We start from the raw sequence: 54,846 nt of genomic DNA on the forward strand, positions 1-54,846 counted from the left end.
GCGCGACGACTTCGCCGTCGACCGCCATCGGGCGTTCCTCGATAGCGCCGAGTCCGAGGATGGCGGTCTCGGGGTAGTTGATGATCGGTGTGGCGTACTCGCCGCCGATGGCGCCGAAGTTGGTGATCGTGAACGTCCCCCCCTGCATCTCCTCGCGGCTGATCGACCGCTCGCGGCACTTCGCGACGAGTTCGTTCGTCTCCGAGGCGAGTTGCAGCAGGCCCTTCCCGTCGACGTCCTCGACGACCGGGACCATCAGCCCCGCGTCGGTGGCGGCCGCGACGCCGATATTCCGGTCGCCCCTGAAGACGATCTCCTCGTTGTCCTCGTCGAGTTGGGTGTTGAGCACCGGGTGCTCGTCCAGCGCGGCGCTGACGGCCTTCATGACGAACGGGACGTAGGTGAGCTTCACGCCCCGCTCGTCGGCGCGCTCCTTGAGTTTCTCCCGCGTCTCTACGAGCGCGGTGGCGTCGACCTTGTCGTGGTGGGTGACGTGTGGCGCGGTGAACTTCGCGCGCTCCATCGCCTGTCCGATGGTCTTGCGGACGCCCTTGTAGGGCTCGCGGCGGTCGCCCTCCGCCGCTTCGATCGCCCCGGTGGTGTCGCTCTCGGCCGCTCCGCTCGGTTCGGCGCCCGCCGCGGGCTCGGTCTCGCCGGCGTTCTCGGCGCTCGCGAGCGCTTCGGCGTCGGCCTCCTGGGCCTCCCGCTGGGCTTCGGCGTACTCGCGGACGGCGGCCTCGTCGACGAACGGCTGCCCGTCGCGTACCTCGTCGGTCGGCACGTCGTCGATGTCGACGCCCAGCTCGTCGGCGACCTTCCGGGTGGCCGGCGCGGCCAGCGTCCGCTCGCGCCCCGCGGCCTCGACGGAAGTCGCCCCGGTTGCACCCGAGGCGGCCGCGCCCCCCTCGTCGCTCCCGGTTCCGTCACCGCTCTCGCCGTCGTCGACGCGGGAGACCGCCGACTTCAGCCCGTCGCCGACGCTCGACTTGCCGTCGCCGGACTCGCCGTCGTCGATCCGCGAGACGGCGGACTTGAGCTGTTTGCCGTCGTCGCTCTCGCTCCCTGCGGAGTCGCTCCCCCCGGTGCTGCCCGCGTCACCCTCGGCCGCGGTGCGCACGTCCGCCTCGGTGACCCGGCCGCCGGGGCCGGAGCCGTCGACGGCGGCGATGTCCACGCCGAGTTCGCGGGCGAGCCGGCGGGCGCTCGGCGCGGCGAAGACGCGGCCGCCCTTGCCGTTGACCGACGACTCCGCGGTCTCGGCGGCTGCGCCCCCGGTCTCATCCGACGGCTCCGGGGCGGTCGCCCCCGCGTCAGTCGCCTCGCCGGCCGATTCGCTGTCGTCCGCTTCGGCCGCTGTCTCCGCCGGTTCCTCCCCCTCCACGTCGAAGGTGATGATGACCTCGCCGACGGGAACCACGTCGCCGGGTTCGGCGAGCAACTCGCGGACGGTGCCGTTGACGGGCGCAGGCACGTCGACGACGGCCTTGTCGGTCTCGACCTCGGCGACGACCTGGTCCTCCGTGACCGTGTCACCGACTTCGACGTGCCACTCCAGCAGTTCGCCCTCGGCGACGCCCTCTCCCACGTCGGGGAGCTTGAACTCGCGGACCATGGCTCAGAAGTCGACTGCATCCCGTATGCCGTCTTCGATGCGCTCGGGCTCGGGCAGGTAGTAGTCCTCCAGGGCGTACAGCGGGTACGGCACGTCGAAGCCCGTGATCCGCTCGATCGGCGCCTCCTGATAGAGCAGGGCCTCCTCCTGGATGGTCGCGGTGATCTCCCCGGCCAGCCCGCCCGTCTTGGGCGCCTCGTGGACCACCGCGGCGCGGCCGGTCTTCTTGAACGACTCGACGATGGTCTCCTCGTCCATCGGCGAGAGCGTCCGCAGGTCCACCACTTCGACGTCGACCTCGCCGGCCAGGTTCTCCGCGGCCTCCATCGTCGGGCGAGTCATCGCGCCCCAGGTGTAGACGGAGATGTCCGACCCCTCCCGGCGGACCGCAGCCTCGCCCAGCGGGACGGTGTAGTCGCCCGCGGGCACGTCCTCGCGGAACGCCCGGTAGATCAGCTTGGGTTCGAGGAAGATCACCGGGTCGGGGTCCCGGATGGCCGAGGCGAGCAGTCCCTTCGTGTCGTAGGGCGTGCTCGGAATGACGACTTTCAGCCCGGGTTCGTGGACGAAGAAGGCCTCCTTCGACTCGGAGTGGTGCTCGGGCGCGCGGATGCCGCCGCCGTAGGGCGCCCGGATCACGAGCGGGCAGGTGAACTCCCCCCGCGAGCGGGTCCGCAGGCGCGCCGCGTGGGAGACGATCTGGTCGAACGCGGGGTAGATGAACCCCATGAACTGGATCTCGGGCACCGGGCGCAGGCCGTAGGCGGCCATGCCGATGGCAGTGCCGACGATGCCCGACTCCGCGAGGGGCGTGTCGATCACGCGGTCCTCGCCGAACTCGTCGAGCAGGCCCTCGGTGGCGCGGAAGACGCCGCCGTTCTCGGCCACGTCCTCGCCCATCACGAGCACGCGGTCGTCGCGGGCCATCTCCGTCGCCAGCCCGTCCCGGACCGCCTGGACCAGCGTCAGGCTCTCCGTCTCGCCGCTCGATGCGTCGCCGTCGGTCTCGGTCTCACTCTGGGTGTCGGTGGTCTCGCTCATGGGTCACTCCAGTAGCGCTTCGTCGCCGTGTCGTTCGCGCAGCCGCCGCAGGTACGCGAGCTGTTCGTCCAGCCGGTCGGGCATCCCCTCGTAGACGTGCGCGAACAGCTCCTCGGGGTCGGGCCGCTTGACCGACTCCGCCGCCGAGATGGCGTCGGCCACCTCCTCCTCGATCTCTCCCTGGATGGCCTCGACGCGCTCGTCGTCGAGGATCCCCCGCTCGCGGAGAAACGTCTCCATCCGCGGGATGGGGTCTTTCGCCCGCCACTGCTCGACCTCCTCGTCGTCGCGGTAGACCGAGGGGTCATCGGCGGTGGTGTGAGCGCCGAAGCGGTACTGCACCGCCTCGATGAGCGTGGGGCGCAACTCGTCTGGGTTAGGGTGCCTGGCCTTCTCGACGGCGGCCTTCGTCACCTGGTACACGGCGAGGGGGTCCATCCCGTCGACCTGCACGCCCTCGAACCCGTAGGCGTCGGCCTTCTGCGCCAGTGTCTCGCTGGCGGTCTGGCGCTCCCGCGGGACGGAGATGGCCCACTGGTTGTTGTTGCAGAAGAAGACCGCGGGCACGTCGAACACGCCGGCGAAGTTGAGCCCCTCGTGGAAGTCGCCCTCCGAGGTGGCACCGTCGCCGAAGTAACAGAGGAAGGCCGTGTCCTCGTCCTGCAGTTTCGCGGCCCACGCCGCGCCCGTCGCGTGGGGGATCTGCGTGGCGATGGGCACCGCCACCGAGAAGATGTGCTCCTCGTCGCGGACGTTGCCCTCCTCGTGGCCCATCCAGTACAGCAGGGTCTGCTTCAGCGACAGCCCCCTGTGGACCATCGCGGCGTGCTCGCGGTAGCTCGGGAACAGCCAGTCGCCCTCGGCCAGCGCGTGGGCGCTCCCGATCTGGGCCCCCTCCTGGCCCGACATCGGCGGGTAGGTCCCCATCCGCCCCTGACGCTGGAGGCTCACCGCCCGCTCGTCGAAGTGCCTGGCGAGTTTCATTTCCCGGTACATCTCGACGAGCCGCTCCTCCGACAGGTCCGGGACGGTCGCTCCCTCCCGTACCTGCCCGTCCTCGTCGAGGACCTGCACCCGGTCCTCCGGGTCGCGCTGTAGAGTACTCACGAGAACTCCCTCCTCGGGAACATATCCGAGTCAACGGGGGCTGTCGGCTTAAGGATTTTCGTAAATAGCTTTCGCTGTGGTCCATTCTTGCCGGTCACGGTGGGCGAAACGGCTCGATCGGGCCCGAGATACCGATTATTTCAGCGTCCAAGACGGGACGAAACTGGTCATTCGTCCAGTCGGATGGATCCTGCCTTCGTGGGCACGCCGATCCTCTCGGGGAGTGGTTCCGCGCCGCCTGTCCGACTGTCGATGACGTTGCGGGTCCCGTTGCGCTATGACTGCTCAATAGGTGTGGGATCGTCTAACGGGGAGACGTTCCGGTATTGAACCCTCTGTCCGGGGATAGAGGACTCATACCAGCGGTTAAGGGACGAGTCAGTGGATCACCGCCCGTATGGCAACGACCGCATCGACGGAGTCCGGTGGGGTGTTCAGTTTCGACCACAGGGACATGATGGTGTTCATCCTCGTCATGTCGCTGCACGGTCTGCAGAGCATGATCACGGAGCTGTTGCCGGAGTTCTCGGTGGGCGGCCTCGGCGTCTCGATCGGACCGTTCTGGTTCGTCGCGATGTCGGTCGTCCTCCTGTTCCGGTCGTTCTGGGCCTGCCTGGCCATCCCGGTCGGCGGGATCGTCTTCGGTGAGATCCTCATCGGCGACTTCAGCGCGCTGGGCGCCGTCGAGGGCCTCGTCGTCATCACAACGTCCTGGTTCTTCGCGATGTCGCTGATCACCGACCCGTCGGACGTGAAGCAGATCGCGGCGGTCGGCTTCCTCGCGAAAGCGATGGAGGAGACCGCCGCGTGGTTCATCGACGTGGGGAAGTTCTACGTCGGCGTCGAGGAGCTCGAGGCGATCTCCTGGCTGCCCGAGACCGTGTGGGCGACCGAGGGGATGGGCGCGCTCGTCCAGATCATCGTCGCCGGTATCGTCTTTGGTGCGGTCCCGACGCTGTTCCTCTACCCGCGCCTGCGCGGGAAGATCGAGCCGCTGCTGGGGATGAGCTCCGTCGAGGGCCGCGACGGGCCGATGTTCACGCGCTCGTCGCTGAAGCGGCTCGTCGCGTGGGTGGGGCTCCTGCCGGTGGCGTTCGCCGTCGAGACGCTCAGCGAGACCAGCGGCGGGCTGATCACGTTCACGCCGCAGTTCGTCGAGACCTACGGCCAGACGTTCCTGTTCGTGCCGATCGCCGCCGCGGCCCTGATCGCGTTCGGCCTCGTCGCCTACCGCCAGCGCAAGGTCGAGGGCGGAGTGTAACCCGGGCGATCCCTCTTTTATGAGTTCATCAGACATCGTCGTCGAGGACCTGACGTTCCAGTATCCCGGGGGCGACGAGCCGGTGTTGCGGGACGCGAACCTGCGGATCGAACCGGGCGAGTTCACCGCCGTCGTCGGCGGCAACGGCAGCGGCAAGACCACGCTGTGCAAGACGTTCAACGGGCTCATCCCCCACTTCTTCGAAGGCCGGTTCGACGGGCGGGTGTCCGTCGCGGGCACGGACACCCGCGAGTCGGACGTGGCGGACCTCTCCCGGACGGTGGGGTACGTCTTCCAGGACTTCGAGAACCAGCTCGTCCAGGAGACGGTGCGCGACGACGTGGAGTTCGCCCCCCTCAACTACGGCCTCGAGGACTACGCCGAGCGGGCGACTCGCGCGCTCGAACTGGTGGGGCTCGACCACCTGGACGATCGGTTCGTCTGGGAACTGTCCGGGGGACAGCAACACCTCGTCGCGCTCGCGGGCGTGCTCGCGATGGACCCCGAGTTCGTCTTCGTCGACGAGCCCGCCGCACAGCTGGACCCCCAGAACGCCCGCGAGACCTACGACCAGCTCCGGCGGCTCCACGAGGACCACGACAAGACGGTGATCGTCATCGAGCACCACTCGGAGTTCATCGCCGACTACTGCGAGGAGATGGTGCTGGTCTCCGACGGCGGTGTCGCCTGGAAGGAGCCGGTCGAGGTCGGCCTCACCAGGCTCGACGACCTGGCGGCCCACGACATCCACCCGCCGCAGGTCACGGGGATCGCCGCCGACCTGCCTGGTGACGCCGGCCGGCTGTCCGGCGGGCGCTACCCCGTCACCGTCGGCGAGGCCGCCGACGCGTTCCCGTCGGTCGGCCGCGGCGAGCGACCGCCGGCGGCGGACGGCGGCGGGCGGGCCGAGCGACGGGCGTCGGCCACCGAGGGGACCGGGGCCGGCCGCGACGGCACCGGCGCCCCGCTCGTCACGCTCGACGGCGTCGGCCACGGCTACCCGACGCTCCGCGAGGGGTACAACCGCGTGCTCGACGGCGTCGACCTCGACCTCTACGCGGGCGACCGGGTGGCGCTGGTCGGCGCCAACGGCGCCGGCAAGTCGACGCTGCTGCGGCTGATCACCGGCCTCGAATCCCCCGACGAGGGCACGGTGACCGTACTCGGGAAGGACACCAGCGAGACCCTCCCGGAGACGCTGGCCGACGACACCGTCTACATCCACCAGAACCCCGAGGAGATGTTCGTCGAGGACACCGTCCGGAAGGACATCGGCTACTACCTGAAGAACCGCGGCGACCCGGACGTCGACGAGCGCGTCGCGGAGATCGTCGACTACCTCGACCTCGAGGCGTTCGCGGACCGCGACGGCCGCCTGTTGAGCCTCGGCCAGCAGCGGCGCGCCTCGCTGGGGATCGGCCTCGCGACCGACCCGACGGTCGTCCTGCTGGACGAGCCGACCGGGAGTCTCGACCTGCAGAGCCGCCGGGAGGTGACCGGGATGCTCCGGAAGGCCGAGAGCCGCGTCGAGACGGTCGTCATCGCCTCCCACGACCTGCAACTGGTCGCCGGCTGGGCCGACCGGGTCGTCGTCATGGGCGACGGCGAGGTGCTCGCCGACGCCCCGCCGGGCGTCGTCTTCGACGACCCCGACCTGCTGGCGCGGACCGGCCTCCGCCGCCCGCAGGTCGTCGAACTGAGCGACCGGCTCGGCGTCGACCCGCCCGCGCTGACCGCCGAGGAACTGGTCGGCCGCCTCTCCGGTGACGAGCCGACCGAAGCCCGCGCCGACGGCGGGACGCGTCGGGGAGGCGAGCGGCGATGAAATACGTCGACGCGGTCACCGACATCTCGATCGCGGACATCAAGGTCGACCTGATGCGGACGGCCTACGACAACGACCGCGCGCTGTTGAACACGTTCGACCCGCGGGTGGTGCTGCTGTGGAGCGTCCTGTTCATGGTCGTGCCGTGGCTGTTCTACGACCCGCTCCCGCTCGCGGTCCTGCTCGCGGCGGCGTTCGTCCTCGCGGCGCTCTCGCAGGTCAGCAAGTACCTGCTCGCCCTGTTGCTGTTCGGTCAGATCACGAACATCGGCTTCTTCGTCGTGATGGTCCCGGCGATGGGCGGAGCGATTCAGGCCTTTGGCTACCTCGGGGACAACACCGGCCGCGTCACCGAGGCGCTCGCGACGCTCGACCCCGCCGTCTTCGGCGAGGTCTGGGCCATCGCCGCCGGGGCGACCGCCCGCGGCGTCGACACCGCGCTCACCAGCCAGGAGGTCGGGATCGACGCCGTCGGCGCCGTCGTTCCCTTCTTCCTGAAGCTCACCATCATCTCGGTGGTTAGCCTCGCCGTCTTCTCCGCCATGAGCCCGCAGAAGCTCTCCAAAGGGATGCTCCGGCTCGGCGTCCCCCGACAGCTCACCTTCGCCATCGCCTACGGCTATCGGATGATGCCGCTGCTCGTCGAGGAGTACCACGCGCTGGTCAACTCCTTCCGCCTGCGGAGCCAGGTGCCCGAGAACACCGGCTTCCTCAAGTGGCGCTACTACGCCTATCTGCTGAAGCTGTCGGTGAAGGCGTTCTACCCGCTGATATTCAACGTCGCCAAGCGCGCCCGGGTCACCGTCGAGGCGATGGAGACCAAGGGCTTCTCCCGCTCGCTCGGCGACGAGCGGAGCCGCGCGCTCCGGACTGAAGGGATGATGATCCGCACGCGGGACGTGTCGTTCGTCTTCGGCTCGCTGCTGTTCGTCGCGGCCGTCTGGGCGTTCACCTGACGGCCGCCGCCAGTTCGTTCTCCGGTCTGTCGCCGCCGGTTCGTTCACCTGACGGTCGCCGATTTTCCGCTCTCCGAAAAGTTCCGAGCGAGGCTACTGGACGACCGCTGCCGGTTCGAACTCGGCCATCGGGATCCCGTACTCGTCGACGACCTCGCGGAGCGCGGGGACCCGGCGCTCGATCTCCGCGGGCGAGTGGCTGTCGGTGCCGAGCACGAACCGCACGCCCCGGTCGAGGAAGCAGTCGAGCAGTTCGGGGTCCGGATGCACGCGCCCCAGCGAGTCGTGGACGCGGCCGGCGTTGATCTCCGGGACGGTCGCCGAGTCGGAAAGCGCCGCGGCGACCCGCTCGTAGTCGCTCCGGCGGGCGTGGCCGCGGAGGGCGCCCATCCGCTCGGGCAGGTCGAGGTGGCCGAGCACGTCGAAGAGTCCGGACTCGACGGCCGCGACCACGGCGTCGTAGTAGCGCTCGACGGCGGTCCGCCGTTCCGCCTCGCTCGCGTCGGCGTACCCCGCGGGGGTCGTGTAATCGTACTCGCCGGCGAAGTGAACGCTCCCGATGGTGTAGTCGAAGCCGGCGGCGGCGAGGAAGTCGGCCGTCTCGGCCTCCGCGTCGGCGACGTAGCTCACCTCGGCGGCGTCCCACACCGTGAGATCGGTCCGCGGGCGGAACCGCTCGACGGCCTCGCGGCGGCGCTCGTAGGTCTCGACGAGGGGGTAGCGCTCCCGGCGGCCGAAGTCGTCGTCGACGACGATGCAGTGGTCGGTGAACCCCACGGCGTCCAGGCCCGCCGCCTCGGCGGCGCGGCACATCGCCGGGAGCGGCGACCCGTCGGAGTAGGTGGTGTGGGCGTGCAGGTCGGCGCGCATTACTCCTCGCCTACGTCGTGGAGCCGCTGGCCCTTGAGTTCCGGGACGACCGGGCTCTCGCTGAACCGCAGGTCGTACTCGACCAGGTCGTTCAGCCGGATGTCGGCCTTCTGTTCGTACTTGGGCGCCTTGCCGAGCTTGGCGACCTGCCTGTAGAGGTCCCGGTCGGCGTCGGTCGGCGAGTCGCCGTAGACGTGGCGGCCGACGACGACGGCGCCGACGGTGTCCTCCGGCGAGGGCTTGCCCTTCGAGCCCGCGGCGACCATGTAGGTCGGCTTCTCCGCCCCGTCGAGGTGGTCGGCCACCGCGCGGGCGTTCGCGAGCGTGCCGACGTACACGTCCACGTCGTCGCCGCCGGCGAGCCGGAGGTCCGTCACCGCAGCGCCGCCGTTAGTCGACGTGAGCGCGGTCGGGCGCCCGGCCACGTCGGTGTCGTTCACCCACGTCGGCGAGTTGAAGAAGTCGTACCCCTCGGTGGGGGTGTAGTCGTCGCTCGAACCGCCGCCGATCCGCGCCTCGGGGTGGTCCGCTTTGAACGCGTGCTCGTCGCCGCGCTCCTCGGTGACGTGGACGTACTCGGCGCCGTTCTCGAACAGCTCGACGACGGTCGTCGAGAAGTGGGTCACGTCGATGACGACGTAGTTGCCCGCGGGCGGGTCCGCGGGGATCCGGGCGCGCGAGGGCAGGATGCGGTCGGTGAGTCGGTCCTCGATGTCGGTGTCGGCGAGCGACGCCATACCCGTTGGGGCGCGGACCGGACGGAAGCCCCTTGCTAAGAGCCCTATTGTCGGCAGGTTTCGGGTCCAGAACGGTATTGAGTGGTCTGTATCGGTCCCGCCCCGCCGGCTGTCAGTCGCTGGCCCGCGCCTCGGCGCGCGCCCGCTCGACGCTCTCGCCGTCCCGGACGAGGGCGTCGACGAACAGCTCCCCCGCCCGGTAGGACGAGCGGACCATCGGCCCCGAGGCACAGTACAGGAAGCCCAGTTTCTCCTCGGCGACCCGCCGCCAGGTGTCGAAGGCGTCGGGGTGGACGTACTCCGAGACTTCGAGGTGCGACCGGGAGGGCTGGAGGTACTGGCCGAGCGTCACCACGTCGACGCCGACGCTCCGCAGGTCCGAGAGCGTCTGGTAGACCTCGTGGTCGTACTCGCCGACGCCGAGCATCAGGCTGGTCTTGACGTACGACTCGGACTCGCGGGCGGCCTGGCGCAACACCGACAGCGACTGCTCGTAGCCCGCGCGGCGGTCCCGCACCGGCCACTGCAGGCGGTCGACCGTCTCGACGTTGTGTGCGAACACGTCCGGTTCGGCGTCGAGGACCTTCCGCACGAGGCGCTCCTCGCCCTGGAAATCGGGGACGAGCGCCTCGACGAGGACGCCGGGGTGTCGCTCCTTGATCGCCTCGATGGTCCGGGCGAAGTGGCCGGCGCCCTGGTCGGGCAGGTCGTCGCGGTCGACGGAGGTGAGGACGACGTAGTCGAGGCCGATCTCGGCGACGGCGTCGGCCACCTGCTCGGGCTCCTCGTCGTCAAGCGGGTCCATCCCGCCGGTCTCCACGTCGCAGAAGTTACAGCCCCGCGAGCAGCGGTCGCCCATCAGCATGAACGTGGCCGTCCCGGGCCCGTCCCGGCCCGACCAGCACTCCCCGAGGTTCGGACAGTTGGCCTCCTCGCAGACCGTGTTGAGGTCGTGGTCGCGGAGCGTCTCCTTGATGTCCGTGAAGCGCTCGCCCGAGGGCGGTCGCATTTTCAGCCACTCGGGCTTGCGAGCGCGACTCATTGGCGAACCTTGGGTTCGGTCGGGCAAAAGGATGCGGGAGTCGGACGAGTCGCGGCGTCGCCCCCGGTCCACGTACCGCCACCGGACGGATCTCCTGACAGTTCGACCTCTAAATACAAATATTTAACATGTGTTGCGACGGGACAGTACGGTATGTTCGACGTGACGCGCGACGACATCGTCGGGGGATCGCTGTCGCGCGCGCTCGTGGCCCTGGCGGCGCCGCTGGTCGTCCAGAACTTCGCGCTGGTCGCCCAGTCGGTCGTCGACCTGTTCTGGGTCGGTCGGCTCGGCGGGACGGCCGTGGCGGCGGTCGGGCTCGCGACGGTCGTCGTCGGCCTGCTGGTCGTGCCGCTCCAGGCGTTTTTCACCGGGAGCCAGGTCGTCACCTCCCAGCGCGTGGGGGCCGACGAGACGGTCGCCGCCCGGCGGGTCCCGTTCACCGCGGCCGCGGCGGCGGTCGCCGTCGCCGCCGTACTGGGGGGCGGCCTCGTCGTCGGCGCCGACGCGGTCGCCGGCCTGCTCACCGGCGACGCGGCCGTCCGGCGGCTGGCCGCGGAGTACCTCACCGCCTACGCGCTCGCGCTGGTCGCGATCGCCGCCAGCGACACGCTGGAGAGCGGCTTCACCGGCTGGGGCGACACGCGGGCGGCGCTGTACGTCAACCTCACGGCTATCCTTGTCAACGTCGTCTTCGACCCGCTGTTGATCCTCGGGTGGGGACCGTTCCCGCGGCTGGAGCTGTTCGGCGCGGCGCTGGCGACGGCGATCGGCTACTTCGCCGGCGCGGTGTTCGCGCTGGCGCTGGCCGCGCGCGGCCGCGAGGGGTTCCGGCTCACGCGGCGGGCGCTCCGCCCGCACCTCGACACCGCCCGCGACGTGGCCGAGGTGGGGCTGCCGGTCGCCGGCCAGGGGGGCGGCCGGCAGGTCGCCCGACTCGGCGTGATCTGGATCACCTCGGCGGTCGGCGGTCCGGCTGCCCTCGCTGCCTACCACATCGGGTCGCAGGTCGCGACGGTCGCGTTCGTCCCCGCCCAGGGGGTCGCACAGGCGGCCACCAGCGTCGTCGGGCAGAACCTCGGTGCCGACCAGCCCGCCCGCGCCCGCCGCGCGACCTGGGTCGGCGCCGCAATCGCCGCCGTCGGCCTCTCCGTGTTCGGCGCCGTTCAGTGGCTCGTTCCCGCGCCCATCGCGCACGTGTTCGTCCCCGACCTGACGGGGCAGGCCCTGCAATACACCGTCCTGTACCTCCAAGTCCTCGCCTACGGCTACTGGGCGCTCGGCGTCGTCTACACGGTCGAGGCCGGCTTCAACGGCGCCGGCAACACCGACGTGAGCATGTACTCGACGCTCGCGCAGTACTGGGCGGTCCGCCTGCCGGTCGCCGTCGTCGGCGCCTACGTCCTCGATATCGGTGTCGCGGCCGTCTTCTGGGGCGTCACGCTGTCGAACGTCGCCGCCGCCCTGTGGCTGGCCGCGTACTTCTACCGGTCGGCCGACCGCGGGATGCTCGACCGGGCGGCCGACGACGCCGCCGCGTCCGACTGAACGGCGAGAGTACTGCCGGGCCGCGCCGGCCGCAGGACCGACCGGGACCGCCCGACCACTTCCGCTCCGCCATAGAAACGCATATGCCGACGGGGCCCCCGGGTTCGTCCGTGTCACGGCACGCCGACGGCGAGACGGAGCTGGCGGTCTCGGAGGTGCTGCCCGACTACGCCGACGCCTTCCCCTTCGAGCGGTTCAACCGGATGCAGTGCGAGGTGTTGCCCGCGCTGCTCGACTCGACGGACAACGTCGTCGTCAGCGCGCCGACCGCCAGCGGCAAGACCGCCCTCGCCGAGGTAGCCATCTGCGAGGCCCTCGAGGCCGACGGGACCGCCCTCTTTCTCGCTCCCCTGCGCGCGCTCACCAACGAGAAGGAGAGCGAGTGGGAGCGCTTCGAGGACCTGGGCTACTCCGTGTACGTCGTCACCGGCGAGCGCGACCTGAACCCGCGCCGCGCCGAGCGGGCGGACATCCTCGTGATGACCCCCGAGAAGGCCGACTCCGCGACGCGAAAGCACGACTCGCCCCGCTATTCGTTCATCACGGACGTGGACTGTTGCGTTATCGACGAGGTCCACCTGCTCGACTCCGAGAAGCGGGGGTCGGTGCTGGAGGTCACCGTATCGAGACTGCGCCGGCTCTGCGACCCGCGCGTGGTCGCGCTGTCGGCGACGATGCCGAACGTCGACGACGTGGCCGGGTGGCTGGACGCACCCGCCGACAACACCTTCGAGTTCGGCGACGACTACCGGCCCGTCCCGCTGCACGCCGACGTGCGGACCTACGCCCACGGCGACAACGCCTTCGCCGACAAGTACCGCCGGCTCTACCGCGCCCTGGACATCGCCGAACCGCACATCCGCGACGAGGGCCAGGCCCTCGTCTTCGTCTCCTCCCGGCAGGACACCGTCCAGGCTGCCAAGAAGGCCCGCGACGAGATCGTCGAGCGCGACATCCCGATGGGCGCCCGCGGCGACTACGACTTCCACAACGACGCCGCCGATCTGTCCAACGAGACGCTCCGGCAGTCGGTGCTCGACGGCGTCGGCTTCCACCACGCCGGCCTCTCGAAGGCGGACAAGGACCTCGTCGAGCAGTGGTTCAAAGAGGGGAAACTGCAACTGCTCTTCTCCACCTCGACGCTCGCGTGGGGCGTGAACCTCCCCGCCCGCTGCGTCGTCATCCGGGACACCAAGCTCCACGACCCGCTGGAGGGCGAGGTGGACATGAGCCCGCTGGACGTGCTCCAGATGCTCGGCCGCGCCGGCCGACCGGGCTACGACGACAAGGGCTACGCCTGGGTGGTCTGCGACTCCTCGGACGCCGACAAGTACCGCAAACTCCTGCGGGACGGCAAGGAGATCGAGTCGCGACTCGCGGAGGACCTGGACGCCCACCTCAACGCCGAGATAGCGCTCGGAACGATCGGCGACATCGAGGACGTGATGGACTGGCTGGAGACGACGTTCTACTACGTCCGCGCGGCGAGCGCCCCCGACGAGTACGCCTCCGAGAGCGCGCTACGCGAGCGGGTCAGCGACACGCTGCGCTCGCTCGTCGACCGCGGGTTCGTCGAACGGGAGGACATGCGCCTCGAACCCACCCCGCTCGGACGGCTGGCCTCGAAGTTCTACCTGCGGCTCGACACCGCCCGCGAGTTCGCCGATCTAGCGGAGCGGGCGGAGGAAGACGACGCTCGGCTCGACCAGGACGGGATCCTCCGGGCGGTCGCCACCGCGGCGGAGTTCGACAGCGTCAGCGCCCGCTCGGACGAGCGCGACGCCGTCGCGGCCGTCCTCGGCGAGACCGACGACCTGGACCCGGGCGGCCGGAAGGTGCTGGCCATCCTCGAATCGCGGATGCGCGGGACGACGCCCGGCGAACTCCAGAGCGACGCCTGGGTGATCACCCAGAACGCGCTACGCCTGCTCGCTGCCCTCCGGGCGTTCCTCGACCGCCTCGCGGGGGCCGGTGCCGCGAACCTCGCCTGTCGCATCGAGGCGCGCATCGAGAACGGCATCAGTGACGACGCGGTCGGGCTCACCGCCGTCGACGGCGTCGGCTCCGGCCGCGCGAGCAAGCTCGCCGCCGAGGGGATCACCACGCCCGCCGAGGTCCGCGAGGCCGGCGTCTCCGGCCTCGTCTCCGCGGGCCTCTCCGAGGGCGTCGCCGAGCGCGTCGTCGAGAGCGCCGGCGAGTTGCCCAACGTCGTGGTCGAGTGGGGCGACTTCCCCGAGGGTGTCGCCGCCGGCGAGAACGATATGCGGGAGGTCACCGTCCGAAACGTCGGCGGCAACGCTCGCGCGGGCCTGCGCGTCACGGTCAACGGCGTGGAGATGACGACCAGGAACCGCTATCTCGGCGAGGCGGACCTGCCCGTCGGGGTCTTCGGCGGGAACGCCGACGAGATGGAGTACGCGGTCGAGGTCGCCTTCCCGGAACTCCCGCTCCATCCGGTCGTCGAGACTCGTACCGTCCGCGTCGAGTGACCGTTCGGCGCTCCCGCCGAGTGACCGTCCGGCGCCCCCGCCCCGGGGGCCGCGCGCTCGACCCGTCGGACTGCGCGGGCCACCCACCCGACTCCGCGGGCCGACCGCGCCGGCCGCCCGACCGCCCCCCGAATTCGACCCGAGACGTGGTGTGAGTCGGCGCCTGTCGAAAATATATTGGAACTGACCTTTAGATGATTAGATTCGGTTTTAAATCTTCTAGAGGGTTCTGAGCGGGTTGTAAAACGTTAGGCGGCCAACTGAAAGGTCGGTCCGGGGGCGGCTAAAACGGGGCGGTCGGGAGAAACGACGCGAAATCACCCTAGCGGTCGTCCCTTTATATGGGGTAGTCGACGCAAGTGGGAGGTAGGTGACGAACGATGTCAAGCGCCTCCCCCTTCCGTCGGTCCGCCCCCGAGTTCCCGTCGACCAGCGGCGTACAGCGTCTCCAGTCGCTCGCGGTCGGTTCGGCCCGGTTCGCCGGCTTCTGGTCGGCGGTCGTCCTCCCGTTCGCGATGCTCGCGCTCGTCGTGTCGGGGTCCGTCGCCGAGCAGGCCCCGCTGTTCGTCGGGCTTCTCCTCGCGAACGTCGTCGCGCTCCGGCTCGGCCACGGCCACAGACAGGAGTAAGCGAGCCCACGGTTCCCTCCCGACACCGAATCGCTCCCTCCGCCCCGGACGACGCCGACGGTCCGGCCCCCGCGGTCACCTGCCGCCCCTCCGCCGGCCGAACCCCCTGCCACCCGCGTCCGCCTTCCGCTCCTGAACTTTAAGTCCGAAAGCCCGGCCACGCCGACCCATGCACGACGAGGTGCGCGTCGTCGCGGGCGACTGCACGGCGACGTTCGACGGTCGGAGCGAGCGCGAACACCGCGGCGACGTGGTCACGGTGGTCAAGCCGGACAACACGGTGCTGGTCCACGACGCCGACGGCTACCAGCCGGTCGCCTGGCTCACCCGGGCCGACAGCGTCCAGTTCGTCGACGGCGTCCTCGACGCCCGCGAGGGCGACCAGCGCCTCCGCGTCGAGGTCCACGACGAACACGGCGCGGCCCGCCACCCCGTCTCGCGGGCGGGCGTCCCCGTCGGCGACTGCCCGACCTGCGAGGGGCGGCTCGTGCTCGCGGGCGGCTCGGTGCTCTGTCGCGACTGCGGCGACGAGTACTCGGTCCCGCGGGACGGCGCGGTGCTGGAGGAGACCTGCCCGGTCTGCGGGCTCCCCCTGCTTCGGGTCGAGCGCGGCGACACGTTCGAGGTGTGTATCGACCGCGACTGTCAGCCGATCGACGACCGGGTGGCCGACCGGTTCGACCGCGAGTGGGACTGTCCGAACTGCGAGGGCGACCTGCGGATCCTCCGCCGCGGCGGCCTCATCGCCGGTTGCGAGCGCTACCCGGAGTGTGACACCGGCTTCGGGATCCCGACCGGCGTCGTCGACGGGTCCTGCGACTGCGGGCTCCCCGTCTTCGAGACCCCGTCGGGGCGGCGCTGTCTGGACACCGACTGCGAACGGACGTGACCGGCGGTCCGCGCGGGCGAACGCACGACGGACGGCCGGACGCTACTCGCCGTCCGCGCGGGCGAGCAAGTGCTCGCGGAGGTCGGCCGGCGAGTCGGCGACGTAGTCGGCGCCGCCCCGGTCGGTCTCGTCGGCGGCGCCGTGGCGGAAGCCGACGACGTGCATGCCCGCGCGGCTCGCCGACTCGATCCCGTGGACGGAGTCCTCGACGGCGACCGCGTCGGCGGGGTCGACGCCGATCCGGTCGGCGGCGTGTTCGTAGACGGCGGGCTCGGGCTTGCCGGGGCCGTCCAGCGCGTCGGCGCTGACGACCGCGTCGAACGCCAGGTCGAAGCGGTCGAGCACCACGTCGATCCAGTCGCGGGGCGACGAGGAGACCAGCGCCAGGGCGACGCCGCGGTCGCGCAGCTCGGCGAGCAGGTCGTCGGCGCCGTCCAGCAGGCGCACGTCCTCGCCGTAGACGGTCGTCGCGGTCTCCTCGTACCAGCCGAGGAACTCCGCGCGGTCGGTCTCGATCCCGTAGGTCTCGATCAGGTAGTCGTAGATCTCCCGGTAGTTCATGCCCGTGATCTCGTCGAGATCGAGGTCTTCGAGGCCGACCAGCGGCAGCAGTTCCTCGCGCTCGTAGGGGTGCCAGTAGTCCTCCGAGTCGACCACCACGCCGTCCATGTCGAAACACACTGCGTCCATGCCCCGTGGTCGCCCGGTGGTGTGGAGTGTCTTTTGGATACCCCTCCCGACCCGTGATCGCAGGTGCTTTCCGCGGCGACAGGTTGCTCTCAGGTATGCACGCGACGCTCTCGGGGGACGTTGTGCGGGCGGGCGAGCGGGCCCGCGAGCGGTTCTACGACTCCAGCGGCTACGGCCACCCGGTCGACGGCGGCGCGCTCGAACTCGCGCCCGTCGAGGCGGCCCACCTGCTCTACCGCGGCGACCTGTCGGCCGTCGAGGGACCGGACGGCGCCGCGATGGACTTCCGCGCCTTCCTCGCCTCCGCCGCGGTCTCGGAGATCGCCTTCCTCGTCTACAAGGACCTGCGCGACCGCGGGTTCTACCTCTCGCCGGCGCGCGAGGGGTGGAGCGACGCGCCGGCTGCGCGGGACGCGGTCGACGACCCGGCGGTCGACTTCGTGGTCTATCCCCGCGGCTCGGGCCCGTGGGACGACGAGGTGGCCTACCGGGTCGGCGTCGTCAGCGAGCGCGAGGCGGTTCCGGCGACCGACCTCGGGGACCTGGTGCTCGCGGTCGTCGACGAGGAGAGCGCGCTCACCTACCTGGCGACCGAGCGCCGCGACGTGTCGGGGACCAGCGAGGCGGACCTGCCGGCGGGCGTCGAGGGGGACCTCCTCTCGGACCGGCTCCTCCTCTGGGACCCGCCGGCCGCGCTCTACGACGAGGGGTTCTACGGCCAGCCGCTCGACGAGCAGGCGGGCGACGTGATCCAGCTCTCCCTGCTCGAAGCCGCCTATCTCGCCGGTAAGGGGGTGCTCGACGTGGAGGGCGGCGCCGACGCGGTGGTCGAGCGGGGCCGGGAGGTCGAGGGCGAGCGCTTCGACCGCCGCCTGCGGGTCTACGAGTCGCTGCGCGAGCGCGGGCTCGTGCCCAAGACCGGCTACAAGTTCGGCGCCGACTTCCGGACCTACGCCGACGTGGCGTCCGTCGACGACCTGGGCCACTCGGAGCTGCTGGTCCGCGTGCTGGAGCGCGACCACACGTTCTCCCCGCGGGACCTCGCGCTGGACGTGCGCCTGGCCCACGGGGTTCGCAAGGAGATGGTGTTCGCGCTGGCGAGCGACGGAGGCCTCGGCGACGGCGCGCCCGGGATCGAGTGGCTCTCCGTGACGCGGCTGACGCCGTAGTTCGGTAGCCGGGTCAACACACCGGCTTCGGGTCGACGCCCATGGCTTCGAGCGTGGCCGCGTACTCCTCGTAGGCCGCGTCGACGACGGCTTCGGCGCCCCGCCGGGCGCGCTCCCAGTCGGCGTCCGTCTCGCAGACGGCGTCGAGCAGGTCGACGCCCTCGTCCAGCCGGTCCCCAGCCTCGCCGCGGAGGTCCCGCGCCAGGTCCGCCCGCGCCTCGTCGGCCTCGTTGACGAAGAAGCTGACCACCTGCAGGAGCGTCCGGTCGGCGACCAGCGGGCGGCCGACGAACGCGGCCGCCAGCCGCTCGACTTCCCCGTCGACCTCGGCCAGGGCGTCGTCCAGCGGCGCGTCGCTCCCGTCGATGGTCGCCGCGGCGTCGGCGTCGTCGTCCGGCAGGGCCGCCAGCGAGTCGACGACGCGGTCGAACCGGTCGCGCTCGGCCTCGGCGGCCGTCTCGAAGGCCGAGGCCGCGTCGCCGGTCGCCTCGTCGGCCCACCGGGCGAAGGCGTCCCGGCCGTTGGCGGCCGACTCGGCCACCGACCGCAGGACCGGCGCCCGCTCCAGGTCGGCGCCGGTCGCGGCGATCAGGTACTTGTCCGACCCCAGCCGGTCGAGTTCCGTCGCCTTCGCCTCGCGGACCGCGTCGACGAGTGCCTGACCGTTCATATCCCGTCCGTTGGGGCGGGGGACGGGTATATCTACGGCCGTCGCTCCGTCGGCCGTCCGTCCGAGCCGCCGCCGAAGTTTAAGTCTCCTCCGCGTGTCTCGACGACAAGCGATGCCCGGCCCGGTCGAGACGCTGGTCGAGGCGCTGGCGGCTCAGCGGCTGGTGGTCCAGGCGCTCGTCGGCGGGCTCGTCATCGCGGGGCTCAACCTCCTGGGCGCGTCGCTCGTCTTCGTCTGGCGCGACCCGTCCGAGCGGGCGCTGGACGGCGCGCTGGGGTTCGCCGCCGGCGTCATGCTCGCGGCGAGTTTCACGAGCCTGATCCTCCCGGGGATCGAGGCGACGCCCGGCGGCAACCCCCTGCCGGTGCTGGGTGGCGTCCTCCTGGGCGCGCTCGCGCTCGACCGGGCCGACGTGCTCGTCCCCCACGCCCACTACCTGCTGACGGGGAACCGGCGCGACGACGCGGCCGACCAGAGCGAGAGCGTGCCTGTCGACGAGGACCGCTTCGCTCCGGTCGTCCTGTTCATCCTCGCGATCACCCTGCACAATATGCCCGAGGGCCTCGCCGTCGGGGTCGGGTTCGGCTCGGCGGCGGCGGGTGACGCCTCGGTCGGCAGCGCAGTCGCGCTCATGCTCGCCATCGGGATCCAGAACGTCCCGGAGGGGCTGGCGGTGTCGGTCGCCGCCGTCAACGCCGGCCTCGACCGCCGCTTCTACGCGGTGCTCACCGGGATCCGGTCGGGGCTCGTCGAGATCCCGCTCGTGCTGTTCGGGGCCCTGGCGGTCACGCTGGCCGCGCCGATCCTGCCCTACGCCATGGGCTTCGCCGCGGGCGCGATGCTGTTCGTCATCAGCGACGAGATCGTCCCCGAGACGCACCTGCGGGGCAACGAGCGGGTCGCGACGCTCGGGACGATGGTCGGCGTCGTCGTCATGCTGTATCTCGACGTGTCGCTCGGGTAGCCGGAGCCGCCGGCCACGACCCCCTGTCAGCTCCCGTATTCGAGCGCGACGACGCGACCGTCGCCGTAGCGGACCAGTAGCTCGTCGCCGGGGGCGGCGGTGAGATTCGCGGGCGTCACGCCGGTCCAGACCGCCACGTCGCGCTCGTAGGCGGCCCGTTCGGCGCCCGTCGCCGGGTCGAGAACGGCCACGGTCCCGCCGTTGGTCACCGCGACGAGTTCCCGCGAGCGGTCGCCGTCCGGGTCCGCCAGCACCGCCGGCGGGGTGACCGCCCCCTCGCTCGTCGCGAGGCGGGTCCGCCACTCCTCGTCTCCGTCGGCGGCGTCGAGCGCTCGCAGGACGTTCCCCGCCTCGCTCACGTAGGCCTCCGGCGTCCCGTCGCCGTCGGCGTCCGCGAGCGCGCCCATCGCGGGCGACCCCTCGGCCGAGCGGTTCCAGCGGCGGTCGCCGGTCGCGCCGTCGAGCGCGACGACGCCGTCGTTGCCGGCGACGACCACGACCGACTCCCCGCCGACGGTCGCCGTCGCGGCGTCGTTGGCGCCCACGCCCCGGCGCCACCGGACCGTCCCGTCGGGCTCGAAGGCCACCGTCTCCTCCCGGCCCGCGACGACCACCTCTCGTTCCCCGTCGCCGTCGATGTCGCTGACGACCGGCGGGGCGTAGACGAGCGTGGAGAGGTTGCCGCGCCAGCGGACCGCCCCGTCGGCGGTCGCGACGAACACGTCGCCCGAGATGTCGCTGGCGACGATCTCGGGGTCTGAGTCGCCGGTCACGTCCGCGACGGTCGGTTGCGCGTAGCCGTAGGCCCGCGTCGGGACCCGGAACAGCTCGCGGCCGTCGCTCGCGGCGACGGCGACGGTGGCGTTCTGGGTCGTCCCGGCGACGACTTCGAGGGCGCCGTCCCCGTTCAGGTCGGCGACCGCGGGCCTGGTCAGGGCGTGGCTGAAACACCGATCCGGGGGGACGCCGGCCCACCAGCGGACGCTCCCGTCCGCGGCGGCGAGGCGTTCGAGCGAACACGAGCGGCGCGTGAGGCCGTCCTGCCCCTGGAGGGCGGTGACCGGCGCGACGACGACGCCGTCGGCGGCGCCGACCCCGTGGTGGTTGAACTCGTTGTCCCGCGCGGTGTCGCTGACCCACACCTCCGACAGCGAACCGCCGTCGCCGGCGGGGAGCGCCCAGAGCGCGACGGCGCCGGCGCCCGCGAACGCGAGAACCAGGAGCGCCAGCGCGGCGGCCGTGCGAGTCCGCATCGTCCCCCTCTCGGGATCGGGCGGGCAAAGCCCTTCCGACGCGGTCCCGGGTTTCGAGCGACGTACCACAGGCCATTTGCCCGCCGTCGGCCGAGTCCCGTGTATGCCACCCCGCGGCGACGGCCGGACGAGGCGGTCCCGAGCGACCCGGCCGGCGCTCGCCGCGGCCCTCGCGACGGTCGCGCTCGCGGCCGCCGCGGGCGTCGCGAGCGCCCACGAGGTCGTCGAGCGGGAGTTCACCGCGCCCGTCCCCCTGCCCCTGCTGTTCGCCGGCGCCGGCGCGACGGTCGGCCTGACGGCGCTGTGGCTCGGCGTCGCCGACCGCGCGGCCGTCGGTACCGGGGCGTCAGACCGCTCGCTCGCCCCCGAGGAGCAGGCTCGGCCGCTCGCTCGCGTCCCGGCGGCGGTCGCCCGACCGCTCGCGGCGGCGGCCCGCGTCGGCTTCCTCGCGCTGTTCGCCGGGGCGCTCGCCCACGGCATCCTCGGCCGGCAGGTCGCCGCGGAGAACCTCGCGACGCTGGTCGTCTGGCCGCTCGTACTGAAGGGCGTCGGCCTCGTCTCGGTCGCGGTCGGGTCGCCCTGGCGGGTCCTCTCGCCGTGGGAGACGCTGTACGACGGGCTCGTCGCCCTCGAAGGCCGCGAACTCGCCGCCCTGGGCGAGTACCCCGAGCGGCTGGCCGCCTGGCCGGCGGTCGCGGGGTTCGTGCTCGGCGTCGGCGTCCTGGAGAACCTGACCGTCGCGACCCGGTCGCCGGGGACGACCGTCGTCGTCGCGGCGGGGTACGCGGTCGTCATGCTCCTCGGCGCGACGGCGTTCGGTCGCGAGTGGTTCGCCCGCGCCGACGCCCTGACGGTCCTGTTCGACCTGCTGGGCCGCGTCGCGCCGCTCGCGACCCGGCGGACGGCCGGCGGGGCGGTCGCCGTCGCCGTCCGGCCGCCGTGGCGCGGCGTGACCCGGGCGCTCGCCGACGCCTCGCTGGTCGCGTTCGTCGTCGCCGCGGTCTACACCGTCAGCTTCGACGGGTTCACCGCCACCGAGACCTACCGCTCGCTGCTCGACCCCGCCCGCGAGGCGCTCGGCCTCGGCGTCGCGAGCGTCACGATCTACGCGACGGGGCTGGTCGGCTTCCTGGCGTCGTTCGCGCTCGCGGCCGCCGTCGCCGACCGCCTCGGCGGCGGCGAGTCCTCCGGTCGCGAGGAGCGAGCGGCCGCGACCGCCTTCGGCGCGACGGTAATCCCCATCGCGGCCGCCTACGAGGTGGCGCACAACTACCCGTACGTGGCGGCGAACCTCGGCGCGGCGGTCGGCGTCGTCCGCGACCTGGCGCTCGGGGTCACGGGCGACCCGATCAGACCGCTCGCCGGCCTCTCGGTCGAGCTGTTCTGGGTGTCGCAGGTCGTTCTGGTCGTCGCCGGCCACCTCGTCGCCGTCGTCGCCGCACACCGGGTCGCGGCCCGCCGGTACGGCGACGCCCGGGCGGCCCGCCGCGGTCACGCCCCGTTCGTCCTCGTCATGATCGGGTACACGGTGCTGTCGCTGTGGATCGTCTCCCGGCCGCTGGCGGGATAGCCGTCCGGAAGCGACCGACTTAGGTGCGCGCGGCGACTACTGGGGGTGTGACACCGCTGCGCCCGGTCGCCCACGCCGCGCCCTCGGCGGACCCCCTCGTGCTCGGGGTCCACCTGCTCGCCGGCGTCGGCTCCGGGCTCCTGCTCGCGCTGGCGGTCGCCGCGCTCGGCCAGCGGGGGTCGCGGTCGTACCTGCTGGTCGTGCTCGCGCTGGCCGCCCTGCTCGCCCGCACGCTCGTCTCCGCGCTCGCGATGTTCGGCCCGCTCGACGCCGGACTGCACCACTTCGCCGAGCACGCCCTCGACGCGACGGTCGCCACGTTCCTGCTCGGCGCCATCTACTACGCGCGCTCGGCCGCCCCTGACGCGCCGGAGGACCCCTCGTGACCGACACCGACACCCGCGCACGCGTGGCCGCCCACGTCGCCGACAACCCCGGCGTGTACTTCAGCGAACTCGTCCGCCAGCTCGACCTCGCCCCCGGTCAGGTCCAGTACCACCTGCGGAAGCTCGACGACCGCGTCGTCGCCGCGGACCTGTACGGGCGCACCCACTACTACCCGCCCGACTGCGACGCCTTCGAGCGGCGCGCGCTCGCGGTCCTCCGCCGCGAGACCGCCGCCGACATCGTGGTCTTCCTCCTCCGGAACGGCCCGACCCCCGCCGCCGAGGCGGCCGAGGGCGTCGGCGTCGCCCGGAGCACGCTGGAGTGGCACCTGGACCGACTGACCGACCTCGAACTCGTCGCCAAGCGCCGCGACGAGCGCGGCCGCGTGACGCTCGTGCTCGAAGCGCCCGAGGAGACCGCCGAACTGCTCCGGACCGTCGAGCCGTCGCTGCCCGAGCGGCTCGTCGACCGGTTCACCCGCCTGGTCGACCGACTGCTCGCCGAGTAGGCCGGAGCGGGCCGCCGAGTAGGCCGGAGGGCGGCCGGCAGTCGCGAACGGCGCGGGCGCGCCCGGCGGCCGCTTTCGACTGGCCGACCAGAACCCCCTTGTCGGACCAGCCGCTAGACCCGCCGATGCCACCGAGTCGCCAGCGCGGGGTCTCGCGCCGGGAGTTCGTCAAGGCCGCCGTCGCCATCGGCGGGGCCGCGGCGCTGTCGACCTGCCTGGGCCGGGAGAACCCCGACCTCCCGCAGGGGCCCGACGACCTCTCCGGACTGTCCCGCCGCCAGCACGCCTGGAACGCCGCCCTCCGCACCGACGACCACGGCAACCACGTCCCGCCGAAACACCACCTCCTGCTCTACCTTGACTACGCCGGCGACGGGACGCCCACCGACGCCGACCGCGGGAGCGTCCAGACTGCCCTCCGGTCGCTCGAACGCGCCTACCCCCGCAGCACCGAGGACGGCGAGGTCGGTCTCCTCTTCACGATCGGGTACGCCCCCGCCTACTTCGACCGCTTCGAGGGGAGCCTCCCGGAGAGCGTCGACCTGCCCGCGCCCGAACCGCTCGCGCCGTTCGAGAACCCCGTCCCGGACGAGCCCGACGCCGTGGTCCACCTCGCCAGCGACTACGGCTCGGTCCTGCTGGCTGGCGAAGAGGGGCTGCTAGGCGAGCGCGACGAGGTGAACGGCTACGGGATGGAGGCCACCTTCGATGGGGTCTTCGAGCGCGCCAGCCTCGCCGAGGGCGGCCGCCCCCGCCGGACGGGGTTCATCGGCGACGGGCTCCCCGCCGAGAACCAGGACGTGGCGGGGATCCCCGACTCCGAGCCGGTCCCCGACGACGCCCCGCTGTACATGGGGTTCGAATCCGGCTTCGAGAAGACCCAGGCGACCGAGGACCGGGTGACCATCGGCGAGGGGCCGTTCGCCGGCGGGACCACCCAGCACGTCTCCTCGATGGATCTCAACCTCACACAGTGGTACGAGCAGGACAGCCGCGAGCACCGCGAGGCGTCGATGTTCTGCCCGGCCCACGCCGACAACAACGTGATCGAGGGCACCGGCGAGAACCTGGGGAACTCCAGCGGCGTCGGCGGCTGCGCCGAGACCGTCGAAGCGGACGCCCGCGACGGCGTCGTCGGCCACGCACAGAAGAACGCCCGCGCCCGCGAGGACGGCCGGCCGGTGATGCTCCGGCGGGACTTCGACTCGACGGACGGCGACCGCGCCGGCCTGCACTTCCTCGCCCTGCAGGAGTCGATATCGGACTTCGTGGAGACGCGCGAGGCGATGAACGGCACCGACGCCGCTGCGGAGGGCGCCGTCGGCCAGCGCGCCAACAACGGCATCCTCCAGTACATCAACGTCCGCCGGCGGGGCAACTACCTCCTCCCGCCCCGCGAGTCGCGGGCGCTCCCGGCGCCGAACCCCGGGGAGTGACGGATCGCGCCGGCCGTGCGGTCGGCCCGGTCGCCGGAAGCCATCGGCGGCCTCCGAGGCGTAACTGCCGGCTTTCGAGAACCCAACCAGAAGCCGCTTTTGGGTACGGCGATTAGGGCCGGGTATGCACAGACGACGCTTTCTCGCTGCGGGCGCCGCCGCGGCGGCGGTCGGGCTGGCCGGGTGTCGGTCGCTCTTCCAGACGCGCTCGGCGCGCTCGCCGCCGCTCGTCGAGGACCGCCCGGACGCCGTCTACGTCCCCAGCCACGCCGAGGGGATGGAGATGGCAGGCATGGGATCCGCCGGCGACTTCCAGGTCGCGCTGACCTACAGCTACCCCCACCGCTTCTGGCTCGTCAGCGGGGACAGCACCGAGAAAGTCGAGATCGAGGGGTCGGACTCGCTGCACCTCATGACGACCGTCTGGGACCCCGAGACGATGACCGTCCTCCCGCACGGGTCGGTCACGGCGACGATCACCCGCGACGGCGAGCGGCTCACCAGCGGGAAGTCGCTGTGGCCGATGCTCTCCCAGAACATGGGCGTCCACGCCGGCGACAACCTCGAACTCGACGGCGACGGCACCTACGAGGTCGAGGTGACGGTCCCGCCGCTGCCGACGCGCCGGGCCGGTGCCCTCAGTGATCGTTTCGGCGAGCTGGGCACCGCCTCGTTCACGCTGGAGTTCTCGCAGTCCGCGCTGGAGGAAATCTCCTACGAGCGACTCCCCGACCGGCAGGGTGAACGCGACGCCCTCGACCCCATGTCGATGGACACGATGCCCGTCTCGTCGACGCCCGAGCCCGGTGACCTCCCGGGGACCGTCGTCGGCGAGGGCTCCAGCGGCGACGCCCGGTTCGTCGTCTCGCGGCTGGCGTCGCCGCCCGAGGGGGTCTCCACGGAGGAGGACACGACGGAGACGGCCGGCGGCGACGAGAGCGGCGACGGCTCGTATCTCGCCGTCTCGATGCGGACGCCGTACAACGGCTACCCGATCCCGCAGGCGTCGCTGTCGGCGACGGTCGAGGGCGACGGGACGACCCGATACGACGGCTCGCTCACCCCGACCGTCCACCCCGACCTGGGGTACCACTACGGTGCCGTCGCCGCCGTCGAGTCCGGCGACGACCTGACGATCACGGTCGACGGGGTCCCGCAGATCGCTCGCCACGAGGGCTACGAGACGGCGTTCATGTCGTTCGACGAACTGTCGATGACCGTGGAAGAATAGGTCCAGGGGGTTGACGGCGGGCAGGTCGGTGGCGGCTGCGACTCGCTCTCGCTACTCCCGGCCGGGGAGGGAGACGCCGCGCGCCGCGAGCAAGTAGTCGACGCCGCCGACGAGGACGAACAGGAGTCCGAGGGCCGTCGCGGCGAGGTGGAGTTCGCCGAACCAGATGGGGACCCAGGCGAAGGTGCCCTGCAGGCCCGCGACCGCCTCGGAGAGCAGGGGGATGTCGTCGTCGGGTGCGGTCAGCGCGCCGGAGCCGTTGGCGGCCGTCATCCGCGGCAGGGGCGTCTTCGTCGGGGTCGCGGTGCCGCCGTCGGTGGCGGTGCCGGTCCCGTCGGTCGGGGTCGCCGTCGCGCCGCCGTCGTAGCTGCCCGCGTACTCGCCGTAGGGCAGGCGGTCGGCCTCGTAGACGATACCGGGGCCCGTCCGGGCGACGGCGCCGACGGAGACGTTCCAGACCGCCTCGCCCTGCGGGTTGACCTCGACCACGCGCCGGTTGCGCGAGTCGGCGATCAGGGTGTTGCCGTTGGGCAGGCGGTCGGCGTCGCGGGGCCACGTGAGGTCGATGCCGCCGGCCCGGTCGACCGCCCAGACGGGCTCCCAGTCGCCGTCGTCGGTCCGGTGGAGCTCGACCACGCGGTCGTTCTCGCTGTCGGCCACCAGCACCGCGCCGTCGCCCAGCCACTGCGGGTTGTGCTGTTCCTTGATCACGGCGGGGTCGCCACAGCGCACGTCCCCGTCGCCGTCGGCGTCGTAGAGCCGCCCGTCCTTGAGGCAGTTAGCGTCGCTCGACCCGTCGTCCTCGTTGATGACCTCGACGACGCCCTCGCCGCGCTCGAGGATGAGGATCTGGTTGGCGTTGCGCACGGAGACGATGAACCGCCCGTCGCCGATGGCGTCCACGTCGTTGATGTGCAGCCAGTCGCGGCTCGTCGGGTCCGCGGGCGCCTCGTAGAGTTCGCTGGCCGACCACTCCCAGACCTCGGTGCCGTTCTCGACCACGACGACCCGTTCGGCGTCCATGTCGGTGTAGACGATCCCGCCGTCGCCGGTCGCGTCGGCGGCGTGGACCTCGCTGTTGGTGATCGAGCCGACGGGGAAGCTGTACTCCGAGAGGATCTCGCCGCTGCCGGCTTCGAGGATCCGGTAGCCCGTGCGGGCGCAGGGCGCGGAGAGGTCGCCGCAGTCGTCGGAGCTCTCGTTAGCGAAGGCGGCGAGGACGCTCCCGTTGTCCAGCCGACTCACCTCGAAGTAGCCGTCGGCCTGCGTGTTGCGCCAGGCCACCTCCCGCCCCTCGAATGCGATGACGCTGCCGTGAGTCACCCAGCCGCCCTGGTTGCCGACGAGCGTCCGCGGCTCGTCGGACCCGGGCGTCCCCGAGGGGGCGGCCGTCCCGCCGGGGTCGGACGGCGCGTCGGTGCCGTTCGGGAAGGCCGTCGGCGTCGTCGACTCGTCGACGCCGCCGGTCGACCCGGAGGGGGCGGTCGCGGCGCCGACGACCATCGTCGCGAGGAAGAGGCCGACGCCGAGCAGGGCCAGGGCGCTGCCGCGCGATACGTCCATCGTGGCACGTCTCTCCGCCGCGTTCGCGAATAAGCCTTCGGGTACGTGACGGGAATCCGTGGCGGGATTCCACCCCCCTCTCGTCCTGACCACGCTTCGCGCCCGCCTCACTCCTTGCGGTCGTACGGCCAGTTCGGGTCGCGCGGTTCGTCCGGTTCGGGCTCGCGGGTGTCGTGCGCGGCGCCCTCGACGCAGGCGCCGAACGCCCGGACGTTCTCGCGGGCCTCCGCGAGCGTGACGTGGTCGGTGTCGCTGACGAACTCGGGGTCGGCGAACTGGAGGGGGTCGTCCAGCCAGTCGCAGACCGGGCAACGTTCGTAGGAGCCGGGTCGCCCCGGCGGGAGCGTCCGGTAGCCACAGCAGGGGCAGTACCCCTTCTCCCGCGCCGCCGGGTTGCCGGGCGGGTCGGCCGTGACCGCCCTTGGGACCGTCCGGAGAAATGCGTGGCGACGGGCCAGTCCCCTCACCGGGACGCGCGCTCCGGCGGGACACCCCGCCTCACCGAGTCCGGGCGGACCCCTTCAGCAGGCCGTCGCGTTCGAGTTCGGCGGCCACCGATTCGGGGAGGAACTGCGCCGCCCCGGGGTCGTCGTAACTGAGATACCCGTCGCAGGTGTGGTAGGCGCCGCCCCGGCCGTCGTGCTCGCCGGGACAGCGGTTCTCCTCGTCGAGGCGGCCGACGACGTTGTGCAGCAGTTCGTGGACGGCGATGAACGTCCGGTAGCTGGTCCCGTCGAACTCCGTGTGGTACCGCGTGGCGACGGCGGCGAACGTGCCCGGCGCGGGCGCGCGGCCGGCCCACTCGGCGTCGACCTCGACGACGGTGACGAGGTGGTAGACGCCGCTGCGGTTGCCCATGAACGACTCGCTGTCGTACTCGCCTTTGAGCGCCGCGTAGTCGCGGTCGCTGTCGAGCGTGACCGAGCGGTTGAGCGACCCCTGGTCGACGTGGACGGCGATCCCCGACTCGCCGTCGGGGTTCGAGACGGGCATCTCGGCCCACGCCTCGCGGAGGTCGGCGAGCTCGCCCGCGTCGAACGCCTCGGCGTTCTCGCTGACGTTGATCTGGACGTACAGGTCCTTGTGCAGCGGGTCGGCACCGGGCAGGGAGGCGCCGCCGTCGGTGACGCCCGCGACCTCTGCCCCGTCCGCGAGGCCGTCCCCGTCTGTATCGGCGAGCGTGAGGTTCGTGCCGACCGCGACCTCCCGCCCGTCGACCAGGCCGTCGCCGTCCGTGTCGGCGACCAGCGGGTCGCCGCCGAGTTCGACCTCCCGGCCGTCCGCCAGGCCGTCGCCGTCCGTGTCGGGGTCCGTGGCGTTCGTACCCCGCTCCAGTTCCTCGTCGTCCGCCAGGCCGTCGCCGTCCGTGTCCGCACGGGTCGCGTTCGTTCCGAGGTCGACCTCCCGGCCGTCCGCGAGTCCGTCCCCGTCCGTGTCCGCCAGCGTCGCGTTCGTGCCGAGTTCGATTTCTCGGCCGTCCGCGAGTCCGTCCCCGTCCGTGTCGGAATTCGTGGCGTTCGTCCCGAGGTCGACTTCCCGTCCGTCCGCGAGCCCGTCGTCGTCGGTGTCTGCGACCAGCGGGTCGGTCGGACCTCCGACCTCGGTCGCGTCGGCCAATCCGTCGCCGTCGGAGTCTACGGCGGTCGCGTTCGTACCGAGTTCCCGCTCCCGCCCGTCCGCGAGACCGTCGCCGTCGGTGTCCGCCGCGAGCGGGTCGGTCCCGAGTTCGACCTCCCGTCCGTCTCCGAGGCCGTCGCCGTCCGAATCCGCGACCGTGGGGTCCGTCCCGAGGTCGACCTCTCGACCGTCCGCGAGGCCGTCGCCGTCCGTGTCGGGATTCGTGGCGTTCGTCCCCAGTTCGAGTTCGGTCCCGTCCGCCAGGCCGTCGCCGTCGGTGTCGGCGGCGGTCGGGTCCAGTCCGCGGTCGAGTTCAGTCTCGTCTTCGAGGCCGTCGCCGTCGGTGTCCGCGAGGGTGGCGTTCGTGCCGAGTTCGCGCTCGCGGCGGTCGGGGAGGCCGTCGCCGTCCGCGTCGCTGACCGGCGCCGGCGTGGCTGAGCCGCCGGCGGGGCCGCTGTCCGGGGGGCCGCCGTCCGCGGGGCCGATGCCCGCTTGGTCGTTCGTCGCGCTGTCGCCGACCGGGAGGGAGCCGGTGAGTGCCAGTGTCGCCGCCGCGCCGACGAGGAGGAGGGTCGCGAGGGCGACCGGGGACCGACGCATCGTCGTCACATTCGAGGTGCCGACCAAATACCTGTCGGCGCCCGGCCGGCGGCGGTCCCCGCTCGCCCCGGACTCCCCGCCGGCACACGCCACACTAACACTTACGACGCCGGCGGCCGCCCGTGGGGTATGCCCGGGGCCGGCCGGCCGAACGTCCTCTGGATCGCGATGGAAGACACGACGCCCCGCCTGGGGTGTTACGGCGACGACCTGGCCCGGACCCCCGAGATCGACGGGCTCGCGGCCGAGGGGCGGCGCTACCCGAACGCCTTCTCGACCGCGCCGGTCTGTGCCCCCAGCCGCTCGGCGGTGATGACCGGGTGCCACCAGAACGCCGTCGGCACCCACCAGATGCGGACGACCCACACGAACGACGACGCCCCCGAACTCCCGACACCGTACGAGGCCGTCCCGCCCCACTACGTGACGGCGGTGCCCGAGCTGTTCCGGCGGGCGGGCTACTACTGCACGCTCGACTCGAAGGCCGACTACCAGTTCGGGACGCCCTTCTCGATGTGGGACCACCACGGCGACGGTGCGGACTGGCGCGACGACGCCCGCGAGTCCGACCAGCCCTTCTTCGCGATGGTCACCAACGGGGTCACCCACGAGAGCGGCCAGTGGGACCCCACGGAGCCCGGCACCGACGACCAGTTCGGCGGCGCGGTCGCCGACCCGGACACCGACCCGTCGGCCGTCGAGGTGCCCCCGTACCTCCCCGACACCGAGACGACCCGGCTGGCCATCGCCCGCCAGTACGACAACGTCGCCCGCTCGGACGACTGGGTGGGCGACGTGCTCGACCGCCTGGAAGCGGACGGGCTGGCGGAGGACACCATCGTCGTCCTCTGGAGCGACCACGGCGAGGGCCTGCCCCGCAGCAAGCGCTGGCCCTACGACGGGGGGATCCACGTCCCCCTGGTCGTCCGCTGGCCCGGGCAACTGGAGGCGGGGAGCGTCGACGACCGCCTCGTCAGCATGATGGACCTCGGGCCGACGATGCTCGACGCGTGCGGGCTCGACGTGCCCCAATATATGGCCGGCCGACGGTTCTTCGGGCCGGACGCCGACGACCGCGAGTACGTCTTCGCCACGCGCGACCGCTACGACGAATCGTACGACATGGTGCGGGCCGTCCGCGACCACCGGTTCAAGTACATCAGACACTACCGGCCGGGGACGCCGTACCGCCAGTGGATCCCCTTCCGGAACCGCCACCCCGTGATGCGCGAACTTCTGGAGCGCGCCCGCGAGGGCGAGCTGGCGGGCGCCCAGCGGTGGTTCGATGCGAACCGGCCCGCCGAGGAGCTGTACGACCTGCACGCCGACCCCTACGAGATCGACAACCTCGCCGAGGACCCCGAGTACGCCGACACGCTGGCGCGGATGCGGACCGCGCTCGACGACTGGCGCGACCGGGTGGACGACGCCGGCGACACCGCCGAGGCCGAGACGGTCCGCGACCGCTACGGCGGGGAGAGCCAGCCCGAGACCGCCGCCCCGCGGTTCGTCGTCAACAGCCCGAACCACGACGAGCGGACGGCCAGGACCGCCGGGCTGGAGCTGGAGGGACCGGCGACGCTCTCGCTGTACTGCGCGACCCAGGGCGCGTCGATGGCCTACGCGTTCGCCGACGAGCCGGTGAAAAACGATGGGTCCGACCCCCAGTGGGAGCTCTACACCGGGCCGATCGAGTTGCCCGAGGGCGAGACGGCGGTGCGCGCGAAGGCGGTCCGGTACGGCTTCGCGGAGAGCGACGAGCAGGTGGGCATCTTCACCGTCTCGGGGTGGGATTCGGGCCGCAACTAATCCGACAGTGCCCTCGGGACTACATCGTAGAACGCCGCGAAAGTGGCTGAAAAGCCGACGAACCTGCCGCGGAGAGGAGTAGTCACTCGGAAACGGTTTCCGCCTCTTCCGGCGAACCGATATCGAACTCTTCGGCCTGCCGCGCGAACTCGTCAGGGTCCGTAGCCGTCTCTTCGGCGAGCAGGTCAGCGAGTTCCTCCATAGAGAGGGGCTCGCCGGTCTCGGCTTCCTGGCTCATACGAACGGATAGTACGCATTTACGTATAAGACTTGGTGCTCAGTCGTCACCGTCGGGCCACGGTGGTGGCCCTCCCGGAGCAATGTCACCCTCAAAGACATCGATGAAGTACGCGGCTTCTCTGTTCAGGTACTCGGCGCAGTTCCGGACGACTACCCCGCGATTTTCCGGAAGTGGTCCGTGTCTCGGGCGAATCGTTACAGAACCGCCGGAGCGTTCGTAGACATCGATGTGAAGTCCTTCGGTGTAGACATCGTGCCCGAGCTGTGCTGTTTCGTTGTGATCGAACCTGGCGATCTCTTGCCACGAAAGCGGTGAACGGGAGGTAAGATAGTGGAGCCGAACGAGGAACCGAGGGATGTGGTAGTGGTCCTTGTCGAATCCAACGGTGATCCGACAGTCGTCTCGCCCGGCAGCAACGGACTTTGAAACGTCGTATCCGTCCGGGACCAACGGACCACTCATTGTGCAGGCGGTCTCCGCGTGTCGGTTAAAACATCACGATTGTCTGCGGTTGCACCGGCGGTCACGCTTTTCACGGTCACTGCTCGTGCGCCCGCCTCGGAGGCCCCATGACTCCGTGGGTCGTCAGAAGAGCTATCCGGCTGGACGCGAAACCAAACGGTGATCGACCGCACAGCATGACAGACGACACGGACCGGCCGACCGCGGACGGCCGCGCGGGCGAGACCGAGACCGTCGGCGACCTCGTCGAGAAGATCCGGGCGCTGGACGACGACGGCGACCGCTCCCAGGGCGTCCTCTTAGACCAGCTCGCGGAGGTCGAGAACCGCCTGCTCGCGTTCGGCCGCGCGCTCGGCGGCGACCCCGACACCGTGGCGGATCTGCCCTTCACCGAGGAGGCGGGCACCGACCGGATGCCCGAACCGCTGTACGTCCGCCACGACACCGAGATGCTCAACCAGGTGACCGGCTGGCTGCTGCAGGAGCAGCACATCGGCCTCGTCAGCCACTACGGCACCGGCAAGACCGCCTTCCGGGAGATCGTCCGCCGCGACCTGGGCGAACACGACGACTTCGTCGTCGCCGTGCTGGACAACCCACGGGAGACCACGCCCCGGAAACTCTACGCGACCATCCAGACCACGGCGGAATCGGCGGGCTACGAGGTCGAGGATCGGGACTACTGGCAGACCCGCGACGGCGTCCCCTGGGCCACCGAGGACGCCAAGGAGGCCGCCCGCGACCTCGTCGAGGACGTGCGCGCCGACGGCAAGACCATCCTGCTCGTCGTCGACGAGATCGAGGTTCTCCCCGCGGAGATCCTCTCGACGCTCCAGGTCGCGGGCGACATGGGCGTCCGCCTGTTCCTGATGGGCACCCCCGAGGGCAAGGAGCGCGTCGCGGATCTCAGGGGAACCCTGGACTCGCGCCTGCGCTACTACGAGGGCATCGAGCCGTTCGGCCCCGAGGACATCGCGGAGTACGTCGCCCGCTCCTTTGCCTACTTCCGCGACGAACCCTACGAGGACCAGGGGGTCGAGTTGTTCACCGAGGCCGCGATCCGGGACGTACACGAGCGCAGCGAGGGGATCCCCCGCGAGGTCCGCATCGAGTGTCGCGAACTGTTCACGCGGGCCGCGTTCGTCTGGTACCGCACCGGCCAGGAGATCGACCGCATCCAGATCACCCCCGAGTTACGGCACCGTCGCTTCGGGATGGGTCGATGAGGAGAAGCCCGACCTGCGGTCGGTGCTGCAGTCACGGTTGCCGCTGGCCCCCTCTTCGCGACCGCAACTAACGATCCAACCGCAAACAGCGTGAAAGCCCCGACGCGTTCGACTCGGGCGCCTCGTTGCGCTCCTCGCCCTCCGGGCTGCGGTGCTTACTTCGTCGGCCTTCGTCGAACGCGTCGCCCCTTTCATTCCCACCCGTGTCGGCTGGTCGGCCAGTCTGTGCGGGTGGGAATGAAAGGGGCCGACCGCTCCGGGAAGACGGGCGCCGCAAGCACCGCAACGAACGGAGTGAGTGAGGAGCGCAGCAAGCCCCTCGACCGGAGCGGTCGGGGGCTTTCACGCTGTTTGCGGTCGCCGCGTTCGTCCTCGCGTTCTACACGCAAATCCGACGACTACGACGGGTGCCGATGCTTGATACGCTCGGCGTGGACGCTGGGCACCTCGCTGAGACACTCCCGGCACTTCCAGGTCGGATACACCTCCCCCTGTTCTTTCAGCAGGTCCTGCTTGTACTCCAGGGTCGCCCCGCACTGGCAGGTGTAGGCCATACGCGAGCGCACGCGACGGCCGGGAATAAATCGCCCGCCGGCCGCTGCCGTCCAGGGCCGACCCGTCACCTCACCAGAATCTACAGGGACCTGCCGGCCCCACGCTCAGGTATGACCGCGACCGACGCGAGCCTGCTCGACCTCCCCTCGGCAGAGTCGACGCGCCACACCGTCAACGGCGTCGACCTGCACGTCGTCACGGCCGGCGACCCCTCGAACCCGATGGTCGTCCTGCTGCACGGGTTCCCTGACTTCTGGTACGGCTGGCGCCACCAGATCCCCGCGCTGGTCGACGCCGGCTACTACGTCGTCGCGCCGGACCAGCGCGGCTACAACCTCAGCGAGAAACCCCGCGGCCTCGACGCCTACCGGATGGGCGAACTCTCCGGGGACGTGGCCGACCTGATCGACGCCGAAGGTCGGGACAGCGCACACGTGGTCGGCCACGACTGGGGCGCGGCGGTCGCGTGGGACCTGGCGCTGCGCCGCCCCGGAAGCGTCGATCGCCTGGGGATCGTCAACGTCCCCCACCCGTCGGTGATGCGCCGGACGCTCAGGACGAACCCCCGCCAGCTCGCCCGGAGCTGGTACATCTTCTTCTTCCAGCTCCCGGTCGTCCCCGAACTCGTCCTCGGGCGCGACGACGGCCGCGGCGTCATCGAATTGCTGGAGGGCAGCGCCAACCCCGGCGCGTTCACCGACGCGGAACTGGCCCACTACCGCGACGCCTGGCGGCGCCAGGGGGCGATCCGGGGGGCGGTCAACTGGTACCGCGCGCTACTCCGCCGCCGGGACGACCCGCCCCGCGAGACCGTCGAGGCGCCGACGCTCGTCGTCTGGGGCGACGAGGACGTGGCGCTGCTCCCGTCGATGGCCGCCGAGAGCGTCCAGTACTGCACCGACGGCCGCCTCGAACGGGTCCCCTGGGCCTCCCACTGGGTCCACGACGAGGAACCCGAGCGGGTCAACGACGCCCTCGTGGGCCACCTGCGCGAGGACGCGGGCGAGTGAGCGGGCCGACCGAACGACCGCCCGCTCGTCGCCTCAGTTGATCGCCCAGAACTGGTAGTTCAACACCGCCGCGAAGGTCACCCACGCGAGGTAGGGCACCAGCAGCGCGGCCGCCCGGCGGTCGACGCGGTCGAACGCCCAGATCGTCGCCGCCACGGCGGGCCACAGCGCCACGATCACCGCGAGCCCGGCGAGCAGGTTCTCCGCGGCGAAGAACGCCGGCGTCCACGCGACGTTGAGAACCATCTGTCCGGCGAACGCCGCGAGCGCGACCCGGCGAGCGGTCCAGCCGTCGCCGGTCCCCTTGCCGGTCCCGTCGGCACCCCCGGCGGTCGCGGTGTCGGCCCTGCGCCCGTCGGCCAGCCACACGAGCGCGACGGCGACGCCCATGAGCGTGAAGAGGAGCGTCCAGACGACGCCGAACAGCCACGGCGGCGGATAGATGGCCGGCTCCGCGAGCCCCTGGAACCACGGCGATCCGGGACCCGACAGCACCGCCGGCGCCGCGCCGACGAGGTTGACGAGCACGACGCCCGCGACCGCCGTCCCGATGGTTCGGCGACCGCTGCGCTCCGGTCCGGCCGTCGACGTCTCGGTCATACCGCCCGTAGGACCCAGACGGTCAAATGCGATCCGCCGACAGACGGGATCCGCCGGGGCGCCTCCTCGCGCGCCGATTCCTCCCGCCAACTCTATATAAACAGGCCCTTGATATGAGTTCGCACACCCCGCTCGGGCGCGCAGCGAACCGAACGGCGCTATCCTCCGGTACTTTTATATAGAATCGCAATCAACCTCTCTCTTGATTATGGCTCAGCAGATGGGTAACCAGCCCCTCATCATCATGTCCGAGGACTCCCAGCGGACCTCGGGCAAGGACGCACAGTCCATGAACATCACGGCCGGGAAGGCCGTCGCCGAATCCGTACGGACCACACTCGGTCCGAAGGGGATGGACAAGATGCTCGTCGACGACTCGGGCGGGGTCGTCGTCACCAACGACGGCGTCACCATCCTCGAGGAGATGGACATCGAGCACCCGGCGGCCAACATGATCGTCGAGGTCGCCCAGACCCAGGAGGACGAGGTCGGTGACGGGACGACCACGGCGGTCGTCATCTCCGGCGAACTGCTGGGCAAGGCCGAGGACCTCCTCGACCAGGACATCCACGCCACCATCCTCGCGCAGGGCTACCGCCAGGCCGCCGAGAAGGCCAAGGAGGCGCTGGAGGACATCGCCATCGAGGTCGACGCCGACGACACCGAGATCCTCGAGTCCATCGCCGCCACGGCGATGACCGGCAAGGGCGCCGAGAACGCCAAGGACACCCTCTCCTCGCTGGTGGTCAGCGCCGTCCAGTCCGTCGCCGACGAGGACGGCGTCGACACGGACAACATCCAGCTGGAGACCGTCGTCGGCGGCTCCATCGACGAGTCCGAGCTCGTCGAGGGCGTCATCATCGACAAGGAGCGCGTCCACGAGAACATGCCCTACGCCGTCGAGGACGCCGACGTGGCGCTGCTCGACACCGCCATCGAGGTGCCCGAGACGGAGCTGGACACCGAGGTCAACGTCACCGACCCCGACCAGCTCCAGCAGTTCCTCGACCAGGAGGAGGAGCAGCTCAAGGAGTACGTCGACAAGCTCAAAGACGCGGGCGCGGACGTCGTCATCTGTCAGAAGGGCATCGACGACATGGCCCAGCACTACCTCGCCCAGGAGGGCATCCTCGCGGTCCGCCGCGCGAAGAAGTCCGACATGAAGGCGCTCTCCCGGTCGACGGGCGCCCGCATCGTCTCCAACATCGACGACATCACCGCCGACGACCTGGGCTTCGCGGGCAGCGTCGCCCAGAAGGACGTCGCCGGCGACGAGCGCATCTTCGTCGAGGACGTCGAGGACGCCAAGGCCGTCACCATGATCCTCCGCGGCGGCACCGAGCACGTCGCCGACGAGGTCGAGCGCGCCATCGAGGACAGTCTCGGCGTCGTCTCGGTCACGCTCGAAGACGGGCAGGTCCTGCCCGGCGGCGGCGCGCCCGAGGCCCACCTCGCGCTGGAACTGCGTGACTTCGCCGACTCCGTCGGCGGCCGCGAGCAGCTCGCCGTCGAGGCGTTCGCCGACGCCATCGACGTCGTCCCGCGCACGCTCGCCGAGAACGCCGGCCTCGACCCCATCGACTCGCTGGTCGACCTGCGCTCCCGCCACGACGGCGGCGACACCACGGTCGGGCTGGACGCCTACACCGGCGACACCGTCGACATGGTCGAGGAGGGCGTCGTCGAGCCCCTCCGCGTCAAGACCCAGGCCGTCGAGTCCGCGACCGAAGCGGCCGTCATGATCCTCCGCATCGACGACGTGATCGCTGCGGGCGACCTGAAGGGCGGCGGCACGGACAACGACGACGAAGGTGCCGGCGGCCCCGGCGGCCCCGGTGGCGCCCCCGGCGGCATGGGCGGCGGCATGGGCGGCATGGGCGGCGGCATGGGCGGCATGATGTAGAACCCACTTTTTGCGGCGGAGAGCCCCTCGCGCGCCTGCAGCGCGCTGCGGGGGTCCTCCGCCGCAAAAACGTGGGGAAAAAAGCCGGGCGCTCCCTTCGGTCGCGCCCGGTGAATCGCGCGCCTTCGGCGCGCGAATGCTTACCCGTCGCCTCTCGCACCGCCTTCCGACCGCTGCGGACGGCTCCCGAACCAGGCTTCCGCACTTCTCTCCGTTTTCGGCTGCCGAGCGGCAGCTCCGGGTCGTTCAGTCGTGAACACCGGGAACCGCTCAGCCACCGCCGACCGCTTCGAGGTCCGTCCGGAACCCCTCGACGGCGTCGTACCGCTTCATCTTCTCCCTGGCCATCGCCTTCCCGAGGACGCTGTCGAGTTCCTCGGGGACCGCCTCGTGGACCGCGCTGGGCGCGGGCGGGCGGCCGTCGAGGACGCCCTCGCGGACCTCGGAGTAGGTGCCGGTGTACGGCGACCGGCCGGTGAACAGGTAGTAACAGGTCGCGCCGAGGCCGTACACGTCGGTCGCGGCGTCGACGCGGCCGAAGTCGCTGTCGAAGTACTCCGGCGCGGCGAAGCGCGGGTCGAGGTAGTTCGCCGGCTGGAAGTACTCCCGGAAGGCGTGCATCAGGCCGACGTTGTCGAGCATCGGCCGCTCCAGCCCCGAGAGGGCGTCGCCCCGGAAGACCACGCTCCGGGGGTCGATCCCGGCGTGGACGGTGCCGTGGCGGTGGCAGTGGGCGACGGCGTCGGCCAGTTGCTCGGCCTGGCGGAGCGCCTCGTCCACCGGCGGGCGGTCGCGGTCGGCCAGCGACGCGTCGACGGGCTGGGTGGCCACCCACGGCCGCGGCCGGTCGCCCCACTCGAAAAGATCCACGACGCGCTCGCCGTCAGCCAGCGTCCGCCAGCGGCTCAGCCGTTTCGTGAGGTCGGCCGCGAAGTCGAGGCGGTCGGCCTCGTCGGGCCGCTCGAACAGCCGCGTCGCGACGCCGCGCTCCTCGTCCTCCTCGACGGCGCGACAGCGGTACCCGGTCGCGAACCGCTCCTCGCACCCCTTAGCGACCGCCGAGAGCCGGTCGAACGAACTCAGGGCGCCGATGGCCGCGAACGTCTCCGGCGTCTCCGGCTGTCGCCCGCCGATCGTCGGCGTCCGCTCCGCGGTGTCGTCCGCGTCCCCGGACTCGGCGGGCGTCGCCGGCTCGGCGGGGATCGATTCCGCGCCGCGTCCCTCGAAATCCGGGTGGGTCGGGTGGGTCTCCGGGACCGCCTCGCCGTCCGCCGCTCGCCCGACCCGGGGCGTCCGCTGGGGTCCGGGTCCGGCTCCGGGCCCGGGCTCGGATTCGACGGGCCGCTGGTGGACCCCGCCGGGTCGGTCCGAGGGGCGGACGACCTGTCGCCCCTCGCCGAGGTCGGCGACTGCCGTCTCGCCGACGCCACCGTCGGTCTCGACGAGTCGTGCGGAGTCCGCAGCGCCGCCGCCCGACGACGGTGAACCGGCCGACGTGCCGACGCCGGCCGCTCCTCCGCCGGGTCGGTCGGTGACCGCTCCTCCGCCGGGTCGGTCGGCGGCCGGCCGTCCGCCGTCGCGCGACCGTCCGTCGGCACCTCGTCGTCCGCCGTCGGCGTCGAGCGGGCCGAGCGCCGCGGCGGAGTCGACGGCCTCGGCGACGCGGCCGGGGTAGCTCCCGCGGAGGTACGCGAGCACCTGGCCGACCTCGAACGGTTCCGCGCCGCTCTCGCGGTCGGTCCAGGCGGCGAGCCGTTCGGCGAGGTAGCCGACGGCGGCGGGCTGGTCGTCGGCGAGCGCGCAGAGCGTCCACGCGGCGCCGATCCGGACGGCGGTCGCGTCGTCGCCGAGGGCCGAGAGGAGTTCCGGGACCAGGCGGTCGCTGCCGCCGGCCGCGCGGGCGACCGCGCGTAGCGACTCGTCGGTCCCGGCGCCGTCGCCGACGACCAGCCCCGCGAGCACGTCCCGGACGTCCCGGTCGGCCGCGTCGCCGTCGACGGCGGCCGGACGGCCGTCCGAACCCCGACTCTCCATACCCGTGAGAAGCCCACTCACCCCACAAGAATACCCGTCAGACCGCCGTCAGACGGGCCGCTGACGGCTGTTTCGGAGCCGGAGAATCGGGGCGGATCCACGCACCCGCGCCCGGCGGACGCCGGGCTGGTCGACCCGCGTCCCGGACCCGCCGCGTCCCTGCGCCGCCCGACACGCCGGCGCGACCGCGCCCGACTCGTGTCGGGTGTCGCCGCGCTACTCGGTGTCGAGCTCGAACTGCTCGTGCTCGGAGGCGGCGTTGAGCACGACGCTCGTGTTGGACTCCTTGATCTCGGGGTCGACGAGCAGCTCCTTGATGTGCTCGTTCATGCCGTCCGTGTCGGTGAACTTGCCGATGGCGATGATGTCGTAGTCGCCGGTCACCTCGTAGACGGAGATCATCTGGTCGTGCTCGCGCAGCGACTCGGTCACCTCCGGGAGGGAGCTGCCCTCGATCTTCAGCTGGAGGATGGCGGTCACGTCGTAGCCGAGCTTGTCGTAGTCGACCTTCGGGGTGTACCCCTCGATGATGCCGTCGTCCTCCAGGTCCGAGAGGTGGTTCGACACCGTGGTCACCGACACGTCCAGGTCCTCGCCGAGGCTGCGGAGGCTCGCTCGCCCGTCGCCCAGCAGCGCGTTTACCAACTTGCGGTCCAGATTTTCGTACGTCATTACGTCCACAGACGACACCGGGGCATTAGAATTTTACGAATATACAATTCCGTCTCCCGAAGGGGAAGATTTGCGCAGATGGATAGGATTTTAATACTATGGCTACACCCTTCGGGTGTCGATAACAATGACAAGCGAAAACGCGAAACCGGACGGGGGTCTCTCCGCCGAGGCACAGGACGTACTCGACGAGATCGAGGAGCAGAACGTCGACTTCCTGCGGCTGCAGTTCACGGACATTCTGGGGACGGTCAAGAACGTCTCGATCCCGGCCGACCAGGCCGAGAAGGCGTTCACCGAGGGTATCTACTTCGACGGCTCCTCCATCAACGGCTTCGTCCGCATCCAGGAGTCGGACATGCGCCTGGACCCGGACCCGTCGACGTTCTCCGTCCTGCCGTGGCGCAACGACGACGACAGCGCCGCCGGCCGGCTCATCTGTGACGTGATCGATACCTCCAGCGGCCAGCCCTTCTCCGGCGACCCGCGCGGGGTGCTCAAGCGCGCCATCCAGCGCGCCGAGGACATGGGCTACACCGTCAACGCCGCGCCCGAGCCCGAGTTCTTCCTCTTCGAGGAGGACGAGGAGGGCCGCGCGACGACGAAGACCAGCGACCAGGGCGGCTACTTCGACCTCGCGCCGAAGGACCTCGCACAGGACGTGCGCCGGGACATCATCTTCGGCCTCGAGGACATGGGCTTCGACATCGAGGCCTCCCACCACGAGGTCGCCCGCGGCCAGCACGAGATCAACTTCACCTACGACGACGCGCTGTCGACGGCCGACAACGTCGCCACCTTCCGCGCGGTCGTCCGCGCCATCGCGGCCGAGCACGACCTCCACGCCACGTTCATGCCCAAGCCGATCCCGCGGATCAACGGCTCGGGGATGCACACCCACCTGTCGCTGTTCGAGGACGGCGAGAACGCCTTCCACGACGGCGACGACGAGTTCGACCTGAGCGAGACGGCCAAGCAGTTCATCGCCGGCATCCTCGACCACGCGCCGGCCATCGCCGCCGTCTCCAACCCGACGGTCAACTCCTACAAGCGGCTGGTCCCGGGCTACGAGGCGCCGGTCTACGTCGCCTGGTCCGACCGGAACCGCTCGGCGCTCATCCGCAAGCCCGCCGCGCGCGTCCCGGCCGCCTCCCGCATCGAGGCGCGCTTCCCGGACCCCTCCTGTAACCCCTATCTCGCCTTCGCCGCGCTCATCCACGCCGGCCTCGACGGCATCGAGCGCGGCCTCGACTGCGACGATCCGGTCCGCGAGAACATCTACGAGTTCGACGAACAGAAGCGCGAGGAGTACGGCATCGACACGCTGCCGACGAACCTCGGCGAGGCCCTCGACGCCCTCGAGTCGGACGAGGTCATCGCCGACGCGCTCGGCGAGCACGTCTACGAGAACTTCGTGGAGGCGAAGACCCAGGAGTTCGACGACTACCGCGTCGACGTCTCCGACTGGGAGCTCGACCGCTACCTCGAGACCTTCTAACTCGGCCGCCGTCGGCCCACGCTGTACCGTTCGGGCCCGACGCCCGCGGCGGGTCGCTTCCCGCGGGCTCGCGGCCCCTCGCGTTTCGCTTCTCGCCAGCCGCGTCTCCGCGCCGCCGTCCGGTCGCCACCGCTGTATCCGCTGAGCCGCCCTCCGACGGGCGGCGACGCCCTCGCCCGCCGACAGGTCACCGCCGCCTTTATACCCTCATACCGGCTCACTCTCTCCAACGGACGGTTCGGTCGCCCACAGGCGACGGAGAACGTGTGAAGATACTCTCGTGTAACGCCGGCTACCTGCTCGACTACGACGGATCGCTGCGCGAGTACGCGCTGAAGCCCCACCGGGCGATGCTCGGCGACGACGCCGCCGAGCAGCGCGCCACCGAGCGCCTCGTCGACGTGATCGCCGACGAGCGGCCCGACGTGGTCTGCCTGCTGGAGGTCGACCAGGGCTCCGCCCGCACCATGACCGAGGGACAGGTCACCCGCCTCGCGGAGGCGCTGACCGACCGCGGGCTGGCCTACCACGCCCGGGCCGACGCCAAGTACGGCGACGGCAACGTCCTCGGCCGGCTCCCCGTGCTCTCGCATCTCTCGAACGGCCTCCTCGTCCGCGACGACATCGACGCCGCCATCGAGGCCCACTACCTCGAGACCGGCCCCAAGCGGCTCGTCACGGAGGTCCGCATCGGCGACCTGTCGATCTTCGCGGTCCACCTCGCGATGAGCGGCCGCGGCCGCCGCAAGCAACTCGACGAGATCGCCGCCATCGTTGCCGAACGGGACCGCGTCGTCGTCGCCGGCGACTTCAACGCCTACGACGGCCTCGAGGAGGTCCGGTCGGCGCTGGAGGAGACCGGGCTGGTCCTCCACAACCCCGGCGAGACGGTCCCGCCGCGCCCGTTCGACACCCTTGTCTCCGAGACTCGCACCCTCGATTTCTTCCTCACGTCGCCCGACATCGAACCCACCCGTTGCGACGTGATCGACGTGCAGGTCTCCGACCACCGCCCCGTCGTGCTGGAGTTCGAGAACGGTGGGCCGTGAGCGCCCGTTCCGGACGGAGCGACCGCGACGCGACGGCGGCGTGGGAGTACCGGGTCGGACCCGAAACACCAAAGCCCGGGACGCCACCAGCCACGCACGATGACACCGACGCTGCCCGGCGACGCCGACGAGTGGGCCGACCGGCTCCAGGCGCGGCTCAACGACCGCGACGCCTTCGCGGAGGCCGCCGCCGGTTTCGAGGCCACCTTCCGGTTCGTAATCTTGCCGGACGACCGCTACGACGGCGACCCCGTCGCGCTCACCGTCGTCGTCGCCGACGGCGCCTGCGTGGCCGCCCGCGGCAACGACCCCGACGCCGACTACGACTTCGGGCTGGCCGGTCCCTACGCCGTCTGGGTCGACCTCCTGGAGGACGAGATCGATGTCACCGAAGCCGTCATGGGCGGCTCCTTGGAGTTCGAGGGCTCGGAGATGGCGCTGTTGAGCAACCGCGAGGCCGTCACGGAGCTCGTGCGTGCGGCCCAGAACGTCGAGGCCGACTACGCCTACTGAGGGCGGCGCCCGTCACGTCCGTCGAGCGGGGACCGCTCGGTTCGCGTTCGGGGTGACTACTCGATCTCTAGCCGGCCGCTTCCGTCGCTCCCCCCGCTGGAACCCTCGTCCCATTCGAGTTCGAACTCGACACTCAGTTCAGTCATGTTGCCGGACGGGCCCTCGCGTTCGGCTTTGACCTCGAAGGTCGGTCGGTCGGGCGGATCCAGTGTCACGGACTCGGAACCCGCTTTCAGGCTGATGGCGTCTCCGCTGTCGAGGTTGTCCGCGACCTTTCGAAGGTACGATGCGATCTCCGCTCGGCTCTGGTCGCTCTCCGACTTGAACAGGACCTCTTCGGGCATACTGTACGATACGCCGCCTGTCCCGATAAGTGAATCCCCTGTGTGGTCACAACACGGAGTCCGCGACTGAAACGGTTAAGGCCCGGCCGGGTGGAGGCGGAGACGTGTTAGACAAACTCGGCGCCGCCGGGATCGTGGGGATCCTCGTGATCCTGGGCGGTATCGGACTGATCGCGTCGGTCGAACCGCTGATCGCCGCCGGGATCGGCCTCGTCGTCGCCGGGGTCGGCCTGATCCTCTACGGCGTCGTCACGAACGTCCTGGCCTCGTTCGGCATGGGTGGGATGGTCTGAACGCGCCGGTCAGTCGCTCTCGCCGCGGTCGCCGGCGCGGTGCTCGCTGATGAGCCGGTCGACCATCGCGGCGTTGCGCTCGCGCTCCCGTTCCTCGGCGCGCTCGTTCCAGTCCTCGACGGCCGCCTCGACCTCGCGCTCGCGGGCGACCGCCAGCTCGTCGACCTCCTGGATGGTCACCAGGTTCGCGGGCGCGACCGGGATATCGTGTTTGAAGAGGATCTCGTCGGCCACGTCCGAGAGCCCGCCGTTGCGGAGGACGAGCTTCGGGTCCACGTCGACGATCTTGTCGGCCGTCGAGGCGCCCGCGCCGGAGGCGTCCCGGAACATGATCACGTCATCCTCCGCGAGCCCGAACCGCTCGTCGGCGTCGTCGATGGCGTCGCTAGTGAACTGCTCGACGACCTTGACGGGCGTCAGCCCCTCTTTGGCCTCCGACACGTCCGCGAAGTTCGAGTGGTCGAGCTTCCAGAGCGCCTTCAGCCGCTCTAACTTGCCCTCCAGTTCCTCGATGCGGTCGTCCTTCTCGTCGATCTCGCCCTGCAGGCGGCGGTTCTCACGCTCCAGCCGGGTGACCTCCCGGTCTTTGCGGGCCTCCTTGCGCGTCTCCGAGCGGGCCTCGCTGAGCTTGCCCTCCAGGTCGTCGATCTCGGCGTCCTTCTCGTCGATGGTGTCCTCGAGGCTCTCGACGTGCGACTGCAACTGGGCGACCTGCGATTCGAGCTGGGAGATCCGCCGCTGCTCGGGCGATTGCTCGTTGTCCGGCCCGTCGGCTGCCCCGTCGTCGCCGCCGTCGCCGCCGTCGTCCCGGAGGTCTTCGAGGACGGTCTCGACGGACTCCCCGCCGGTAACGACGCGGGCGACGACCGGCCCCACGTCCTGGCCGGGCGGGACCTTCGCGGCGATCCGCTCGAACTGGTCCTTGTGGGCGTCGTAGGCGCCGAACGCAGCGGCCATGGCGTCGCGTTCGTGGTCGTTGTCGTAGCCCTCCTCGCGGGTGCGGTGCTGTTTCACGTCGACCGGCAGGTCCCGGTCGGGGGTCCAGCCGGCGGCGTCGAACGACCGGCGGAGTTTCTCGACCGTCGAGGGCATCGGCGTCACGTCGGCGGCGACGATGACGGGTCGGCCGCGCTCGACGATCCACTCGGTCACCTCGGCGCTGTCGGCGGTCCTGGTACTCAACACGTCCAGCACCTCGCCGTCGAGGCCGACGATGGCGACCGCGGTGGTCGTCCCGGGGTCGACGCCGACGACGACGTGGTCGCGCCGTTTCGCGAGCGGGCGGAACTCGATGCCGTCCCGGCGGACGCGCTCGACCTCGACGCGCACGTCGCCCGCCCGCTCGTTCGAGACGGGGATGTCCCGCGGGCGCCCCTCGACGGTGAAGACGGCGTTGGAGAAGCCGCCGTACTTCTCGGTCACCTCGCGCTCGTAGTCCAGCCCCGCCTCCTGGAGTTCGGACTCGACCTCGCGGGTGCGCTTCTTGACCGAGCCGTGGATGCGGCGGGTGTAGCGGTCCTCCGACCAGCCGCCGCCACCGCCGGTCGAGCGGCCTCGCGAGACCTTCACCTCCGTCTCGTCGGTAAAGGCGGAGACGACCTGGCCGACGTTGTTGGCGGCGAGGCGGGCGGCCGCCTCCGCTTCCTTCATGGGATCCTTGCCGTAGGGCACGTCGTGGCGGTTGGCGACGCGGGAGAGCGGCTCCGGGCGCTCGGCGCCGGTGACCTGGACCAGCGTCGTCTCGTCGGGGAGCTCCCCCAGAAAGTGGACCAGCGCGTCCTTGTTCTCGGCAAGTTCGTACATGTTGTCGGTGGCGACGATGGCGGGTCGCTCGTCGCGGATCAGCCGGCGGAGCTTCCGCCGGGAGACCACGTCCCGGTCGACGTGCTCGCCGTCGAACGCGACCAGCGCGTAGGAGACGTCCCCGCGCACGTCGCCGCTCTGGACGTCCACCCCGAAGACGACGGCGTCCAACGCACTCGTGCGGGTGCTCACACGCACGCGTATGCAATCTGCGAATATAAACCCGGCGCGGGCCCCGACCGCTCGACGGAGCGCGGGTCGGACCGGCCCGTCACGACACTCCCGGTCGGCGGGCGACTCGGGCCGGGCCGTCTGACGGGGGATCAGTCAGAGGTGTTCCTTGCACGTCTCGGAGAACGTCGCCAGCGGCAGGTCGGCCTCGGAGTCGACGCTGACGAACAGGCCGGAGAACTCCCCGGACGCGAAGTGGAAGGCCGTCACCTCGTCGAAGCGGTGGATCGAACACTGCAGGTCGCCGGCGTCGAACAGGTCCTCAAGGTGGCCCCGTCCGAGTCCCTGCAGGACGAGTTCGTCGTGGACCCGCTCGGCCTGCGAGCGGACGCGCTGCTCGGCCGACGGCGCGACGTAGACGGGGTCGTAGCCGTCCCGGTCGTACGTGGCGACCACCCGCAGGGCGTCGCCGGCCACCTCCCGGAGGGCCGCGACCAGCGCGTCCGCGTCATCGATTACCATACGTCACGCCCTTCCGGGGCTCGCTTTGTCAAAGTAGCGGCCGTGCGCGCGGTCCGCGAACGCGCCGCGGGACGCCGCCGAACGCCGCTGGCCGTCCGCGGACGCCGCGCGGAGCGTCGGCGGGCTTCCGCGAGCGGTCGTTTTACGTCCGCGCACCCCGTCCGTCGGCCATGGAGTACACCACACTCGGCTCGACCGGGATGGAGGTCTCGAAGGTCTGTCTCGGCTGTATGAGCTTCGGGAGCGGCAGCGACTGGATGCTCGACGAGGACGAAGGCCGCGAACTCGTCGAGCGGGCCATCGACCTGGGGGTCAACTTCTTCGACACGGCCAACACCTACTCGGCAGGCGAGTCGGAGCGGGTCCTCGGCGACACCCTCGCCGACTACGACCGCGACGAGCAGGTCGTCGCCACCAAGGTGCGCTTCTCGGGCGCCAAGGAGCACCGCAACGCCGAGGGCCTCTCGCGGAAGACCGTCGAGCAGGAACTCGAACACTCGCTGGACCGGCTGGGCATGGACACCGTCGACCTGTACCAGATCCACCGCTGGGATTACGACACGCCCATCGAGACGACCCTGCGCGCGCTCGACGACGCCGTCTCCCGGGGGAAGGTCCGCCACGTCGGCGCCTCGTCGATGTGGGCCCACCAGTTCCAGGAGGCCCTGCGGGTCAGCGACGAGGAGGGACTCGCCCGCTTCGAGACGATGCAGAACCTCTATCACCTGACCTACCGCGAGGAGGAACGGGAGATGTACCCCGTCTGCGACCGGGAGGATGTCGGCGTCATCCCCTGGAGTCCCCTGGCCGCGGGGTATCTCACGCGCCCCCACGAAGAGTTCACCGCGACCGACCGGGGCGAACACGAGATCGACTACGGGACGCCCTACCACGAGGGCCCCGGCAGCGAGGAGATCAACGAACGAGTGCAGGAGTTGGCCGAGGAGGAGGGCGTCACGATGGCCCAGATCGCCCTCGCGTGGCACTTCGAGAACGACAACGTCGACGCGCCCATCGTCGGCACCTCCAGCATCGAACACTTGGAGGAGGCCGTCGAAGCCCTGGATATCTCGCTGTCGGACTCCGACGTGGAGTACCTCGAAGAGCCGTACCACCCCGTCCCCGTCTACGGGCACGAATAGCCGGATAGCGAGGGGTTTCCCGGCGCGACCACTGCAAGTTCGACCACCGCAACGCCGCGGGCACCGCCAGCCTTTCGACGGACTCGCCCGGATCGACGGACGTGCCAGACCAGCGCCGAGCGACACACACCCTCTCGACGGGTCAGGAGGTGGTCGTTCCACTGGAGACGGAGGCCGAGGCGACGGCGGTGGTCGTCACGGCCGACGCGGGGGCGGCCGCCGAGTGGCTCCCTGACTCTCTCGCACCGGTCCGCCTCGCACCCGGCCGCACCGCCGTCACGTTCCTCTCGGTGGACTACCGCCGGATCGGCGACGACGCGATGGCGCCCTACGAGGAGTTCGGCGTCCTCCTGGCCGCCACGCCCGCCGGCGGTCCCATCCCGGAACTCGGTGCCCTCCGACGCGGACTCGCGGGTCCGCCGGGTGGCCTCGGCGACTACGTCGCGGCGCTACCGGTCACCACCGAGCCGGCCCGGGCGCTCGGCGCCGAGATCTGGGGGTACCCCAAGTCCGTCGCCGATGTCCGGATCACCGACCGGGGCGACCGCCGGCGGACGGCCGTCCGCGACGAGCGGGGCCACCTCCTCACGCTCGATGCCCCCTGGAATCCGCGGTTCGAAGCGGCCGTCGAGACGACGAGCTACACCGACGGGGACGGACGCGGGGCCGGGGCCCATGGCGGAGCCCCGGCCCGTCGTCAGCCGCTGGAGCTGTCGGGCCGGTTCGGCGGCCGGCCGTTCGGCGGGGCCTACACGCTGGGCCACCATCCGCTGGCCGAGCGCCTGCGCGACCTGGAGCTAGGTCGGCCGCTGGGGGCGCTCGCGTTCGACGGTCGATTCACGATCGGCGGCGGGCGACGAGTCGACCCCTGAAGGGTCCGGCCCGTCGCCCGAGGCGGCTGTCTCGGCATCTGCGGCGGCCGACTCGGAGTCCGACAGGGACGACTCGTCCGACGGGCCGGCTGCCCGCGGGGGATCCGTCTCCGTCGCGTCGCCGCCGACGGGGAGGAACACGCGGGCGAGGATTCCGGGTCGGAGCAGCGACGTGGGCGACCGTTCGAGGTCGAGCACCTCGCCGTAGGCCGCCGCGAGGACGCCGTCGTCGTTGGCCGCCCGGAGCAGGCGGTCGAAGTACCAGTTGAACAGCCGCTCGCCGAGCGACGGCTCCCCCTCGGTCTGGGGGTACTGGTAGTCGACGCCGGTCGCCATCCGCCAGGCCGTGTCGACCACCGGGGCCAGCCGGTCGAAAAATCGGGTGGGCAGACCGTCGAGCCCGCCCTCCGCCAGCGCGTGGTGGAGGACCACCGCGTCGAGGGCGGCGACGGACATCCCCTGGCCGTACGCGGGGTTGAAGCTGGAGACGGCGTCCCCGGTGACGACCAGGCCGTCGGGGAACCGGTCCAGCTGTTCATAGCGGCGGCGCAGGCTCGCCGGGAACGGGTAGCGGGCGACCGACTCGGAGACCCACCGCTGGCGCCGCAGCAGGTCGCCCACCAGGTCGACGGGGAGGTCGTCGGCGAACGCGAGCACCGCCTCGCGGTCGGCGGGCGCGTCGTCGGCGTGGACCTCCGCGAGGAGCACGTCCCACTGGCCGCCCTCGATCGGGATCAGCACGGCGCCGCGGGTCTCCGGCGGGTCGGCGGGGACGCTGATCATCCGCCTGTCACCGGGCGGGCGCTCGATCCGCAGCGAGGCGTACTGCAGGTCGATCCCGACCCGATCCTCCGGCGGCGCGGCGAAACCGTGGTCGGCCAGCCACTCGGGCGTCCGGCTCGCCCGCCCCGTCGCGTCGACGACGAGGTCGGCGTCGATCGCGTCGACGGCCCCGTCCTCGCGGACGGTGACGCCGGTGACGGCCGTCTCCGCCTCGTCGGTGCGGTAGCCGACGAACTGACAGTCGTCGCGGATCCGGACGGCCTCACGGGCGCGGAGCCGCTCGCGGACGACGTGTTCGAACAGCGGCCGGCTCGCGCAGTAGGAGGGCGTCCGCTCGTCGCCGCTGGCGAGGTAGCCGCCCTTCTGGTATTCGACCAGCTGGCGCGTCACGTCGACGATCAGCCCGCCCTCGGCCGCCAGGTCCTCGCCGAACCCCGGGAAGAGGTCCTCGAGGGTCGCCTGGCCGGCGCCCAGCAGCGCGTGGGGGTGGCTGGTCTGGGGGGCGCCCTCGCGGGCGACCGGCACGTCGGGCAGGGAGTCGCGCTCGACGACGACCACCTCGTCGAAGCCGTCCGCGAGCACCCGCGCCGCACAGAGCCCGGCGATGCTCCCGCCGAGGACGACCGCGCGCTCGCCCAGCCGATCGATCCGGCCCGGCCGGTAGCGGTCGAGGGTCGACAGCGTCACCGCGACCACCTCCGGGCCCTCGGGGGCCGCGGCGCCGACCGTCTCCTGTTCGTCGTCGCTTGCGGGGACAGTTCGCTCACGTGATCGACTCGGACCGCAACGAGAATAGGCAGTTCCCCTCACCCGTGGCGCAGGTTTATAACTCGACCGCTCCCGGCCCCGCCCGGAATCCTTTTCTCCCAGCCCCGCGCCCGGTCGCCCGTGTCACGGAACGGCGTAACCGCTTCGGCGAGCGAACCCGCGGACGCGCCGGTCGCGCTCGTCACGGGCGCGGGCGGCGGGATCGGCGCGGCCATCGCGCTGGCGTTCGTCGACCGCGGCTGGCGCGTCTACGCGACCGACGTGGCGACGCCCCTGCCCGAGCGGGTCCGCGCCGACTGCGAGACGCGCGCGCTGGACGTGACCGACGACGGGCAGTGCGGCCGCGTCGTCGACGAGGTAGTCGCGGAGGCCGGGCGGCTGGACTGCCTGGTGAACAACGCCGGCTACGCCGAGGCCGGGCCGGTCGAGGACGTGCCCGTCGAGGCCGCCCGCGCCGAGTTCGACGTGCTCGTCCACGGTCCCCACCGGCTCGCCCGCGCGGCGCTCCCGCATATGCGCGAGCGCGGCCGGGGCCGGATCGTCACCGTCTCCAGCGTCATGGGATTGGCCTCCTCGCCGGGGCTGGGCGCCTACGCCGCGGGGAAGGCCGCCGTCGAGTCGCTCCACGACGCGCTCCGGGTCGAGTTGCGCGGGACGGGCGTCGACGTGAGCCTGGTCGAGCCGGCGTGGGTCGAGACGGAGTTCGCCGACGCCGCCCGCGAGCGGCTGGCCGGCCGGGAGCGGACGCCCGCCTACGCCCGCACCTACGCCGCCGTCGACGACGGCTGGACCCTCGACAGGAACCCGCTGGCGGTCGACCCCGAGCGCGTCGCCGCAACCGTCGTCCGCGCCGCCGAGGCCGACGACCCGCGGGCTCGCTACCCGGTCGGGGGGTTCGCCCGCTTCGTCCGGTGGACGACCTGGCTCCCCGCCCCGGCGGTCGACGCGATCCAGGCCGGCTACGAGCGGGCGACCGCAGTCGTCGGTCGCTGGCTGGGCTAGCGATGCCGAACACGCCGGGAGCGAACCGGCCGATCAGATGTCCTCGTCGCCGAACTCGTCGATGCGGTCGTGGACGTAGGCGGTCCACTCGTCGAGGGTCTCGTGCATCAGCTCCCGCGCCTCGGGGAGCGGGGTCGCGGAGTACTGGTAGACGTGGCCGCCGCCGTCGAGTAGCCGCCGCTCGCGCTCGGCCAGCCCCTTCTCGCGGAGCGTCGACAGCGAGCGGTTGACGTTGCTGCGGTCCCGCTGTAGCTGGTCGGCCAGCTCGGCGACCGTGCTCCCGGGGTGGTCCTGGAGGGTCAGGAAGGTCCGCACCTCGTGTTCCTGGACGTTGAAGACGCAGGCGAGCACGTCCTCGAAGCCCGGCTCCTCGTCGAGCATCAACTCGCGAAACCGCTGGGGCGAAGGGTCCGCCTCGACCATGGTACCCGTCCGTAGGTCCCCCTGCCGTTTAAACGGACACGGTACCCCGGGTCAGACCGGCCAGTCACCGGCCGTAGCCCTGCTCGACGAGGCAGGTCCGCATCGCCGACTCCGAGTCGTGTTTGTGCAGTCGCGTCGGCGTGTCGCAGTAGAAGGTCTCGCCGTCCCAGCGGAGCGTCACCTCGTGCTCGGCGTCGAGAAACTCCGTCCGGACGCGGACCCGCCCCTCCGATTTGATCCGGTCGAGCAGCTCGTCGGCGTCCAGCGCGCCGGCGTCGACGACGGGCGGGTCGGCCATCACCGCCCGCTTCGACCGCCGCGATAATCAGTGTTCGTCCCGCTCGCGCGGTGGCCGCACACTCGCGACCGTCGCGGGGGCGCCGCTCATACGGATTATTGCAAGCGTTTCCCGAGTCGACCGCACGCAGTCGTGCGGTCGATCCCGGAATGTCTCGTAATCCGTATCAGTGCCAGTTCCGGAGCGGGTGGGGCTGGCCGTTCCCGCGGTCGTCGTAGTACTTGCGGCCGATGAACGACTCGTCGAGGTTGCCCATCAGCGCGGTGTACGCGTCGTCGGCCGACTCGTAGGTCCCGACGTTCGACCGCGCGAGCACCGTCTCGACGGTCGTCGTGTCGCCCGTCGGCGCCTCGATCTCCACGTCGCCGACCCGCTCGGCGACCGTCGCCGCGTCGGTCGGGTACTCGCACGATTCCGTGAACAACTGCCGCGTCTCTGTGATCCGCATCTGTACGTCACGATCATTCTACGTCATTATAAATCATGAGGTTAAGAGCGTGTCAATCTCATGCACGGATACGTCGGGAGGTTCTGGACGATCGTGAACGAAACCGGGGGAGAAATCGAGGGTGTGGAGTTCGTGCGCGATGGCGGCCGGTCGGTGTTTGACTCGTCGCGGTCGGTCACGTCCGTCTCCGGTAGTGCTCACTCACGTGAGGAGGTACCTTTAGTATCTGTCACGTTAACGGAACCACCATGAGCGACGTGGTGCTGTACGTGCTGGCCGTTCCGGCCGCGGCCGTCGGGATCGTCCTCGCGCTGTTCCTCCACGAGGCGGCCCACGCCGCGCCGATCCTTCTCGCGGGCGACAGCGCACACATCTCGATCGGGAGCGATTCGGGACGGACGGGTCGTCTCGGTCCACTGGCGCTGACGGTCGGGTTCGACGGCGTCCGGAAGGCCCTCACGTACGGCTACTTCGAGTGGGAGGGGACGCCCTCGAAGCGGGTCCGGGCGGTCTCCTTTGCGGCCGGGCCGGCGATGACGCTCCTCGTCGTCGCGATCCTGGGGACGGTCGTGTTCCGCGACGGGAACGGACCGCTGTCCGTCTGCCTGACGGCCGTCTTCTACAGCGAACTCTACCGGGCGGTCGTGACCATCGTGCCGCGGACCTACTCCGGTGGCCCCTACGCGGGGCTCGACAGCGACGGCAAACAGTTTCTCGAACTCGTCCGGCCCTGACCGCCTCCCACCCCAATCTTGATTCGCGTCGAGCGTCAACGCTGTCAACGAGAATGTCACATCAGGTCCGGCTCGGAGACCACGTGTACGAACGCATCAAGGCCACCAAGCGCGACGACGAGTCGTTCAGCGACGCCGTCGAACGGCTGATCGGTGGGCGCTCGTTACGGGACCTCCGCGATGTCTTCGACGGGGACCAGGTCGACGGGATGCGCGAGGCCGTCGAGTCCGCCGACCGGGCGGACCGCGACGAGGTTCGGGAGGTCGCGGACCGGTTCGAATGATATTCAGCAAGACGAGATGTACCGAGTGGCGTTACTACCGTCGCCATCAAGTAAGAAGGCCAATGAGCCAGTCACCAATCAGAAGCAAAACGTGGTCCACAGACGCCACCTGTCGAAGAAGGCGAGCAGCGAGATGTTGAAATCGAAGATATCGGTGAACAGGGTGACGGTATCACGCGAGTCGAACGTGGCTTCGTCGTCATTGTCCCTGACACCGAACAGGGCGAGCGTGTAACTGTCGAGATCACTGATGTGCGCGAGAATGTCGCCTTTGGGGAAGTAGTAGAGCGCCTAAGTTACTACGGCTGATCCTCTCTTATTCCGGATTCATTCCGGTAGTAGTGTTCGATGCGGGCATCAATTTTCTACTAGTAGTTCTTTGAATCGGGACGACCACAGCGAAGAACTACTAGTAGTCACTGATTCGCAGGCGGATTTGAGGGGTTCCCATAGATACTTGACTGATATTATGAGATTGTTTATTTATTCTACAGTCTGTGTCGATCGTGGCGTAGAGCCCTTTTTCTCGCCGTCAACCTCAAGCTGTTTTTCATCAACCGCAACCCGCGACGGCTTCGCCGTCGGCGGGTCTCCCTGTGTATCGGCTAAAGCCCCTTTCCAGTTCCAGACCGCCTGATAGCAGCGCTCGACAGCCAACCAGGCCAAGACTCCCTCGACTCCACGTACCAACAGCCCCATCGAGTGATGTCGAACCGCAAAAACAGCGCACGGGTTTCGGGATTCGCCCATTCTCCCAAACGTCTTTATTGTCCATATCTAAGTTCTCTCTGACCAGGTCTACGAGTGTCATAGACACTACTCGCTACGATCTGTCCATTTCTCAAACCCTCTCAAGTAGACAGTGCCCTGAAGATCATTCTTCAAAATAACTTACAATATATGGCTATATAACAGATTTAAAATAGTTTCGATCATCTGGCGAAGGATTTCCCGCCGTGGCCATTGTTCTAGTTGAAGTTTCCGTTTCAACTCCGCGCATAGTTTCACAAAGATGAGTGGCTTCCAATTCCACTATAACACACTGCGCATTAATTTCTGAACGTAATCCTTTGGCAATATCACGTGTGAGTTCCTCTTGGATTGTCAGTCTTCGAGATCTCCACCGCACATACCGGATAAGCTTTGATAGCCCAACAACCTTCCCGTCGGGCTTATAGGCGATATTTGCTTTTCCAGTGTATGGCAGAAGGTGATGTTCACAAAGGCTGTATATTGGTATATCCGATTTTATGATGAGCTCGGTTTCTGAAGTTTCAAAGAGTTTCATTTCCGGTTTATGCTCATCTCGATACCCTTCACTCAATGTTTCTAACATTTTTGGCGCACGCCTTTTCCAGGTTTCAGTAAGAGAATCCCGGTCAGGATCTTCGTTGATACCTTCTAATATCTGACGCATTCCCATTTTTATCTTGTTTTTATCTATTACATTTTGTTCCGGTGAATCTTCTTGATTACTACTTTTGTTTACCATATTTCCCAGACTAAGTTGTGGAACTCTTCAAACCCCAATTATTCTTAATAATCATATCGAGGGACTTCCACCACAAAGCTCCGCAGTTTCTCTTACCTCCACAGATATATCTATAACATTATTAGGAAGAGAATCAACAAGAATCTCCTCCAATTTAATACTCATAATCTCTGCTGTTGGTGGATGATCAAGTATAATAATTGAATCACTGTCTCCACTTTCGGCAAATGC

At 70.3% G+C, this 54,846-nt stretch carries 54 protein-coding genes and 2 pseudogenes (2 of these 56 cut by a window edge); 28 read left to right on the plus strand and 28 right to left on the minus strand.

The window, feature by feature from the left end; all coding sequences use genetic code 11:
- The 3 genes in view from ACMGFI_RS07895 to pdhA are tightly spaced (at most 3 nt apart) and all read right to left on the minus strand, a layout consistent with a single transcriptional unit that may run on beyond the window.
- Positions 1-1,612: the 5' portion of a dihydrolipoamide acetyltransferase family protein gene (locus ACMGFI_RS07895; protein ID WP_436908709.1), read on the minus strand. The gene continues 122 nt to the left of window position 1, outside the view; 1,612 of the gene's 1,734 nt are visible here — the first part of the coding sequence; its start codon is at positions 1,610-1,612; the stop codon falls past the left edge of the window.
- 3 nt (positions 1,613-1,615) lie between these two features.
- A complete protein-coding gene (locus ACMGFI_RS07900; RefSeq protein WP_436908710.1) occupies positions 1,616-2,653 on the minus strand; it encodes an alpha-ketoacid dehydrogenase subunit beta in 1,038 nt (345 codons plus the stop codon).
- 3 nt (positions 2,654-2,656) lie between these two features.
- A complete protein-coding gene (pdhA, locus tag ACMGFI_RS07905) occupies positions 2,657-3,760 on the minus strand; it encodes a pyruvate dehydrogenase (acetyl-transferring) E1 component subunit alpha (RefSeq protein ID WP_436908712.1) in 1,104 nt (367 codons plus the stop codon).
- Positions 3,761-4,157: 397 nt separating this feature from the next.
- Between pdhA and ACMGFI_RS07910 the strand changes: the two genes are divergently transcribed.
- The 3 genes from ACMGFI_RS07910 to ACMGFI_RS07920 are packed head-to-tail and all read left to right on the plus strand — an operon-like array spanning position 4,158 to position 7,802.
- The gene (locus tag ACMGFI_RS07910) at positions 4,158-5,021 is read left to right on the plus strand and encodes a DUF8171 family membrane protein (RefSeq protein ID WP_436908714.1); all 864 of its coding nucleotides are present in this window, start codon (positions 4,158-4,160) and stop codon (positions 5,019-5,021) included.
- A gap of 19 nt (positions 5,022-5,040) precedes the next feature.
- Entirely contained in the window at positions 5,041-6,846 is a 1,806-nt protein-coding gene (locus tag ACMGFI_RS07915) for an ABC transporter ATP-binding protein (RefSeq protein WP_436908715.1), read from the plus strand.
- Positions 6,843-7,802, plus strand: a complete 960-nt coding sequence (locus ACMGFI_RS07920) for an energy-coupling factor transporter transmembrane component T family protein (RefSeq protein ID WP_436908716.1) — start codon at positions 6,843-6,845, stop codon at positions 7,800-7,802. The genes ACMGFI_RS07915 and ACMGFI_RS07920 overlap by 4 nt, the downstream gene beginning before the upstream one ends.
- Before the next feature lie 93 nt (positions 7,803-7,895).
- Here the strand turns inward: ACMGFI_RS07920 and ACMGFI_RS07925 are convergent, their stop codons facing one another.
- The 3 genes from ACMGFI_RS07925 to lipA all read right to left on the minus strand — a co-directional run bounded on the left by ACMGFI_RS07925 (position 7,896) and on the right by lipA (position 10,451).
- Positions 7,896-8,672, minus strand: coding sequence for a PHP domain-containing protein (locus ACMGFI_RS07925; RefSeq protein ID WP_436908717.1), 777 nt, complete (start codon positions 8,670-8,672; stop codon positions 7,896-7,898).
- On the minus strand, positions 8,672-9,409 hold the full coding sequence (locus ACMGFI_RS07930; protein ID WP_436908720.1) for a 2-phosphosulfolactate phosphatase: 738 nt from the start codon (positions 9,407-9,409) through the stop codon (positions 8,672-8,674). The genes ACMGFI_RS07925 and ACMGFI_RS07930 overlap by 1 nt, the downstream gene beginning before the upstream one ends.
- Positions 9,410-9,521: 112 nt before the next feature.
- Positions 9,522-10,451, minus strand: a complete 930-nt coding sequence (gene lipA, locus ACMGFI_RS07935) for a lipoyl synthase (RefSeq protein WP_436908722.1) — start codon at positions 10,449-10,451, stop codon at positions 9,522-9,524.
- Positions 10,452-10,604: 153 nt separating this feature from the next.
- Here lipA and ACMGFI_RS07940 point away from each other — a divergent pair, with 153 nt between their 5' ends.
- From ACMGFI_RS07940 to ACMGFI_RS07955, 4 genes are all read left to right on the plus strand, one after another.
- Entirely contained in the window at positions 10,605-11,999 is a 1,395-nt protein-coding gene (locus ACMGFI_RS07940) for an MATE family efflux transporter (RefSeq protein ID WP_436908724.1), read from the plus strand.
- Between the two features lie 140 nt (positions 12,000-12,139).
- The gene (locus tag ACMGFI_RS07945) at positions 12,140-14,488 is read left to right on the plus strand and encodes a DEAD/DEAH box helicase (RefSeq protein WP_436908856.1); all 2,349 of its coding nucleotides are present in this window, start codon (positions 12,140-12,142) and stop codon (positions 14,486-14,488) included.
- A 380-nt stretch (positions 14,489-14,868) separates the two neighbouring features.
- The gene (locus ACMGFI_RS07950) at positions 14,869-15,117 is read left to right on the plus strand and encodes a DUF8028 family protein (protein WP_436908726.1); all 249 of its coding nucleotides are present in this window, start codon (positions 14,869-14,871) and stop codon (positions 15,115-15,117) included.
- A 169-nt stretch (positions 15,118-15,286) separates the two neighbouring features.
- The gene (locus ACMGFI_RS07955) at positions 15,287-16,006 is read left to right on the plus strand and encodes a DUF91 domain-containing protein (protein ID WP_436908729.1); all 720 of its coding nucleotides are present in this window, start codon (positions 15,287-15,289) and stop codon (positions 16,004-16,006) included.
- A gap of 42 nt (positions 16,007-16,048) precedes the next feature.
- Here the strand turns inward: ACMGFI_RS07955 and ACMGFI_RS07960 are convergent, their stop codons facing one another.
- The gene (locus ACMGFI_RS07960) at positions 16,049-16,696 is read right to left on the minus strand and encodes an HAD family hydrolase (protein ID WP_436908732.1); all 648 of its coding nucleotides are present in this window, start codon (positions 16,694-16,696) and stop codon (positions 16,049-16,051) included.
- 95 nt (positions 16,697-16,791) lie between these two features.
- Between ACMGFI_RS07960 and endA the strand changes: the two genes are divergently transcribed.
- Positions 16,792-17,865 (plus strand): tRNA-intron lyase, encoded by a 1,074-nt coding sequence (gene endA / locus ACMGFI_RS07965; RefSeq protein WP_436908734.1) that lies wholly within the window; start codon positions 16,792-16,794, stop codon positions 17,863-17,865.
- A 13-nt stretch (positions 17,866-17,878) separates the two neighbouring features.
- Here the strand turns inward: endA and ACMGFI_RS07970 are convergent, their stop codons facing one another.
- Positions 17,879-18,535: a rubrerythrin family protein gene (locus tag ACMGFI_RS07970; RefSeq protein ID WP_436908735.1), complete on the minus strand. Its 657-nt coding sequence runs from the start codon at positions 18,533-18,535 to the stop codon at positions 17,879-17,881.
- A gap of 112 nt (positions 18,536-18,647) precedes the next feature.
- On the opposite strand from ACMGFI_RS07970, the gene ACMGFI_RS07975 reads away from it, so the two are divergent.
- Positions 18,648-19,499 carry a ZIP family metal transporter gene (locus ACMGFI_RS07975; RefSeq protein WP_436908737.1) on the plus strand — a complete coding sequence of 284 codons (852 nt, stop codon included), beginning with the start codon at positions 18,648-18,650 and terminating at the stop codon, positions 19,497-19,499.
- Positions 19,500-19,525: 26 nt separating this feature from the next.
- On the opposite strand, the gene ACMGFI_RS07980 is transcribed toward ACMGFI_RS07975, so the two are convergent.
- Positions 19,526-20,752 carry an outer membrane protein assembly factor BamB family protein gene (locus ACMGFI_RS07980; RefSeq protein WP_436908738.1) on the minus strand — a complete coding sequence of 409 codons (1,227 nt, stop codon included), beginning with the start codon at positions 20,750-20,752 and terminating at the stop codon, positions 19,526-19,528.
- A gap of 103 nt (positions 20,753-20,855) precedes the next feature.
- On the opposite strand from ACMGFI_RS07980, the gene ACMGFI_RS07985 reads away from it, so the two are divergent.
- From ACMGFI_RS07985 to ACMGFI_RS08005, 5 genes are all read left to right on the plus strand, one after another.
- Complete coding sequence (locus tag ACMGFI_RS07985) at positions 20,856-22,322, plus strand: hypothetical protein (RefSeq protein WP_436908739.1); 1,467 nt, start codon at positions 20,856-20,858, stop codon at positions 22,320-22,322.
- Positions 22,323-22,369: 47 nt separating this feature from the next.
- Positions 22,370-22,708, plus strand: coding sequence for a DUF7471 family protein (locus ACMGFI_RS07990; RefSeq protein WP_436908740.1), 339 nt, complete (start codon positions 22,370-22,372; stop codon positions 22,706-22,708).
- A complete protein-coding gene (locus tag ACMGFI_RS07995; protein WP_436908742.1) occupies positions 22,705-23,217 on the plus strand; it encodes a winged helix-turn-helix transcriptional regulator in 513 nt (170 codons plus the stop codon). Before ACMGFI_RS07990 ends, ACMGFI_RS07995 begins: the two co-directional genes overlap by 4 nt.
- Before the next feature lie 125 nt (positions 23,218-23,342).
- Entirely contained in the window at positions 23,343-24,653 is a 1,311-nt protein-coding gene (locus ACMGFI_RS08000) for a DUF7405 family protein (RefSeq protein ID WP_436908744.1), read from the plus strand.
- A 124-nt stretch (positions 24,654-24,777) separates the two neighbouring features.
- Positions 24,778-25,884, plus strand: coding sequence for a DUF7350 domain-containing protein (locus ACMGFI_RS08005; RefSeq protein ID WP_436908745.1), 1,107 nt, complete (start codon positions 24,778-24,780; stop codon positions 25,882-25,884).
- Between the two features lie 51 nt (positions 25,885-25,935).
- Here the strand turns inward: ACMGFI_RS08005 and ACMGFI_RS08010 are convergent, their stop codons facing one another.
- The 3 genes from ACMGFI_RS08010 to ACMGFI_RS08020 form a co-directional block, all read right to left on the minus strand.
- Complete coding sequence (locus ACMGFI_RS08010; protein WP_436908746.1) at positions 25,936-27,447, minus strand: arylsulfotransferase family protein; 1,512 nt, start codon at positions 27,445-27,447, stop codon at positions 25,936-25,938.
- Positions 27,448-27,554: 107 nt separating this feature from the next.
- Entirely contained in the window at positions 27,555-27,914 is a 360-nt protein-coding gene (locus ACMGFI_RS08015) for a CPCC family cysteine-rich protein (RefSeq protein WP_436908748.1), read from the minus strand.
- 31 nt (positions 27,915-27,945) lie between these two features.
- Complete coding sequence (locus tag ACMGFI_RS08020) at positions 27,946-29,664, minus strand: hypothetical protein (protein ID WP_436908749.1); 1,719 nt, start codon at positions 29,662-29,664, stop codon at positions 27,946-27,948.
- A 129-nt stretch (positions 29,665-29,793) separates the two neighbouring features.
- On the opposite strand from ACMGFI_RS08020, the gene ACMGFI_RS08025 reads away from it, so the two are divergent.
- Positions 29,794-31,473, plus strand: a complete 1,680-nt coding sequence (locus ACMGFI_RS08025) for a sulfatase family protein (protein ID WP_436908750.1) — start codon at positions 29,794-29,796, stop codon at positions 31,471-31,473.
- An 82-nt stretch (positions 31,474-31,555) separates the two neighbouring features.
- Here ACMGFI_RS08025 and ACMGFI_RS08030 read toward each other — a convergent pair whose 3' ends face one another.
- Positions 31,556-31,711 carry a hypothetical protein gene (locus tag ACMGFI_RS08030; protein ID WP_436908751.1) on the minus strand — a complete coding sequence of 52 codons (156 nt, stop codon included), beginning with the start codon at positions 31,709-31,711 and terminating at the stop codon, positions 31,556-31,558.
- Positions 31,712-31,750: 39 nt separating this feature from the next.
- The gene (locus tag ACMGFI_RS08035) at positions 31,751-32,176 is read right to left on the minus strand and encodes a DUF7718 family protein (RefSeq protein ID WP_436908752.1); all 426 of its coding nucleotides are present in this window, start codon (positions 32,174-32,176) and stop codon (positions 31,751-31,753) included.
- Positions 32,177-32,352: 176 nt separating this feature from the next.
- Here ACMGFI_RS08035 and ACMGFI_RS08040 point away from each other — a divergent pair, with 176 nt between their 5' ends.
- Positions 32,353-33,402 (plus strand): AAA family ATPase, encoded by a 1,050-nt coding sequence (locus ACMGFI_RS08040; RefSeq protein WP_436908753.1) that lies wholly within the window; start codon positions 32,353-32,355, stop codon positions 33,400-33,402.
- 398 nt (positions 33,403-33,800) lie between these two features.
- Here ACMGFI_RS08040 and ACMGFI_RS08045 read toward each other — a convergent pair whose 3' ends face one another.
- On the minus strand, positions 33,801-33,956 hold the full coding sequence (locus ACMGFI_RS08045; RefSeq protein ID WP_436908755.1) for a hypothetical protein: 156 nt from the start codon (positions 33,954-33,956) through the stop codon (positions 33,801-33,803).
- A gap of 111 nt (positions 33,957-34,067) precedes the next feature.
- On the opposite strand from ACMGFI_RS08045, the gene ACMGFI_RS08050 reads away from it, so the two are divergent.
- A complete protein-coding gene (locus ACMGFI_RS08050) occupies positions 34,068-34,967 on the plus strand; it encodes an alpha/beta fold hydrolase (RefSeq protein WP_436908757.1) in 900 nt (299 codons plus the stop codon).
- A 33-nt stretch (positions 34,968-35,000) separates the two neighbouring features.
- On the opposite strand, the gene ACMGFI_RS08055 is transcribed toward ACMGFI_RS08050, so the two are convergent.
- Positions 35,001-35,567, minus strand: coding sequence for a TspO/MBR family protein (locus tag ACMGFI_RS08055; RefSeq protein WP_436908759.1), 567 nt, complete (start codon positions 35,565-35,567; stop codon positions 35,001-35,003).
- 220 nt (positions 35,568-35,787) lie between these two features.
- On the opposite strand from ACMGFI_RS08055, the gene thsA reads away from it, so the two are divergent.
- Positions 35,788-37,470, plus strand: coding sequence for a thermosome subunit alpha (gene thsA / locus ACMGFI_RS08060; RefSeq protein WP_436908858.1), 1,683 nt, complete (start codon positions 35,788-35,790; stop codon positions 37,468-37,470).
- Between the two features lie 270 nt (positions 37,471-37,740).
- Here thsA and ACMGFI_RS08065 read toward each other — a convergent pair whose 3' ends face one another.
- Together ACMGFI_RS08065 and lrp are read right to left on the minus strand one after the other, a co-directional pair.
- Positions 37,741-39,504, minus strand: a complete 1,764-nt coding sequence (locus ACMGFI_RS08065) for a protein kinase family protein (RefSeq protein ID WP_436908760.1) — start codon at positions 39,502-39,504, stop codon at positions 37,741-37,743.
- 216 nt (positions 39,505-39,720) lie between these two features.
- Entirely contained in the window at positions 39,721-40,176 is a 456-nt protein-coding gene (lrp, locus tag ACMGFI_RS08070; protein ID WP_436908762.1) for an HTH-type transcriptional regulator Lrp, read from the minus strand.
- A gap of 127 nt (positions 40,177-40,303) precedes the next feature.
- On the opposite strand from lrp, the gene glnA reads away from it, so the two are divergent.
- The 3 genes from glnA (at position 40,304) to ACMGFI_RS08085 (ending at position 43,236) form a co-directional block, all read left to right on the plus strand.
- Positions 40,304-41,674 carry a type I glutamate--ammonia ligase gene (gene glnA, locus ACMGFI_RS08075; RefSeq protein WP_436908765.1) on the plus strand — a complete coding sequence of 457 codons (1,371 nt, stop codon included), beginning with the start codon at positions 40,304-40,306 and terminating at the stop codon, positions 41,672-41,674.
- 266 nt (positions 41,675-41,940) lie between these two features.
- Positions 41,941-42,723: an endonuclease/exonuclease/phosphatase family protein gene (locus ACMGFI_RS08080; protein ID WP_436908767.1), complete on the plus strand. Its 783-nt coding sequence runs from the start codon at positions 41,941-41,943 to the stop codon at positions 42,721-42,723.
- 99 nt (positions 42,724-42,822) lie between these two features.
- The gene (locus ACMGFI_RS08085; protein ID WP_436908769.1) at positions 42,823-43,236 is read left to right on the plus strand and encodes an SCP2 sterol-binding domain-containing protein; all 414 of its coding nucleotides are present in this window, start codon (positions 42,823-42,825) and stop codon (positions 43,234-43,236) included.
- A gap of 56 nt (positions 43,237-43,292) precedes the next feature.
- Here the strand turns inward: ACMGFI_RS08085 and ACMGFI_RS08090 are convergent, their stop codons facing one another.
- Positions 43,293-43,580, minus strand: a complete 288-nt coding sequence (locus tag ACMGFI_RS08090) for an amphi-Trp domain-containing protein (protein WP_436908771.1) — start codon at positions 43,578-43,580, stop codon at positions 43,293-43,295.
- 104 nt (positions 43,581-43,684) lie between these two features.
- Between ACMGFI_RS08090 and ACMGFI_RS08095 the strand changes: the two genes are divergently transcribed.
- On the plus strand, positions 43,685-43,873 hold the full coding sequence (locus tag ACMGFI_RS08095) for a DUF7470 family protein (protein WP_006882210.1): 189 nt from the start codon (positions 43,685-43,687) through the stop codon (positions 43,871-43,873).
- A 9-nt stretch (positions 43,874-43,882) separates the two neighbouring features.
- On the opposite strand, the gene ACMGFI_RS08100 is transcribed toward ACMGFI_RS08095, so the two are convergent.
- Both ACMGFI_RS08100 and ACMGFI_RS08105 read right to left on the minus strand, forming a co-directional pair.
- On the minus strand, positions 43,883-45,868 hold the full coding sequence (locus ACMGFI_RS08100) for a DUF460 domain-containing protein (RefSeq protein ID WP_436908773.1): 1,986 nt from the start codon (positions 45,866-45,868) through the stop codon (positions 43,883-43,885).
- Positions 45,869-46,003: 135 nt separating this feature from the next.
- The gene (locus ACMGFI_RS08105; RefSeq protein ID WP_436908774.1) at positions 46,004-46,369 is read right to left on the minus strand and encodes a DUF7522 family protein; all 366 of its coding nucleotides are present in this window, start codon (positions 46,367-46,369) and stop codon (positions 46,004-46,006) included.
- A gap of 170 nt (positions 46,370-46,539) precedes the next feature.
- On the opposite strand from ACMGFI_RS08105, the gene ACMGFI_RS08110 reads away from it, so the two are divergent.
- Positions 46,540-47,511 (plus strand): aldo/keto reductase, encoded by a 972-nt coding sequence (locus ACMGFI_RS08110; protein WP_436908775.1) that lies wholly within the window; start codon positions 46,540-46,542, stop codon positions 47,509-47,511.
- Positions 47,512-47,612: 101 nt separating this feature from the next.
- On the plus strand, positions 47,613-48,383 hold the full coding sequence (locus ACMGFI_RS08115; RefSeq protein WP_436908776.1) for an acetoacetate decarboxylase family protein: 771 nt from the start codon (positions 47,613-47,615) through the stop codon (positions 48,381-48,383).
- Here the strand turns inward: ACMGFI_RS08115 and ACMGFI_RS08120 are convergent.
- Entirely contained in the window at positions 48,309-49,853 is a 1,545-nt protein-coding gene (locus ACMGFI_RS08120) for an FAD-dependent oxidoreductase (RefSeq protein ID WP_436908777.1), read from the minus strand. The genes ACMGFI_RS08115 and ACMGFI_RS08120 overlap by 75 nt on opposite strands.
- 201 nt (positions 49,854-50,054) lie before the next feature.
- Between ACMGFI_RS08120 and ACMGFI_RS08125 the strand changes: the two genes are divergently transcribed.
- The gene (locus tag ACMGFI_RS08125; protein WP_436908779.1) at positions 50,055-50,936 is read left to right on the plus strand and encodes an SDR family oxidoreductase; all 882 of its coding nucleotides are present in this window, start codon (positions 50,055-50,057) and stop codon (positions 50,934-50,936) included.
- A 33-nt stretch (positions 50,937-50,969) separates the two neighbouring features.
- On the opposite strand, the gene ACMGFI_RS08130 is transcribed toward ACMGFI_RS08125, so the two are convergent.
- The 3 genes from ACMGFI_RS08130 to ACMGFI_RS08140 all read right to left on the minus strand — a co-directional run bounded on the left by ACMGFI_RS08130 (position 50,970) and on the right by ACMGFI_RS08140 (position 52,105).
- Entirely contained in the window at positions 50,970-51,359 is a 390-nt protein-coding gene (locus tag ACMGFI_RS08130) for a helix-turn-helix domain-containing protein (RefSeq protein WP_436908780.1), read from the minus strand.
- A gap of 64 nt (positions 51,360-51,423) precedes the next feature.
- Positions 51,424-51,657, minus strand: coding sequence for a DUF8001 family protein (locus tag ACMGFI_RS08135; protein ID WP_135364946.1), 234 nt, complete (start codon positions 51,655-51,657; stop codon positions 51,424-51,426).
- A gap of 166 nt (positions 51,658-51,823) precedes the next feature.
- On the minus strand, positions 51,824-52,105 hold the full coding sequence (locus tag ACMGFI_RS08140) for a DUF5789 family protein (RefSeq protein WP_436908781.1): 282 nt from the start codon (positions 52,103-52,105) through the stop codon (positions 51,824-51,826).
- Between the two features lie 248 nt (positions 52,106-52,353).
- Between ACMGFI_RS08140 and ACMGFI_RS08145 the strand changes: the two genes are divergently transcribed.
- The 3 genes and pseudogenes from ACMGFI_RS08145 (at position 52,354) to ACMGFI_RS08155 (ending at position 53,432) form a co-directional block, all read left to right on the plus strand.
- A complete protein-coding gene (locus ACMGFI_RS08145) occupies positions 52,354-52,839 on the plus strand; it encodes a hypothetical protein (protein ID WP_436908784.1) in 486 nt (161 codons plus the stop codon).
- 53 nt (positions 52,840-52,892) lie between these two features.
- Complete coding sequence (locus ACMGFI_RS08150; RefSeq protein WP_436908785.1) at positions 52,893-53,123, plus strand: antitoxin VapB family protein; 231 nt, start codon at positions 52,893-52,895, stop codon at positions 53,121-53,123.
- A gap of 16 nt (positions 53,124-53,139) precedes the next feature.
- A pseudogene (locus tag ACMGFI_RS08155) lies at positions 53,140-53,432 on the plus strand (TRAM domain-containing protein).
- A gap of 175 nt (positions 53,433-53,607) precedes the next feature.
- On the opposite strand, the pseudogene ACMGFI_RS08160 reads toward ACMGFI_RS08155, so the two are convergent.
- The 3 genes and pseudogenes from ACMGFI_RS08160 to ACMGFI_RS08170 form a co-directional block, all read right to left on the minus strand.
- Positions 53,608-53,934, minus strand: a pseudogene (locus ACMGFI_RS08160) (transposase domain-containing protein); the annotation flags it as partial.
- Positions 53,935-54,027: 93 nt separating this feature from the next.
- Positions 54,028-54,615, minus strand: a complete 588-nt coding sequence (folE, locus tag ACMGFI_RS08165; RefSeq protein WP_436908787.1) for a GTP cyclohydrolase I — start codon at positions 54,613-54,615, stop codon at positions 54,028-54,030.
- A gap of 51 nt (positions 54,616-54,666) precedes the next feature.
- Positions 54,667-54,846: the final stretch of a 6-pyruvoyl trahydropterin synthase family protein gene (locus tag ACMGFI_RS08170; protein WP_436908788.1), read on the minus strand. 282 nt of this gene lie beyond the right edge of the window; only the last 180 of its 462 coding nucleotides appear in the window; the start codon falls outside the window, past its right edge — the gene reads right to left on this strand; the stop codon is at positions 54,667-54,669.

This window comes from Halosimplex marinum (assembly GCF_051414075.1).
GTDB classification, from domain to species: domain Archaea; phylum Halobacteriota; class Halobacteria; order Halobacteriales; family Haloarculaceae; genus Halosimplex; species Halosimplex marinum.

What these genes read in the sequence shown, in the direction of transcription:
- ACMGFI_RS07915 (WP_436908715.1), top strand. Translation starts at nt 5,041, where the DNA reads ATGAGTTCATCAGACATCGTCGTCGAGGACCTGACGTTCCAGTATCCC.
- ACMGFI_RS08135 (WP_135364946.1), bottom strand. Translation starts at nt 51,657, where the DNA reads ATGGCCGACCCGCCCGTCGTCGACGCCGGCGCGCTGGACGCCGACGAG.
- ACMGFI_RS08105 (WP_436908774.1), bottom strand. Translation starts at nt 46,369, where the DNA reads ATGGTAATCGATGACGCGGACGCGCTGGTCGCGGCCCTCCGGGAGGTG.
- ACMGFI_RS07940 (WP_436908724.1), top strand. Translation starts at nt 10,605, where the DNA reads ATGTTCGACGTGACGCGCGACGACATCGTCGGGGGATCGCTGTCGCGC.
- ACMGFI_RS07970 (WP_436908735.1), bottom strand. Translation starts at nt 18,535, where the DNA reads ATGAACGGTCAGGCACTCGTCGACGCGGTCCGCGAGGCGAAGGCGACG.
- ACMGFI_RS08055 (WP_436908759.1), bottom strand. Translation starts at nt 35,567, where the DNA reads ATGACCGAGACGTCGACGGCCGGACCGGAGCGCAGCGGTCGCCGAACC.
- ACMGFI_RS07925 (WP_436908717.1), bottom strand. Translation starts at nt 8,672, where the DNA reads ATGCGCGCCGACCTGCACGCCCACACCACCTACTCCGACGGGTCGCCG.
- folE (WP_436908787.1), bottom strand. Translation starts at nt 54,615, where the DNA reads ATGGTAAACAAAAGTAGTAATCAAGAAGATTCACCGGAACAAAATGTA.
- ACMGFI_RS08065 (WP_436908760.1), bottom strand. Translation starts at nt 39,504, where the DNA reads ATGGAGAGTCGGGGTTCGGACGGCCGTCCGGCCGCCGTCGACGGCGAC.
- ACMGFI_RS07985 (WP_436908739.1), top strand. Translation starts at nt 20,856, where the DNA reads ATGCCACCCCGCGGCGACGGCCGGACGAGGCGGTCCCGAGCGACCCGG.
- lipA (WP_436908722.1), bottom strand. Translation starts at nt 10,451, where the DNA reads ATGAGTCGCGCTCGCAAGCCCGAGTGGCTGAAAATGCGACCGCCCTCG.
- ACMGFI_RS08020 (WP_436908749.1), bottom strand. Translation starts at nt 29,664, where the DNA reads ATGCGTCGGTCCCCGGTCGCCCTCGCGACCCTCCTCCTCGTCGGCGCG.
- ACMGFI_RS08000 (WP_436908744.1), top strand. Translation starts at nt 23,343, where the DNA reads ATGCCACCGAGTCGCCAGCGCGGGGTCTCGCGCCGGGAGTTCGTCAAG.
- ACMGFI_RS08050 (WP_436908757.1), top strand. Translation starts at nt 34,068, where the DNA reads ATGACCGCGACCGACGCGAGCCTGCTCGACCTCCCCTCGGCAGAGTCG.
- ACMGFI_RS08035 (WP_436908752.1), bottom strand. Translation starts at nt 32,176, where the DNA reads ATGAGTGGTCCGTTGGTCCCGGACGGATACGACGTTTCAAAGTCCGTT.
- endA (WP_436908734.1), top strand. Translation starts at nt 16,792, where the DNA reads ATGCACGCGACGCTCTCGGGGGACGTTGTGCGGGCGGGCGAGCGGGCC.
- ACMGFI_RS08150 (WP_436908785.1), top strand. Translation starts at nt 52,893, where the DNA reads ATGTCACATCAGGTCCGGCTCGGAGACCACGTGTACGAACGCATCAAG.
- ACMGFI_RS08005 (WP_436908745.1), top strand. Translation starts at nt 24,778, where the DNA reads ATGCACAGACGACGCTTTCTCGCTGCGGGCGCCGCCGCGGCGGCGGTC.
- ACMGFI_RS07980 (WP_436908738.1), bottom strand. Translation starts at nt 20,752, where the DNA reads ATGCGGACTCGCACGGCCGCCGCGCTGGCGCTCCTGGTTCTCGCGTTC.
- glnA (WP_436908765.1), top strand. Translation starts at nt 40,304, where the DNA reads ATGACAAGCGAAAACGCGAAACCGGACGGGGGTCTCTCCGCCGAGGCA.
- ACMGFI_RS08010 (WP_436908746.1), bottom strand. Translation starts at nt 27,447, where the DNA reads ATGGACGTATCGCGCGGCAGCGCCCTGGCCCTGCTCGGCGTCGGCCTC.
- ACMGFI_RS07920 (WP_436908716.1), top strand. Translation starts at nt 6,843, where the DNA reads ATGAAATACGTCGACGCGGTCACCGACATCTCGATCGCGGACATCAAG.
- ACMGFI_RS08090 (WP_436908771.1), bottom strand. Translation starts at nt 43,580, where the DNA reads ATGCCCGAAGAGGTCCTGTTCAAGTCGGAGAGCGACCAGAGCCGAGCG.
- ACMGFI_RS08045 (WP_436908755.1), bottom strand. Translation starts at nt 33,956, where the DNA reads ATGGCCTACACCTGCCAGTGCGGGGCGACCCTGGAGTACAAGCAGGAC.
- ACMGFI_RS07930 (WP_436908720.1), bottom strand. Translation starts at nt 9,409, where the DNA reads ATGGCGTCGCTCGCCGACACCGACATCGAGGACCGACTCACCGACCGC.
- ACMGFI_RS08110 (WP_436908775.1), top strand. Translation starts at nt 46,540, where the DNA reads ATGGAGTACACCACACTCGGCTCGACCGGGATGGAGGTCTCGAAGGTC.
- ACMGFI_RS08025 (WP_436908750.1), top strand. Translation starts at nt 29,794, where the DNA reads ATGCCCGGGGCCGGCCGGCCGAACGTCCTCTGGATCGCGATGGAAGAC.
- lrp (WP_436908762.1), bottom strand. Translation starts at nt 40,176, where the DNA reads ATGACGTACGAAAATCTGGACCGCAAGTTGGTAAACGCGCTGCTGGGC.
- ACMGFI_RS07910 (WP_436908714.1), top strand. Translation starts at nt 4,158, where the DNA reads ATGGCAACGACCGCATCGACGGAGTCCGGTGGGGTGTTCAGTTTCGAC.
- thsA (WP_436908858.1), top strand. Translation starts at nt 35,788, where the DNA reads ATGGGTAACCAGCCCCTCATCATCATGTCCGAGGACTCCCAGCGGACC.
- ACMGFI_RS08085 (WP_436908769.1), top strand. Translation starts at nt 42,823, where the DNA reads ATGACACCGACGCTGCCCGGCGACGCCGACGAGTGGGCCGACCGGCTC.
- ACMGFI_RS08030 (WP_436908751.1), bottom strand. Translation starts at nt 31,711, where the DNA reads ATGAGCCAGGAAGCCGAGACCGGCGAGCCCCTCTCTATGGAGGAACTC.
- ACMGFI_RS08140 (WP_436908781.1), bottom strand. Translation starts at nt 52,105, where the DNA reads ATGCGGATCACAGAGACGCGGCAGTTGTTCACGGAATCGTGCGAGTAC.
- ACMGFI_RS07960 (WP_436908732.1), bottom strand. Translation starts at nt 16,696, where the DNA reads ATGGACGCAGTGTGTTTCGACATGGACGGCGTGGTGGTCGACTCGGAG.
- ACMGFI_RS07955 (WP_436908729.1), top strand. Translation starts at nt 15,287, where the DNA reads ATGCACGACGAGGTGCGCGTCGTCGCGGGCGACTGCACGGCGACGTTC.
- ACMGFI_RS08130 (WP_436908780.1), bottom strand. Translation starts at nt 51,359, where the DNA reads ATGGTCGAGGCGGACCCTTCGCCCCAGCGGTTTCGCGAGTTGATGCTC.
- ACMGFI_RS08040 (WP_436908753.1), top strand. Translation starts at nt 32,353, where the DNA reads ATGACAGACGACACGGACCGGCCGACCGCGGACGGCCGCGCGGGCGAG.
- ACMGFI_RS08145 (WP_436908784.1), top strand. Translation starts at nt 52,354, where the DNA reads ATGAGCGACGTGGTGCTGTACGTGCTGGCCGTTCCGGCCGCGGCCGTC.
- ACMGFI_RS07975 (WP_436908737.1), top strand. Translation starts at nt 18,648, where the DNA reads ATGCCCGGCCCGGTCGAGACGCTGGTCGAGGCGCTGGCGGCTCAGCGG.
- ACMGFI_RS07900 (WP_436908710.1), bottom strand. Translation starts at nt 2,653, where the DNA reads ATGAGCGAGACCACCGACACCCAGAGTGAGACCGAGACCGACGGCGAC.
- ACMGFI_RS07950 (WP_436908726.1), top strand. Translation starts at nt 14,869, where the DNA reads ATGTCAAGCGCCTCCCCCTTCCGTCGGTCCGCCCCCGAGTTCCCGTCG.